Origin of the sequence: Streptococcus oricebi (assembly GCF_017883985.1) — a bacterium.
GTDB lineage: Bacteria > Bacillota > Bacilli > Lactobacillales > Streptococcaceae > Streptococcus > Streptococcus oricebi.
In genome coordinates this window covers 110,182-166,737 of the sequence record NZ_PRDG01000001.1, presented here as the reverse complement: position 1 = coordinate 166,737, position 56,556 = coordinate 110,182, and the positions used below count along the sequence as shown (strand labels likewise).

Below are 56,556 nucleotides of genomic sequence, written 5' to 3'. Positions count from 1 at the left end.
GCTCCTCGCGGGAACATGCCGCCTGGGCCCTGGCTGACTATGGTTTTAAGGTGGTTATAGCTGGCTCTTTCGGGGACATCCACTATAACAATGAATTAAATAATGGCATGCTGCCCATTGTTCAACCCTTGGAAGTCAGGCAGAAATTAGCCTCCCTAAAATCCACAGACCAAGTGACTATCAACCTGGAGGAGCAAAAGATTTTTTCACCAGTTGGCGAATTTTCTTTTGAGATTGATGGTGAATGGAAGCATAAGCTCCTCAACGGTTTAGATGATATCGGAATCACCCTCCAATATGAGGATTTGATTGCAAAATATGAACAAACAAGACCTGCCTACTGGCGGGAGGAAGAAGACATAAAACGTTTAGAAAAGGAAGAAAAATAATGACAAAACACATTCAATGGACAGGACAAATTTCACAAGAAGGTTTAGAAATTCTTCAAGGTCAAGGGGGCTGTCTAGTCTGTCCAACCAAGGTCGGCTATATCATCATGACCAGTGACCGGGCAGGTCTTGAGCGTAAGTTTGAGGCTAAGGAACGCAAGCGCAATAAACCAGGAGTAGTCCTTTGTGGTAGTATGGATGAGCTGAGAGCTCTGGCCCAACTCACACCTGAGATTGAAGCCTTCTACCAAAAACATTGGGATGAGGATATTCTGCTGGGCTGTATCCTGCCTTGGAAAGCAGAGGCAATGGAAAAGCTTAAGGCTTATGGTGATGGTCGCGAGGAGCTAATGACCGATAGCAGAGGGACCAGCTGTTTTGTTATTAAGTTTGGAGTGGCAGGTGAGCAACTAGCAGCCAAGCTCTGGGAAGAGGGCAAAATGGTCTATGCTTCATCAGCCAACCCATCAGGAAAAGGAAACCGCGGGAAGGTGGAAGGAATTGGAGAACGCATTGAAAATGCGGTAGATTTGGTTATTGAAGCAGATGACTATGTAGCCTCTATCCAGCCAGACAAGACCATCGAAACCCGCTATGAGCAAGGAGTTATGGTTTCTATGGTGGACAAGGACGGCAAGCTCATTCCTGAACAAGGTGGACAACGCTCCATTAGCCCATGCCCAGTGGTAATCCGCAAAGGACTAGACATCGATAAAATCATGATGCACCTAGGCGATACCTTTAACTCTTGGGACTACCGCCAAGGAGAGTATTATTAAATAAGATACGAGGGCGTTAAGAAAACGAGAGAAATTTAGGAAACCTTCCTAGAAGCTTCAGCTTCTAGGAAGGTTTGTCTAATTTCAGAAGTTTTTAGCCCGAGTTCAATTACAAGATAGGGAGCCCGTTGGCAGGCGCAATCCAGTATCAGAAGCATTAAAAAACAAGAGAGGTCGAGATAACAGTCTTTGGCTTCTGAAAGACATTCGGTTTATGTGCTAGACGCGGTAGCCGCGTCGCTTTACACTTGCTTTCCTGCAAGCTAACAGCTTCCGGTCTTTCCCTTCTTTCCAGTCATTCATCGAATGCCTTGAAACTTCATTCGCCTTTACCGACTTCGGATTTTGATACAAGCTTTGCTTGTTTCATCCGCAACCTTACACAGTCCACTGGACTGTTTAAACGTCAGCCTAGAAACAAGAAAGCTGACGAACTATTCCTTTTAAGTTTTTTGTGATAAGTTTTGCTTACTTTATTTACAACCTCCAATAGTCTCCCAGACTATTGGAGCTGTCCCACTCCCTTTTTTATCGGAAAGTTTTCCGCGATTTTGTTATAATAAGGGGCAATAGGAGGTGGCTATGGCGTCAAGTGAGGAAGATTTGAATTTTGTATTGAAGCAGCTGGCAGATTTAAAGGAGATTAGCTATCGTGCGATGATGGGCGAGTAGATTCTTTATTATAAAGGGCGGATGATGGCGGTATTTATGATAATCGCTTGCTGCTCAAGCCTGTCCTTGCCGCTGCGCTGGTAGAGCAAATCTATGAACTTTCTTATCCGAATACAAAGGAAATGATTAAGTAGATGACAAAGATTTTCTCTGTGGCTGGTGGAAGCTATGTATCCACAATTACCTGCAGGAAAAAATCGCCTTCCAAAGCTTGATTTTCAAAAATATCCCTTATAATGGAAATTTTAAAAAATATCCGCTATAATGGATATTAGGAGGTGGAGAGATGATTTATATTGCCTTGATTGGAGATATTATTGATTCCAAGAAAATTGCTGACCGAGGTCAGGCCCAAGAAAAGCTACTGTCTCTGATGGATGAGCTTAATCAGAAATACCAGAACTGGCTGGTATCGCCCTTTACGGTAACAACGGGCGATGAATTTCAGGCCCTTTTAAAACCTAATGAGGCTTTATTTGAGATGATTGATTATTTGAGCTTGGCTTTTGAGCCTTATCAAATTCGCTTTGGAATCGGGCTGGGGCAAATGTCGACCCAAATCAATCCCAAGCAGAGTATCGGCTCGGACGGGCCGGCTTATTGGCGGGCGCGTGAGGCCATCAATCAGATTCATGCCAAGAATGACTATGGCAGCAATCACTTAGCTGTTTGTCTGCCGGATCAAGCGACCAGCCAGCTAGTTAACAGTATTCTAGCAGCAGCCTCCTTTATCAAGGGGAAGTGGACCCAGGCCCAGACCGAAATTTTAGCCAGCCTTTTGGACCAGGGGATTTATCGGGAAAAATTTTCCAATAAGGAAGTGGCTAGTCTGCTTGGAGTCAGTCCTAGTGCCCTTAACAAAAGGGTCAAGGCCAGTGGTTTGAAAATTTATCTAAGGAGCAAGAAGCAGGCTATCAAGCTAATCTTGCAAGCAGCAGAAAGAGAGGATGAAGATGTTAGCTAATTTTTGGGGATTTGCAGATTTTTATTTGCACAATCCAATCCTAGTCTTGGTGCTTCTAGCCCATGTTCTATCAGATTTCCAACTTCAAAGTCAGAGAATGGCGGATTTGAAGGTCAAACGTCTTCCCTTTTTAATCCTACATTTAGGCCTTGTCTGCCTGCCCTTACTTGTCTTGAGCCTGATTTTTCCGAGCAATTTCCTCTTTTTCTTCTTGGTCTGGCTCAGCCATGTGGCTATTGATTTTCTTAAATTTCATAGTAATGCCTTTGTTCAGAGAAGAAACTTGGAAAAATATGCTTTCCTTTTGGACCAAATCCTACATTTCTTGGCCATTTTCCTGCTTTATTTCTTGCTGGCAAATCAGAAAAATCCCCAGTGGTTGCAAGGTGCTGCGAGTGTCCTGCAGGCCCTCCTTTTCTTTGCCTTGATTGGTAAGCCTGTCAATATCATCTTTAAGCTCTTCTTTAGCAAGTATCAAGCTAGAGAGGATAATCAGGACACTATTGCAGGTGCAGGAGCCATGATTGGTCGTTTGGAGCGCTTGATTATGGGCCTTTCCTTGATTTTTGGCCAGTATGCCTCCATTGGCCTGGTCTTTACCGCCAAGTCTATCGCCCGCTACAATAAGATTTCTGAAAGCCAGTCCTTCGCCGAGTACTATCTGATTGGTTCGCTATTTAGTCTTATTAGTGTCTTGGTTTGCTACGGTTTGCTTTATTTTTAAAGAATTTCTGATAATAGGACCGATAGGAGGAAGCTATAACAAAAGCATTGGAAGAGATGACTTTGGAGGAATTGTGGCAGCTGTTTCCGATTTTTTTGGAGCCGCATGATGACAACTGGTTGGACTGGTATGAGAAAGAAAAGGTGCGACTTTTGTCGATTTTTAGGCCTGAACAAGTGAGCCGTATCAGCCACATCGGCAGCACCTCAGTTGCCACTATCTGGGCTAAGCCCATTGTCGATATTCTTTTGGAAATTCCTCCAAAGACCAAGATGACGGAAGTAAAAACACTTTTGCTGCAAAATGGCTACTTGCTCATGTCAGAAAGCGAGAAGCGACTGTCTTTTAATAAAGGTTACACGCCAGCTGGCTTTGCAGACAAGGTTTTTCACCTTCATGTCCGTTATGCTGGTGACCATGATGAGCTCTATTTTCGGGATTATCTAAAAGAACACACTGCGATTGCTAAGGAGTATGAGCAGCTCAAGCTAGCTCTTTGGAAGCAGTATGAGCACAATCGCGATGCCTATACCGAGGCTAAGGGGGATTTTATCAAAAAATACACCCAAAAAGCTAAGAAAATTTACAAGGATAAATATGAAAACAAGGTCTAATATGTCCAGTCGAAATCGAAAAAGAGAAGCCTTTTTGCCGCCAGATGACTACAAATATTTGCTGGCGCACATTCCTGCGGGTAAGGTTTCGACCCTAGCTAGCTTGCGAGAATACATGACTGCTAAGCGCGGCATTCAGTTTACCAATCCATTTGAAACGGGCGTTGGCCTTCTTGTTCTGACTTGGAAGGACGACAATTTGCCCTATTGGCGTGTCCTTAAAGCGGGCGGCGAGCTCAACAGCAAATATCCGGGTGGTCTTTCCGCCCAAAAGAAGAAATTGGAAAGCGAGGGTCTGCCCGTCATTGCCAAAGGACAGCGGCTCTTTGTCAAAGACTATGAAGAGTACTTGGTAGATTCTTTAGCTAGCGGAAAGTAGAGGTTACTGTGGTTCCTATTTTTATTCTAGTCATTTGTTTTACCTTCTCAATTTATTATCTGCTTCAGCAATCCAAACACCCTCAGGGGTTTGTGGGGCGTTTGATGATGAAAATTTGGAATAGAGCTTATTTGCCCATGGTTGACCGGGCCTTGTCTTTCACTCCTCGGCAGGATGTTTCAAAGATTTTAGATATTGGTGTGGGAAATGGTCGCTCGACCCTGCGGCTCAAGCAGCTTTTTCCAAACGCTCAAATCTATGGTCTAGATATTTCTGAGACTGCCATAGCCGAAGCCAGAAAGTTGAGCAAGACTATAAATTTTGAGGTGAAAGATATCGCCCATACAGCTTATGAGAGCGAGAGTTTTGACCTTGTTTGTGCTTTTCAAACGCATTTTCATTGGACGGATTTGACTGAATCTCTGCTAGAAATCAAGCGGATCTTGCAGCCTGAAGGGCAGCTGGTACTAGCATGCGAATGAAGCAAAGTGAGCTACTATTTAGCGGAGTTCAAAGATTTGTCACATTTCAAAAATTATTTGAATGAATTAGGTCTGCAAGTTCTACGATTTGAAAAAAATCCAACTTGGGTCTATTACCAGATTGGAAAAGCAAAAGAGTAATTTGTGTTCTTATACTAATTGTTACTGGTAAATGAATTTATTAAATCTAGTGAGATAAATCCATTTCAGACTATGAGTATCTATTTCAAACGTAGCAAATAAAAATCACCCGTGAGGGTGATTTTTTGTTATAATAGTAGCATGACACATTCAGAAAAAATTTCGCTTTATCAGTTATTACTAGCCCAGTTGGAAGCCCTTTTGGAAGGGGAGTCCAATGCCCTGGCTAATCTGGCCAATAGTGCGGCTCTTTTAAATCAAGCTCTGCCCCAGTCGGTTTTTACTGGTTTTTATCTTTATGATGGCCAAGAGTTAATCCTGGGGCCTTTTCAGGGTGGGGTTTCCTGTGTCCATATCGCCCTAGGTAAGGGTGTCTGTGGCGAGGTCGCAAGTAAGCAAGAGACCATGATTGTGGACGATGTGGCCAAGCACGACAATTATATTTCTTGCGATAGTGCTGCCAAGAGTGAGATTGTGGTGCCCATGTTAAAAGACGGCTCCCTCTTAGGTGTGCTAGACTTGGATTCGTCAGTGCTGGCGGATTATGATCAGATTGATCAAGAATATTTAGAAAAGTTTGTTGAAATCTTGGTTCAAAAGACCGAGTGGAATTTTAACATGTTTGGGGAGAAAGCTTAATGTATCAGGCTCTATATCGAAAATACCGTAGCCAGACCTTTGGGCAGTTGGTAGGCCAGGAAGTGGTGGCGACTACCCTGCGTCAGGCGGTTGAAGAAAATAAAATCAGTCATGCCTATCTATTTTCAGGACCTCGGGGAACTGGTAAGACTAGTGTGGCCAAGATTTTTGCCAAGGCCATGAACTGTCCCAATCAAAAGAATGGCGAGCCTTGCAATGACTGCTATATTTGCCAGGCCATTACAGAGGGTAGTCTAGAAGATGTCATTGAGATTGATGCAGCATCAAACAATGGGGTTGATGAAATTCGAGATATTCGGGATAAGTCGACCTATGCTCCTAGTTTGGCCCCCCATAAGGTTTATATCATTGATGAGGTCCACATGCTCTCAACGGGAGCCTTTAATGCCCTCTTAAAGACCCTGGAGGAGCCGACAGAAAATGTGGTCTTTATCCTAGCAACAACAGAATTGCATAAGATTCCGGCTACCATTCTTTCTCGGGTCCAACGTTTTGAGTTTAAGGCGATTAAGACCAAGGCTATTGAAGAACACTTGGCCTATATCTTGGATAAGGAGAAAATCAAGGCTGAAACAGCGGCCTTATCCATGATTGCCCGTCAGGCCGAAGGGGGTATGCGGGATGCACTTTCTATCTTGGACCAGGCCCTTAGTCTCAGTCAAAATCAGGAATTAACTCTAGCGGTGGCTGAGGAAATCACTGGCTCTATTAGTTTAGAAGCCCTGGATTATTATGTAGAGGCCCTGCTCAAGCAAGACAGGAGCCAGGCCTTGGAAAAACTGGACTTGATTTTTGATAGCGGGAAAAATATGACTCGTTTTGTAACAGATTTGTTGCAATATTTGCGAGACCTTTTGATTGTTCAGGCCGGCGGAGAAAATAGTCACCATAGCCCTATTTTTTCAGCCAATCTAGCTGCCCCTCAAGGTCAAATCCTAGCTATGATTGACCAGGCAACAGCTAGTCTGGCCAGTATTAAACAGAGTTTACAGCCCAAAATTTATGCTGAAATGATGACCCTGCGTTTGGCCGAGGAGGCAGTAGCTAACAGTCAACCTTTATCGGAGGAGCTTGTAAAGGAATTGGCTGGTCTCAAAGAAGAACTGGCCAGTCTCAAGGCAGAATTATCCCAGCTCAAGCAAGCAGGTGTTCAGCCAGCGAGTAAGGCTAGCAAGTCCAATCCTGGCAATCAACGTTCCAATAAGGAGTATAAGGTGGATAGGGCCAAGGTGGATGCTATTTTACAAGAGGCGGTTGAAAATCCTGACTTGGCTCGTTCTAACTTGATTAAGTTGCAGAATGCCTGGGCCGAAGTGATTGAAAGTTTGGTTGGGGCTGATCGGGCCCTTCTGACGGGCTCCCAGCCTGTGGCAGCCAATGAGGGCCATGCAATCCTGGCCTTTGAGTCCAACTTTAATGCCGGACAAACCATGAAAAGGGATAATCTCAATACCATGTTTGGCAATATCCTAAGCAAGGTGGCGGGCTTTTCACCGGAGATTTTAGCCATTTCTCAGGCGGATTGGAGTCAGATTCGGGCGGAGTTTTCAGCTAAAAATCGCTCTAAGCAAGATAGGCAAGAGGAGCCTGCCCCAGAAGAGGAGTTAATTCCCCCAGACTATGACTTTCTAGCCCAGCAAATCACCATTCAAGAGGATTAGTCCTTGTAAGGGCTCCCTAGTATTTAGGGAGCTTGATTTATTTTTAAGAGGCAGGTTTGGCTGATATTTGGTTTTGGTCTAGTTGGCCACAAGTTTTTTGGATAAACTTTCTGCAAAATTGACTAATATTTTGGAAGTTTCGCAAATATATGTTATACTTTAGGTATGAACAGACGACAATTTTTTACCATGGCCTTTTTTACGGCCCTGCAAACCTATTTTTTTAACGAATCATTCATGCAAGGACGTTATTTTATAGCGATTTTCTGTGCTTTTTTAATCCTTAGAAATTTACAGTTGAGCTATGTAATGGGCAAGCTAGTAGATTCGATTGATAAGCAATTCAAGGACAAAAAATGAGAGCTTTGAGCTGGACCCTTTAGGTAGCTCAAGGCTCTTTTGATATTTGGTTTTTCGTCACCCGCTACAGTTGACAATAAGCCTAGAAACTGTTGAAAGCATGAAAGGTCTAGCAGGCTGTTATACTTACCTGATTAGTCGCAATCCAGAAGAAGCAAATGCGGTCTATGTTTTGGAAGTCTGGGAAAATAAGGAAGCCCATCAAGCTTCCCCGCTGTTGGACCATGTTCGCCAACTGATTGAAAAGGCTAAACCGATTATTGCTGGTATGAACTCCCAGCCTGACCTAAACATTATTGGCGGTCACCTTAAGTTTCAAACAGTGTTTCAGAGCCTTTGGGCTTTGGAGTTTTGTTTTTCTACTGAAGAAGTGGGCGACTTGTGTTATAATGGAGAAGTGAGGTGGTTAGATGCTAGAGAATTTAGAGAAGGATAGCCCTAGTCAAGAAGGGCTTGTAGAGGAGATTTTAGCAGTCTTTGGTCAAGAGGAAGAACTTTATCAGCGTCGCTTATGGGAGTTGGACAAGCACCTGTCTATGCACACTAGCCTCTATCACAAGTATCAGGATTTCTTTTTGGAAATGATTAAAAATCTAGAAGAGCTAGCCAAGATGCAGGGACAGAATTATCTAGAAAGTCCCCAAAGGCAGGAGCACCTAGAGATGCTTGCAGAGGCCGAGGACAAGTATCAGAAGAACCGGACCATGCTAGAGTCCGAGAAGTATCGTTTAGAGGAAGAACAGGGATATTTACGCTATCGAAAAGAGAAGTTTTTAATGGAGTTAAAAAACAAGTAAAAGAGATAGTGAGGTAAGTTCATGAGTTATAATCATCAGGAAAAAGCCATAAATGAAAGCTGGGAGGCCCTCTTAGCCAAGGAGGCTAGATGTAAGGCGGAGCTAAGAGAAATCAATAAGCACCTCGATTTAGCTAAGGACTTGCACGACCAGGTCGACGAAATCTTCCATGATATTATCAATTCAATCGAGCGTTTTGAGACCAGTACCGGTGACGATCGCTCGGCTTATTTTGATAAGACCGCCCATCGCAAGGCCATGCTAGACAATGAGGAAGGCTACCAGGAAAGTATGGCTGACCTAGAAGCTGAAAAGTATCGGCTAGAAGAAGAACGCAGCTACATTTATTACCAAAAAGAACAATTTTGGAAAAAACAAAGAGAAGAAAAGGGAATCTAGTTATCCTCAGACCGAGATATTAGATATATCAGGGGCTGGGAACTTTCCTAAAAATTTCCCAGTCTCTTGATACTGGCTCAAGGACTTCCTTGGGTAGAGGCATCGTAGTTGTAGAGGTTGGAGACTCCTGTCTCAGCCTCTTTTTTTATGATATAATAGGGACAAGTAGTCTCCTAGGGTTGGCAAATTCATTTCAGTGATTAGCAGGAGAAACACAAGAGGGCTCTAGCCATCAGCCTAGCCAGCCAGACTAGAAAGGAAGTTTATGAGCTTGACTTATCAGTATTTACTTTTCGACTTGGACCACACCTTACTGGACTTTGGAGCGGCAGAAGATGTGGCCCTGACCCAGCTCTTAGAAGAGGAGCGGGTATCGGACATCCAAGCTTACAAGGCTTACTATATTCCCATGAATCAAGGGCTCTGGCGCCAACTAGAGCAGGGGAAAATCAGTAAAGCAGAACTGGTAGAGAGTCGTTTTGCTCGTCTCTTTGCCCATTTCGGCCTTGAAAAAGATGGCTCCTATCTGGCGGAGCGCTATCAGCACTATCTCTCCCAGCAGGGGCAGACCTATCCGGCTGCCCACCACTTGCTGGATTCTTTGATAGACTTGGGCTATGATCTCTATGCGGCAACCAATGGTTTGGCTCCCATTCAAAGAGGCCGCCTAGCGGCTTCTGGTCTAGCCAGCTATTTTACAGACATCTTTATCTCAGAGGAGCTAGCTAGTCAAAAGCCTGAAAAACTTTTTTATGAAAAGATAGCTAAGAAAATTAAGCAGTTCGATCCTAGTCGGGCCCTGATGATTGGTGATTCCCTGACAGCCGATATAGCAGGAGGAAATAGGGCCCAGATTGATACCCTTTGGTACAATCCAGCCGCTTCGTCTAATCAAAGCGAGATTAAACCGACCTATACAGTCCAAAACTATGACCAAATATTAGACTTATTAACTGGCTTACAATAAATAAGGAAGGTTAAATGCTATGGTAAATTTTTTCACCAAGGCCAGTCGCTGGCTGGCTAGTAAAAATAAAGAAAGAAACTATAAGCAAATTGTTAGGCAAAGAACCGTCCTGCTCTTACTTGTCTTGATGATAGAAGCCGCCTTGGTTTGGCTACTTGATGATGTCTGGCAGCTGGAATTTTGGATTTATAGTTTACTGATTATCCTTCTTTTCTGGTTGATTAGCGCTCTTTATCAGTTTTCTTTTATATATATGCTACTCGATGCTATCAATATCCATGTTTATCAGGATTATCTAAATGCCACTAAGTTGGCTCAGAGTCTCAGCAAGAAGGCTAAGTTTATTTACCAGCTTGGGCAGGTGGACTTAGACTATATTCAGGGGAAATTGCAGCAGGCAGAAGAAAGATTATCAAGGATTGCCCTGCCCCATAGGCTGACTAAGAGGACAGAAGCTTTTGCTTTGAATGCCTACAAGTTTCGCCTTCTTTTGGATATGCAGCAAGGGCGCCCAGTTGATTTGGAGCAGCGTTTAGAGCAGCTTTCACAACTCTCCGCTGCTAATGAAGAAGTTCTAGCAGGAATCAAAGCGGCCTGTGATTTACTTTTTGCTAAGGTTCCCAACGATTTTTACGAGGATAAGAAAAGCGCTTATCGCCTCCACCAGTTGCAATATAGCTATTTTCGCGCCGTCAATGCAGAGTTGAAAGGAGAATTAGCTAGGGCAAGGCAACTTTATCAAGACCTAGCTACCGAGAATCCCCAACTCTTTATTGTCCAGCAAGCCAAGGCTAAGTTAGGGACAATGTAAAAAATCAGGACTGAGAAAAATTCTCAGTCCTGATTTTTAACCTTTTCTTCTGCGATGAGCGCTGAATTTTCTAGTTTTTTCTACTTTGGGGAGGAAATATCCATTTTTGGGATTGAAATAGTATTTTTGTAATCTTCTTTTTAATAAAGCGCTGAAGATTGTTCCGATTATAACTGAAAAAATAACAATAATTATTTTTTGAACCGTCTTATCTGTTACTAATACTATTTGTAAATAAGGGATAAAATAGGGTTTTGAAATAAGTGTTAGGTTAAAAACAAGTAATGTTACAAAACTTAGTAAAGTAGTATTGTAGATATGCTGTTTGAATTTTGTTGTTGCTTTAAGAGATTGGCTTCTAGTAATTCCAATATCTCCAAGGACAATAGGAGTCAATATTGGCAGAAACCAAGCAAAGATTTCAATTGCCTTATTGTCTAGGAATGCAATTAAAAATAGAAGCGGAGCTAATATAAGTGCGGGATAAAAGGATTTAATGCTCTCAGGCTTTTGCCTATAAAAAAAGTATGGAAATACAATAATAAAGTTATTAGCAAATAATAATGCAAAAAGATTAATAGGAGTAAAGTTAGTTAAAATTGTAAGTGTTGCTACAATAGCAGAAATAGACCACATAAAAGTTATGTAGAAAGCAGTGATATAGTACTCCTTTTCTTTCTTTTGCTTGATATTGCCAAAGCTGTTGCTAATTATCCAGCTTCTTAGAGCAGCAATTCCTAAAAAAATAGGCGCGATGATAAACTCTAGAAGTGATTTATCAAGTTCTTTCCCTCTAAGACTAATATCGGTATAATATATAACCAAAGTAAAAATACAATCAAAGAAAGTGGAAACAAAAAATGCCGGTCTAACTTCTAAAAAGTAATGTTTAACCATTTTTGTAACTTTTGCTTTTGAATTATAAATTAAATACATGAGATAGAAGTATAATAGTAATACTAAAAGTAAGAGCCAAGGTCCATGGATTTTTGGTGTAACTAACTCTAATATAGAAATACTTATTCTTAACAGTATCATACTAACAGCCATCACAGGTATAAAACTTACAATCCCAACTGAAAGGTATTCCCATTTATTTTCCCATATCTTTTTAAGTGGTCTCATCTTCTCTCCTTATTTTTTCTTTATATTATAACATCTTATGGGGCAAGTTGATAGGCATTTTAAAATTACAGCTTCTTTTCCTCTGAAAGGGCTGGTTTTTTTGTTATAATATTTCTATGAACAACTTGATTAAATCAAAACTGGAATTGTTGCCGGCAAGTCCCGGTTGCTACATCCATAAGGATAAAAATGGGACCATTATCTATGTCGGCAAGGCTAAAAATTTGCGCAATCGGGTGCGCTCTTATTTTCGGGGTAGTCATGATACCAAGACCGAGGCTTTGGTATCGGAAATCGTTGATTTTGAATTTATTGTCACCGAGTCCAATATTGAAGCCCTACTATTAGAAATCAATCTGATTAAGGAAAATAAGCCCAAGTATAACATTATGCTCAAGGACGACAAGTCCTATCCCTTCATCAAGATTAGCAATGAGCCCTACCCCCGTCTCTTGATTACTAGACAGGTCAAGAAAGACGGCGGCCTTTATTTTGGTCCCTACCCTGATGTTGGGGCGGCCAATGAAATTAAGCGTCTGCTAGACCGCATTTTCCCTTTTAAGAAATGCACCAATCCACCTGAAAAGGTCTGTTTTTACTATCACATCAACCAATGTCATGCCCACACTGTCTGCCAGGTAGATGAAGACTACTTCAAGAATATGGCCCAGGACGTTGCCAACTTTCTCAAGGGGCAGGATGATAAGATTATCGAGGATTTAAGGGCCAAGATGGCTGGCGCTGCGACGCAAATGGAGTTTGAAAAAGCAGCGGAGTACCGAGATTTGCTCCAGGCTATTTCTACTCTACGGACCAAGCAGCGGGTCATGGCCCAGGACTTGCAAAACCGAGATGTTTTTGGCTACTATGTGGACAAGGGTTGGATGTGCGTGCAGGTCTTTTTTGTCCGCCAGGGTAAGCTGATTGAGCGGGATGTCAATCTTTTCCCCTATTACAATGACCCAGATGAGGATTTTTTGACCTATATCGGTCAATTTTATCAAGAAAAGAGTCACCTGGTGCCCAATGAAATTTTGCTGCCTAGCGACATTGATGCAGAAGCCGTAGCCGCCGTGGTTGCGACCAAGGTCCTCAAACCCCAAAGGGGAGAAAAGAAGCAGTTGGTCAATCTGGCTATTAAAAATGCCCGGGTCAGCCTGCAACAAAAGTTTGATTTGCTGGAAAAATCCCTAGAAAAGACCCAAGGGGCCATTGAAAACCTAGGCCAGATCCTCAATATTCCCACCCCTGTCCGAATCGAAGCCTTCGATAACTCCAATATTATGGGGACGAGTCCAGTCTCGGCCATGGTGGTCTTTGTCAATGGTAAGCCCAGCAAGAAGGATTATCGCAAGTATAAGATTAAGACCGTTCTTGGCCCGGATGACTATGCCAGCATGCGGGAGGTCCTCAAACGCCGTTACAGTCGGGTCATGCGGGAGGGCTTGATTCCGCCTGACTTGATTGTTATCGACGGGGGACAAGGCCAAGTCAATGTAGCCAGGGAGGTTATTCGTGACCAACTGGGGCTGGATATTCCAATCGCCGGTTTGCAGAAAAACGACAAGCACCAGACCCACGAACTCCTCTTTGGTGACCCTTTAGAAGTAGTAGAGCTATCTCGCAATTCCCAGGAGTTCTTTCTCTTGCAAAGGATTCAAGATGAGGTCCACCGCTTTGCCATTAGCTTCCACCGTCAGGTCCGCTCTAAAAATTCCTTCTCCTCCAAGTTGGACGGCATTCAGGGCTTGGGTCCCAAGCGTAAGCAGGCTCTGATGAAGCATTTCAAGAGCCTGACCAATATCCAAAAGGCCAGTCTAGACCAGCTCCAAGCAGTCGGCCTGCCAGTAGCAGTCGCCCAGGCAGTCAAGGAGCAACTGGGAGAGGGTCGGACCTAACTTCTGATAATTATGGATATAAAAAAGAGGAGGGGTCTCCTCTTTTTATCTAGTGAAAAATCCCTGCAAGCTCTTTCAAAAAGTGGTACAATAGAGCTATCATATATCAAAGGAAGTGTTCTATGAAGTTTTTAGAATTAAATAAAAAAAGGCATGCGACCAAGCACTTTACGGATCGGGCAGTAGATCCTAAAGATGTCCGTACGGCTATTGAAATTGCGACCCTGGCTCCCAGTGCCCACAATAGCCAACCCTGGAAGTTTGTAGTTGTTAGACAGAAAAATCAAGATTTAGCCGAGTTAGCTTATGGCTCTAACCGGGAGCAAATTCAGCAGGCTCCGGTAACCATTGCCCTCTTTACAGATACTGACCTAGTCAAGCGGTCCCGCAAGATTGCCCGGATTGCTGGGGTCAAGAATATGTCTGAGGAGCTCCTGCAATACTATATGCAGAATTTACCGGCAGAGTATGGTCATTATTCCGAGCAAGAAAAGAGTGACTACCTGGCCCTCAATGCAGGTCTTGTGGCTATGAACCTAGTCTTGGCCTTGACCGACCAAGGAATCGGTTCTAATATCATTCTTGGCTTTGACAAGACAAAAGCCAATCAGCTATTGGAAATTGATGCCCGTTTTCGACCAGAACTTTTGATTACAGTTGGCTACAGCGATGAAAAACTGGAGCCCAGCTACCGTTTGCCAGTTGATGAAATTATCGAGAAACGCTAATGCTAGCAGCTTATATTGATGGAACCTGTCTTTGTTCTCAGGTGAAAATAAGGTTGAGAACAGAGAAACTTTTACTAGAGTCGGGTCAAATCGAGGTCAAGCTTTGCCACTGTGATGTTTGTCGCAAGATAAATGCCGGCCCCAGTTTTTATATCACAGAAATTGCGGATTCTCAGTTTACCATGACTAATAGTGAATTGGTTCATTATTTCAAGACTTCAGAAAATGGTCAGAGGGGTTTTTGTAGCCATTGTGGTACTTATTTATTTTTCCGAGATTTAAGTACCCGGGTCTATGAATTTAATCCCGAGCTCTTTCAAAGGGAGTATTTCAAATTTACCGAAGAGATTTGGTGTCTCTCAAAACCAGATTATTACAATTTTGCAGATGAAACTTTAAAGACAGATTATGAATAAGGAGTAGATGATGACAATCGATTTTAAAGCAGAAGTAGAAAAACGTCGCCAGGATATGCTGGCTGACCTCTTTAGTCTCTTGGAGATTAACTCCGAACGTGATGATTCAAAGGCCGATAAGGACCATCCTTTTGGTCCAGGACCAGTGAAGGCCCTAGAAAAATTTTTGGAAATCGCTGAGCGTGATGGTTATCCAACTACCAATGTTGATAACTACGCCGGCCACTTTACCTTTGGCCAAGGAGAGGAAGAGTTAGGTATCTTTGCCCACATGGATGTAGTTCCTGCTGGAAGTGGCTGGGATACTGACCCCTATAGTCCAGTGATTAAAGACGGCAAGCTCTACGCTCGTGGTTCTAGTGATGATAAGGGCCCAACCATGGCCTGCTACTATGGTCTAAAAATCATCAAGGAGCTAGGTCTCCCTGTATCCAAGCGTGTTCGCTTTGTGGTTGGTACTGATGAAGAGTCCGGCTGGGGCGATATGGATTACTACTTTGAGCATGTTGGCCTCAAAAAGCCGGACTTTGGTTTTTCTCCCGATGCGGAATTTCCGATTATCAATGGTGAAAAAGGAAACGTGACCGAGTACCTCCACTTTGCAGGGGAAAATAAGGGGGCTGTTCGTCTCCATCGCTTTAGTGGCGGTCTCCGGGAAAACATGGTGCCCGAATCAGCGACAGCGCTCATTTCAGGTCAGTTACCAGCCGACTTAATTGATCAGCTGGCTAGCTTTGCTGAGGCCCATCAGGTCAAGTTCACCTATGCCGAACAGGCAGATGGCCAGGTGGAAATTACAGTAGTTGGAAAATCAGCCCATGGAGCCTCCCCTCAAGCTGGGGTTAATGGAGCAACCTATCTGGCTCGTTTTCTAAAGGACCTGGACTTTGCTGGTCCAGCCAAAGACTACCTCCAAATTGCGGGTGATGTCCTTTTCCAAGACCATGAAGGCCAGACCTTGGGAGTGGCCCATGAGGATGAAAAAATGGGCGCCCTATCTATGAATGCCGGAGTCTTTCGTTTTGATCAAGCAGCAGAAGATAATACAATCGCCCTCAACTTCCGTTATCCAAAGGGAACCAATCCTGAGCAAATCAAGGCGGTTTTAGAAACTCTACCAGTCCTTAAGGTCAGCCTGTCTCAACATGCCCAAGAACCGCATTACGTTCCCCTAGAAGATCCTTTAGTGGCTACACTTTTGGAAGTCTATGAACGCCAGACAGGACTTGAGGGCCATGAGCAGGTCATCGGTGGAGGAACCTTTGGTCGTCTACTCAAACGTGGAGTGGCCTATGGTGCCATGTTCCCAGGTTGGACAGATACCATGCACCAGGCCAATGAATTTGCGGACTTGGAGGACCTATTCCGAGCAGCAGCCATCTATGCAGAGGCCATCTACGAATTGATTAAATAAGCTCTTAGGGTTAAAAGGGCTTGGAGCTAAGACCAAGCATAAGGAGCCCAGGAGTAGAAATTTGGGACTGGGCATTCTTGTCCCAGTCCTCTTTTTGATAGAAGCAAGCTTTATAGGTAATATCATGGATAAAATAGAAGAAATCAAGCGGGCTATAATAGCTGATCCGGTAAATGCCAGTTTTAGCCAGCAGGGGATTGAGCCCCTCTTTGCAGCTCCTCAAGGAGCCAGAATCAATATCGTTGGCCAAGCGCCGGGAATCAAGGCACAAGAAGCTGGGGTTTACTGGAAGGATAAGAGCGGAGATAGATTGAGAGCTTGGCTGGGGGTAGATGAAGAGACCTTCTATGAATCAGGCTTCTTTGCAGTCCTTCCCATGGACTTTTACTACCCAGGCAAGGGCAGGTCGGGCGACCTACCGCCCCGCCAAGGCTTTGCCCAAAAATGGCATCCCCAGATTTTAGAGCTTCTCCCTCATATCCAATTAACCATCCTTATCGGCCAATATGCCCAACACTATTATTTAAAGCAGGCCAAGACTGCCAAGGTGACCCAGACTGTTCAGGAATATAAGAACTTTTTGCCGGATTTCTTCCCGCTAGTCCACCCTTCACCCAGAAATCAAATTTGGCTAGCCAAGCATCCTTGGTTTGAAGCAGAAGTAGTCCCAGACTTGCAAGCCCGAGTGGCAGAAATTTTAAAGAAATGAGGTCTTTTTATGTATCAAACAATCAGTGCCAAAGATTTTTACCAAGAACTCCAATCTAGAGAGCTTTCCTTAATCGATGTCCGGGAGGCCGATGAATTTGCCCAAGGGCATGTAAAAGGAGCTGAGAGTCTTCCCCTTAGCACTCTAGAAGCTAACTACGGTCACTTAGACAAGGACCAGACCTACTACCTAATATGTAAGATGGGAGGACGCTCAGCCAAGGCCTGTGACTTTTTGAGTCAAAAGGGCTATCAGGTCATCAATGTTCAAGGAGGAGTAGAAGCCTACCCTGGAGATTTAGTCCAATAGGACTGGTTAGGAGAAGAGATGAGAAAGAGATTGGCTTATTTAATGCTAGTTATCTGCTTGCTTCTAACTGCCTGCTCCAGCCAGAAAAAGTCAGAAAAGCAGCAGACAGAGCCTAGCACGAAGCAGACTTCGGGCTCACAAGATAGAGAAGAGTCAGCGACTTTAGACAAGCAGGTCCACTATAACGGTTCCTACTATTATGTTGAGGGTAAGGAGGGGCAGATTCCCGTCGTTAATAAACGTTATCCCTTAGCAGCAGATTACAATCCAGGTGAGAATGCTAAGGCCAAGGCTCAGCTCTTAGAATTGATTGCCGCCATGCAGGCGGCGGGTTTCCCGATTAGTGATCAGTATAGTGGTTTTCGGAGCTATCAAGCCCAAAGCTCCCTCTATCAGGATTATGTCAATCGTGATGGAAAAGAGGCGGCAGACCGCTATTCAGCTCGTCCAGGCTATAGCGAACATCAGACTGGCCTAGCCTATGATCTGATTGACCAGGCCGGTAATCTCCTGACGGAAGAAAAGGCCAGTCAATGGCTCTTGCAACACGCAGGCCAGTATGGCTTTGTAGTCCGCTATCTAAATGGAAAAGAAGCAGTTACCGGCTATATGCCTGAACAATGGCATCTACGCTATATCGGCTCAGAAGCCCAAGATATAGCAGCTTCAGGCCTGACCCTAGAGGAATATTATGGCTTTTCTGGTGGAGACTATCAGGAATAAAAAAACGCTAGCTTTCTAGATTGAGCCCAGGCCCAAAGACCACATCTACTAGTTGCTAGAATGGACCTATTTAGCTAGAAAAAATAGTAAGACAAGTTCTAAAATTAGGACAAAGAAAAAAGCACCTTAGGGGTGCCTTTCTTTTTATTTGAGACCGTATTTTTTGTTGAAACGATCCACACGTCCATCTGCTTGAGTGAACTTTTGACGTCCAGTGTAGAATGGGTGTGAGTCTGATGAAATTTCAACACGAATCAATGGGTAAGTTTCCCCTTCAAATTCAACAGTTTCGTTTGAGTTCTTAGTAGAACCACTCAAAAACTGGTAGCCAGTTGAAGTGTCCATAAAGACAACAGGACGGTATTCTGGATGAATATCTTTTCTCATTTTTTAAAAAATTCCTTTCTGCCATGGTCTCTTTGCGAGCCATAGATTAGTTACCTTGATAGTTTAACAAATTATCAGGCTTTTGACAAGTCTTTTGCCAGATTTATTTCTTTTTAGCCAGATTTTTTAATTCTTGATAAATTTCCTCGTTTTCAGCTAGGGAGAAGGAGTTGGCTCCGCTAGCTAGGGGGTGGCCGCCACCATGGTGGCTTTTAGCAATCTCATTGATTGGCTGGACCTTGCTACGCAGACGGACCCGATAATGTCCGGCCTCCTGCTCGACAAAGACTCCCCAAAGGGTCACATCTTCTATCTTACCTGGCGTGGCAACGATAGCTGCTGTATCAGCATCGCCAAGGCCGTATTCCTTCAGCAGTTCTTGCTTGACTAGGACTCTGGCTGCTCCATTTTCATCTACTTCCAAATTTTGTAAGACATAGGCCTGGAGTTTGGCAATGCTATGGCTAAAGGAGTCCATCTTGCGGACCAGGCCAGTAAAGTCGAAAGGATATTGTCGCAACTTGCTGGCCACTTCCAGAGTCCGAGTACTAGTAGTTGGATAGAGGAAGCGCCCTGTATCACCGACAATTCCAGCAAAGAGTAGATAGGCAATATCCGCATTCAGCTCTAAACCTTGCTCAAAGGCTAGGCTAGCAATCATCTCACTAGTTGAGCTAAAGCTAGTATCTACCCAGCTCAAATCTCCATAGGCATCATCATTGGGATGGTGGTCAATCTTTAGGACAAAGTCTGCCAGTTGGTAATCTTGATTGTCAATACGGGCAGTATTGGCTGTATCGCAGATAATAGCCAGGCTCCCTTTGAAGTCTTCCTGACGGACCTCCTCCATCTGAGCCAGCCAGACCAGACTAGGCTCATCATGTCCAGTCACCTTGATGTTTTTTTCTGGAAAGTTGAGCTGGAGCAGTTTTTGGAGACCGACCTGACTACCAAAGGCATCGGGGTCAGGATTGACGTGGCGATGAATGATAATCTGGTCGTACTCCTTGATTTTTTGTAAAATTTCTTGATAAATGGACATGAAATGCTTCCCCTTTTTTAGTCTGTTTTTATTGTATCACAAGACTTTTTATTTTTAAAATGAAAAAGATGTGCTATAATGGTGGGGAGATAAAAATTTGGAGGAAATTATGGCTTTAGCAAAAATTGTATTTGCAAGCATGACTGGAAATACGGAGGAAATCGCCGATATCGTAGCAGATAAGCTCAAAGATTTAGGACTCGATGTAGATATTGATGAGTGCACCACGGTAGATGCAGAAGAGTTTTTAGAAGCAGACTTAGCGATTGTAGCTTCTTATACCTACGGTGACGGTGAATTGCCTGATGAAATGATGGACTTTTATGAAGATTTAGCCGGTCTTGATTTGACGGGCAAACTCTATGGGGTGATTGGGTCTGGCGACACCTTCTACGACGAATTTTGTAAGGCTGTTGACATGTTCGACTCTGTTTTTGTGGCCATTGGTGCTGAAAAGGGAGCAGAAAGTGTCAAGGTTGATTTAGCAGCCGAAGATGAAGATATTGAAAAACTAGAGGAATTTGCAGAAACTCTAGCAGCCAAGTTAGCCTAAAGCTAGCTTGGTTTTTTCTTTGCTTAAAAAGAGCCTTGTCAGCCAGCATTAAAGCAAAAATTTTCAGGACTGAGCTCTCGTGCCTTTCCTTATGGTGAGGTTTTTTTAATTCACTCAAATCTTTTTTGAGTTTCGATTTCTGACTTTTTTCAGAAATAAAGGTATAATAGAAAGTAAGAAAGCGCTATCTTTTAAATGGAAGGAATGAGGGATATGAAAGAAAGAGACTATGCCTTTGGTTTTCACGACAAGATTGACCCCCTATATTCGACCGGAAAGGGCTTGACAGAAGAGGTTGTCCGTAATATTTCGGAAGTAAAAAACGAACCCCAATGGATGTTGGACTATCGCCTCCGTTCCTTGGAGTTATTTCATAAGTTACCCATGCCAGATTTTGGTCCGGATTTATCGGGGATTCGCTTTGAGGATGTGATTTACTACCAAAAATTAACTGGCAACAAGGCCAATGACTGGGATCAAGTTCCCGATGAAATCAAGAAAACCTTTGACCGACTAGGAATACCTGAGGCCGAACGTCAATTTCTTTCAGGAGCGGTTGCCCAGTACGAATCAGAAGTCGTCTACCACAATATGAAGGACGAATTTGCCAAAATGGGCATTATTTTTACCGATACCGACACCGCCCTGCAAGAATATCCTGAACTCTTTAAAGAGTACTTTGGTACGATTGTTTCCAATGCTGAGCACAAGTTTGCGGCCCTGAATGGTGCCGTTTGGTCGGGAGGAACCTTTATCTATGTCCCTAAAAATGTCCACTGCCAGGTTCCAGTTCAGACCTATTTTCGGATTAACGGAGAAAATGCTGGCCAGTTTGAGCGCTCGCTCATGATTATCGAAGAAGGAGCCTCTATTCAGTATATCGAGGGTTGTACAGCTCCGACCTACACAACCAATAGTCTCCATGCAGCGACAGTGGAAATCGTGGTCAAAAGAGACGCTTTTTTCCGCTATACCACCATTCAAAACTGGTCTGACAATGTCTATAACCTAGTGACCGAGCGGGGGACAGTAGAAGAGGGCGGTACCCTAGAGTGGATTGATGGTAATCTCGGTAGCAAGGTCAATATGAAGTATCCTTGTAGTATTTTAAATGGCCGCAATGCCCGGACCTCTGTCCTTTCCATGTCCTTTGCTAACTATGGCCAACATCTAGACGCAGGTTGTAAGGTTTTTCATAATGCCCCTAAGACCTCTAGTACCCTGATTTCCAAGTCAGTAGCCAAGGACGGAGGCAAGACCGACTATCGTGGACAAGTTCGCTTTGGAAAAAATAGTGCTGGCTCTAAATCCCACATCGAATGCGACACCATTCTTATGGACGATGCCTCAAGCTCCGATACCATTCCTTTCAATGAAATTCATAACTCAGACGTCGCCCTGGAGCATGAAGCCAAGGTCTCCAAGGTTTCAGAAGAACAGCTCTACTACATTATGAGTCGAGGAATTGGTGAAGAAGATGCCACTGCCATGATTATCAATGGCTTTATGGATCCGATTACCAAGGAACTCCCTATGGAATACGCCGTTGAACTCAATCAACTCATCAATATGAGCATGGAAGGCTCGGTTGGTTAAAATAGCCCTAAAGGGCTATTTTAAGTTGCGAATGGAGCAAGCGCGCTTGTGTCAACAAGGTCCAGAGGACCTTTTTAATCGGCGGATAAAGCAAGCTAAGCTTGTATCAACAAGGTCCAGTGAACCTTTTTAATCGGCGAATAAAGCAAGCGCAGCTTGTTTCAGCAGGATCCAGTGGACCTTTTTAATCGTCAGATGAAGCAAACAGCGTTTGTGTCATTATAGCCCCAAAGGGCTATTTTAATCGGCGGATAAAGCAAGCCTAGCTTGTGACAGCAAGTCCGGCTTGTATCAGTAAAAACTAGTCCAATATAACCTTGCTAGGTGATTTTTATGAGCACATATAAGAACAAGGAAAGTAAACAGAAATCGCTAACACTCTATGATAGTCAATTATCAAAATTAGGAAAAGATTATTCAGATATTTTTTTGAAAACGTCATTTGGGAGAACTCACCTCGTGGAAACGGGGAATAAGAACGGGAAGCCACTCTTGGTTTTTCATGGTGGGAATACGAGCACGGCCTATAATTTATTGGTTCACAAATTCCTTTTAGAAAACTTTCATATATATGCGGTTGATACCATAGGTCATCCGGGCAAAAGTGAGGAGACTAACCTATCTCCTAAAAATGATACTTATGGAAAATGGGCAAGTGAAATCATTGAGGCTTTAGCTTATGATAAAATGGCTTGTTTTGGTGTTTCTTATGGAGGCGGTATAATCGCTAAGTTGATGAGTGTCGCTCCTGAAAAAATTGATAAAGCAGTCTTGCTTGTGCCAGCAGGAATAAATAATGCCTTTCCTCTGTCAACAATCAAAATGTTACTTCCCTTAATGCAGTACAAAATAACAAAAAAAGAAAAGTATCTGAGAAAAATCGCCTTATTCATGACGATTAAACAAGAAATTCTTGACCAAGATACTTTAGTAATACTCAAAGACAGCTTTGAGCATGTCAGGATTAAAGCAGGAATGCCAACGAATATTGACAGTAAAAAGGCTCAGTTGTATGAAGCGGCCACACTCGTCATTGCTGCGGAAAAAGATTGTTTTTTTCCTGCAAGAAAAGTATTAGCAAGAGCCAAGCAAATGTTCAAAAACTGTCTGACAGAAGAATTAAAAGATAGCGGACATATACACCAGCTGTCGGATAAAATAAAGAGCAAAATTGTCGATTTTTTGAGCGACTAACTTTAGTAAGGGCTAAGAAGGAAAGAGTAAAGCCGATATTTACTGTTTTTCTTTTTCCGCTTGCAATTTAAGAAAAGAAGTGTATAATAGTTATATACTTAACCAGTTAATTAAAATAAAGGAGACATAAATGGCTAAAAAATCAAAAATCGCACGTTATCACAAACAGTTAAAACTCATTGAGCAGTATGCTGACTTGCGGCGGGAACTCAAGGCTAAGGGTGACTATGAGGCACTCCGTAAATTGCCCCGTGATTCCAATCCTAATCGTCTTAAAAATCGCGATCGTATAGATGGCCGCCCCCATGCCTATATGCGTAAATTTGGCTTGAGTCGGATTCATTTTCGAGAGCTGGCCCATAAGGGGCAGTTGCCAGGAGTCAAAAAGGCAAGTTGGTAATCAGGGTAGAATCCTAGCTCTTTTTTTGTTATAATAGCTTTTATTATCAAGAACAAAAAGGAGTCAGGATGGAGTTAGCAGAAATTCGTAAAGAAATCGATGAGATTGATCAGGACTTGATTAAACTATTGGAAAAAAGGATGGACTGTGTCAGCCGGGTCCTAGCTGCCAAAAAGAGCAGTGGGCAAGAAGTAGTGGATAAGGAGCGGGAGGCGGTCGTTTTAGCCCGCGTAGCCAGTCTTGTCACCAAGCCAGACTACCAAGAGACCATCCTTGCCACCTTTGCTGATATTATGAGACAGTCCAGTAACTACCAACAGAGCAAACTATCATGAAGGAAGTAAAAAGACAGTTGGCGATTTTCCTAGCGGCCCTGCCCGCTGCATGGCTGCGTTATCATCTGGCCCTTTATTTTTCAGACCTGTCAGTCTTTCCCTGGGCTACCCTACTAGTAAATCTAGCAGGCACAGCCCTCTTACTCTTTTTAGTCCAGGATTATTTGAAGAAGAAAGCCTTCAATCAGCATCTCGTCCTGGCCCTAGGAGTTGGTTTTTGTGGCGGTCTGACCACCTTTTCGGGCTTTCTTTTAGATTTGCTCCAGTTATTAGAGCGGGCAGCTTATATCCAACTCAGCCTCTATACTGCATTGATGCTGGGAGGCAGCTTTCTACTCTTGCTCCTAGCTAGAAAGCGGGGACAGGTATGATTGTAGTCGGTCTAGCCCTTGCTTGTGGCCTAGGTGCTCTGGTACGTTATCGTCTTTCTCATCTTAATGCCAGCTTCCCCCTGCCTATGGGGACCCTGCTGGCTAATCTCCTGGGAGCTTTTTTGATTGGCTATGCCTATAAGCACTTGGAAAACAAGGAAGTTTATATTATTTTAGTAACAGGTTTTTGTGGAGGTTTAACGACCTTTTCTAGTCTGCAAGCCGAATTTCTGGCCCTTTGGAAAGAGCAGAAAAAACTCTATCTTTATTTTGCTCTAAGCTATGCTTTAGGCCTGGCTGCGATTTTTTTAGGAATTATCCTGTAAAATTCTTTACTTTTGACCAAAATTTGGTATAATATTCTTTGTGTGTGATGGACACACAAAAAACGACTAATCCGCTAGGTTGCGCACCCATGATTAGTAAGATAGGAGAAGAAAAATGAATCCATTAATCCAAAGTTTGACTGAAGGTCAACTTCGTACTGATATTCCTGCATTCCGTCCTGGTGACACTGTCCGTGTTCACGCGAAAGTTGTCGAAGGAAGCCGCGAACGTATCCAGATTTTTGAAGGCGTTGTTATCGCACGCAAAAACAGTGGAATCTCAGAAACTTACACAGTTCGTAAAATCTCTAACGGTGTAGGTGTAGAACGTACTTTCCCACTCCACACACCACGTGTTGACAAGATTGAAGTCGTTCGTTACGGTAAAGTGCGCCGTGCTAAACTTTACTACCTTCGTGCATTACAAGGTAAGGCAGCGCGTATCAAAGAAATCCGCCGTTAATTGAGGAAATAACTCTGTCAGCAGGCAGAGTTTTTCACTAACTCCCCTTAGTTCAATGGATATAACAACTCCCTCCTAAGGAGTAGTTGCTGGTTCGATTCCGGCAGGGGAGATGACAAGATAAGAAAAGGAGCCCTAGGGCTCCTTTTTTGGCTCATTGTCAACTGTAGTGGGTAGGATTTTTATCACTATTGATACTTTTTGATATGGTGCTCGACCGCTAGCAACTCCTACGGATTTCATGGCTAAACTCTGAGCCTAGGTCTCAGAGTTCCCGTCTCTCATCAGAATACATTTCTTATGAGAGATATCACCATTCAAAAGTTATGTTTTATCTCTTAAGTATCAGTTGAAATCAGGCCATTACCAAATTGTAAAGGTGTGTTCTGATTTGAATCAATCAACCCATTACAGAAAATATAGAGTCCAAATAAAAAGCACCGAATCGGTGTTACCTAAGTTGCTTACGGACTAAGCCTTATTTTAACTTGCTGTGTTGTTCTGGCTAGTTCTAAATTCATGAGCATTTCATAGATAAAGCTGTAATATAGCGTACACAGATAAAGAATGTTTTTTTGAAAACCTTTACAAAAATAGTTGACGAATTGCTAGTTTTGTAAGATACTATAAACAAAGGAGGGTTCTCCATGAAAAAAATCTTATTAGCCATTGGTGTTATTTGTTCAATTTTGTTATTAGTTCTAGGAGGTTGCAGCATGCAAGGAAAATCTAAAAAAGATAGCGAAAAAGAAGAATTAGTAAAGATTGTAAAAAGTAAAGAAGCTAAGAAATTATTTGATGATTGGATTTTAGGAGTAGACCCTAAAGCTTTTACTGATGAGGGAAAAATAAAATCTTATAAAGTGGATTATGATAGCGTTGAAACTAACCCAATGGACGGAATAATGGTTGATTTGGCTATCAATGATAACAAAAATATTGTTTTGCATGTAACTCTAATATTTAACGGAAGTACAGAAAAGTTAGAACAAGCTACAAATAGCTGGTCTAGAGGTCTTGTTGAGCTGATGAAAGGGTAGGTAGAAATGGCAAATAGTAGAGTTTATACAGATAAAGAAAATGTAAAAATAACACACTTAGAATACGATAAAGATAATTTTGAAGGAATGCCAAAGTATATTAACAAAAATGACTACATCGGCACGGTCTCTCATATCTATGACAACACAAATGGAGCAGAAGAACAGAATTTTGTTTATAATACCTTATAAGATTAGTTGACGAATTGCTAGTTTTGTAAGATACTATAAACAAAGGAGGGTTCTCCATGAAGAAAATCTTATTAGTTATTGGTATTGTTTGTTCAATTTTTTTATTAGTGCTAGGAGGGTGCAGTATGCAAGGAAAATCAAAAAAAGAGACTGAAAAAGAAAAGATGATAAAGATTGTGGAGAGTGAAGAAGCCAAAGCGCTTTTGGATGAATGGATGAAAAACATGGATCCCAAAGCTTTGACTCCAGAAGGAAAAATAAAAACCTATAAAGTCAGTAAAAATAAGCTAAAATATAATCCCATGGGCGGAATGATGGTACCTATTGTCATTAACGATAATCCAAAACTTCATATTACAGTACATATTTTTCAAGACCCTGAAACAGGAAAATTAGATGGAAGCGGTAGTACTAGCTCCCCTGAATTAGGGCAATTATTAAGAGGAGAATAGAATGGCGGGAAGTAGAATATATACAGATAGTGAGCAAGTAGATATTACGATGTTAGAGTATGAGGAAGAACCTTATATTGGTTTAGAACTTGACATTAACAAGAAAAAAGACTACATCGGCACGGTCTCCCATATCTACGATAACACCAGCAATGCAGAAGAACAAGTCTATGTCCTGACTAATAACGGAAACCCAAACAGAGCGGCCGTTCCCTATTCCGCATCTCAAGCAGACCGAAATAAGGTCGACGATGTGACAGTCTTGATGAAAGGGTCCAATACGGAGGTAGACACGAAGAAAAACACCCATGACACTATAACAGACTGGCTTGGGACCGATTTTCCCACGGCGGTGCATATCTTAGGAGTTAAGGGTGCTACTAAATATGGGCAAGAGCATCTAAGGAAAAATGTCTATAGCATGGTCTCTAGCAAAACTCGCGAAGTGCTGGATAATGTGGATAAGAGCGTCAATAACTTTGTTGGTGATGTGGTCGGTACTTTCAATAAAGACGCTGCCAAATCAACCAAACATTTTCTGAACAATGCTTCTAATAATCCAGTCAGCAGGTTCATCAAAAATGCGGTTAGTCAAGGAGCGGGTATCAATGCGGCCTATACAGCATCTGGCCTAACGACTGACCTGACCCGCGGTGCTTCTCGGATGCTCAATCATGTTACGACTTTCCCACCCGAGCAATTCAAGGCAGCAGCCCGACATCTGAAAGAGGTTATCAAGAAATATCCTAATGCCAAGATTGATTTGTCAGGCCACTCGCTAGGCTCTATGGATATTCAGTACGCACTGGCATGCTTGACCGAGGAGGAACTGACCCATATCCGCTCGGTTCGCCTTCATAATGGCCCTAATATCTACTCCCAACTAACCAAGGAGCAACAAAAGCGCTTGGACAGTGTCAAATATAAGATTGTCAATAGTATCGACCATAAAGATATTGTTAGCCTGGGCTATCCTCAATCAGGCAGTGAGGGGGCGGTTGGGATTGTTCAGCATGTCAAGACCAAGGAACTAGGAGACATTGGGAACCAGCACATGATGAAGGGCTACATCTATAATAAAGACGGTAGCTTTCAGCTGGCAAAAGGGACAGAAAAGCAGACGATCATTGATAGGATTAAGGCTAAAATGGTCTTGTTTCAGGCCCATAAGAAGAAGCTGTCTGCGGGAGGTTTGAGCGGCCATGAACAAATCTTTTTGGATAGTGAGCAGGCAACCGCAACGGCTAGTGGTCTGACAGAGGCTGCCAAGCAAGGACAGGAAAAGATACAGTCTATTAAAGATGGAGCTGTCAAGGAGGCTGAGGAGGTTTATGCTAGCCTGCGAGAAGTACCCTTTGGCTTTATTTTAACGCCTGATGAAGTGGCCCAAGCCTATGCAGAAGCAGGGATAGACCGGTCCTCGACGGTCGATAAGGTCAGTCAATCTCTCCAGAAAAAGGAGGATAAGGCATCAGAGCTAGTGACTAATTTCTCTGAATTAGAGGGCAAAATCCAAGCGGGTATTGAACAGGAGCTCTCTGCAGATGCTCAACTTGCAGGAGAGTTTAAAGAGTGGAGTGAATGAAAAGGAGGTCGCAATGTCAGTCATTGATGATGTTGGAAATTTCTTTGATGGTGCAGTCGAAAGCTACAAGAAGATTGAAAAGGAGTTAGAGCGGGCCTTGATTAAGAGTGTCTTTGCCTCTACCAAAAAAAGTAAGATTGAGTCGATTGAAAAGAAAGCGAAAGAAGCAATCGCTCAAGAAAGCAAGGCGGTTAAAGAAACCTTATCCAAGGTTTGTAAACAGCTAGACAGCTCTATCAAGGGCAAGTTCTCTAAAGAGGTCAAGCAGTTTGTCAAGGATAAGAGTAGTAAGTATGATAAGATTTAAAAAAGCACCCGCGAGTGCTTTTTGCTTGCCGTTTTCTTCCTTAGGCTCGCTATGTTTATTTCCCTAGGCAGAACTGGCTAAAGAGTTGGGTGATTAGTTCATCTGGAGCTGCATCGCCAGTGATTTCGCCGAGAATTTCCCAGGTACGGGTCATATCGATTTGAAGGAGATCGACAGGCATTCCTAGTTCCAATCCTTGGTTGACGGCCTGAAGGCTAGCCAGAGCTTGCTCAATCAAGCTGATGTGGCGGGCATTGGAGAGGTAGGTGGCATCTTGTTCGACCAGGCCGGCATTTTCAAAGAAGAGTTGGTTGATTTTTTCTTCGATTTGATCGATATTGGTATTTTCAAGGACAGAGATTTTGATAAAATCCTCGGGTAATTGGTCTTCTTCGATTTTTTGTGGGAGATCGGTCTTGTTTAAGAGGATGATTCGTTGGCTGTTCTGACTGATTTCTAGGAGTTGGCGGTCTTGGGGAGTCAGGGCTTGGCTAGCATTGAGGACTAGGAGGACCAAGTCTGCCTCTTCCAGGGCTTTTTTGGAACGTTCAACTCCGATTTGCTCGACCAAATCCTCTGTGTCGCGGATACCTGCGGTATCAATGAGTTTTAGAGGGACTCCGTTAATGTTGACATATTCTTCGATGACATCTCGAGTCGTTCCGGCAATATCGGTGACAATGGCCTTGTCTTCTCTGAGCAGGTTGTTTAAGAGGCTGGATTTACCGACATTAGGCCGGCCGATAATAGCAGTAGAGAGGCCCTCGCGCAGGATTTTTCCGCGCCGGGCTGTTTTTAAAAGTCGGCTCAAGAGTTGCTCAAATTCCTGTGTTTTTTCCCTCAGGAGCTGGGTGGTCATCTCTTCTACATCATCATATTCTGGATAGTCGATATTGACTTCGACCTGGGCAAGGGTATTTAAAATTTCTTGTCGGGTATCGTTGATGAGCTTAGAGAGAGAGCCATCTAGTTGCTGGACAGCGATATTCATGGCCTTGTCTGTCTTGGCCCGAATCAAATCCATCACAGCCTCGGCCTGAGTCAGGTCAACCCGACCATTGAGAAAGGCCCGCTTGGTAAATTCTCCTGGTTCAGCTAGGCGGGCTCCTTCTTTGATAGCTAATTGGAGAATTTGATTGGTAACAGCGATACCTCCGTGGGTATTGATTTCGATAATATCTTCTCGGGTGAAGGTCTTGGGTGAACGCATTACCCCCAAGATGACCTCGTCTAGGACTTCTTGCTTACCGGGGTCGATAATATGGCCATAATTGAGGGTATGGCTAGCAACCTTACTTAAGTCCTTGCCCTGAAAGATTTTTTGGGCAATGGCTAGGCTGTCCTTGCCACTGAGACGGACTATGCCGATGGCCCCCTCACCTAGGGGGGTTGAGATGGCTGCTATAGTATCAAATTCTTTTGTAATCATGCGATATCCTTTGCTTAAGATAGTCTACTCTTTTTGAGTATGGGTTTCTGCTACTAGTTTACCATGATAAGGGCCAATTGTCTCCTTTGAAGTTGCGAGTAACTAGCAGAGGGTCACTCCTTGCTCAAGAGCTCTTCCGTAATTCCATTAAGCTGAATAGAAGGAGCAGTCTCTTTCCTTCTTTTAATAAGTGTTTTGAAGCAGATTCCAGGGCGACTAATTCATTCGATGTTTATTTTTGAAATGATAGTGAAAATCAGTCTATCGTTTTCAGTCTTTTTCAAAAAACGAACCTTCTACAAATAATGATTAGGAAATATTCACATTTGCAACTTTTTTCGGTATAATAAGATTAAAAATAAAACAGAAAAGGATGTTTTTCATGAAGAAGAGACATTTTATCTTACCAATCCTCTCGACCTTGCTCTTGGCGCCAGCCTTTTTGGCTAGTCAAGTCCAGGCTGATGAAACAGCAGCCAGTGCTAGTGAAGAAGTACAAAGCCAGGCGCCGGCAAGCAATCAAGCTAGTCCAGTAGCAGAAGGGGAAGTGAGCCAAACTGAGCCTGCGATGGATAGTCCCAAGAGCGAGATTTCAGCTCAAGATTTAGCTAGAGCGGTCAATGTCGCTGATGAAAATCAAGTCCAAGATTTACCAGAAGCCAACATTCTTCACACCAATGATGTGCATGGTCGGATTGTGGAAGAAAAAGGAGTAATCGGGGATGCCAAGTTGGCCGCAGTGATTGAGCAGGAAAGAGCTAAAAATCCTGGAACCTTGGTTGTTGATGCGGGAGATGCCTTCCAAGGTCTGCCTATCTCTAATAGCTCCAAAGGAGAGGAAAGGGCTAATATCCTCAATCAAATCGGCTATGATGCCATGGCGGTTGGAAATCACGAGTTTGATTTTGGTTTAGATGAGGCTAAAAAATACAAGGAAATCCTCAATTTCCCTCTTCTAAGCTCTAATACCTATGTAGACGGAGCTCGCCTCTTCCAAGCCTCAACTATTGTTGACAAAAATAAAAATGTTGAGGGCGATGAGTTTGTGGTTATCGGGGTAACAACACCTGAGACAGCCACCAAGACCCACCCTAAAAATATCCAGGGAGTTACCTTTACCGATCCAATCACTGAAGTTAACAAGGTGATTGATGAAATCGAGGCCCGGGCTGCCGCGGAAGGTAAAAACTATAAGAACTATGTCGTCTTGGCCCATTTAGGTGTGGACACAACAACACCTGTTGAGTGGCGAGGTTCTACCTTATCAGAAGCTCTATCTAAAAATCCTAAACTCAAGGGCAAGCGGGTTACAGTAATTGATGGTCACTCCCACACTGTCGAATCAACCACCTACGGTGAAAATGTGACCTATAATCAAACAGGTAGCTACCTCCATAATGTCGGAAAAGTCACCTATCAAGCTGGTCGTCTTTTGGGAAATCCTCAGCAAATTTCAGCTGATTCGGTCAAAGATTTAGCACCAAATCCTAAGATTGCCGAGTTAGTCAAGCAGATTAAGGAGCGCTATGACCAAGAAAATGCCAAGGTACTGGTCAATAATAGTCCGGTTGAGCTAAATGGAGATCGGGAAAATGTCCGCGTCCGCGAGACCAACCTAGGAAATGTTGTAGCTGACTCTCTCTACCAATACGGTCAAACCGGCTTTGCCCACAAGAGCGACTTGGCGGTGACCAATGGTGGTGGTCTACGGGAAACCATTCAAAAGGATAAGCCAATTACCAAGGGAAATGTGATTGCGGTCCTACCTTTTGGAAATACTATTTCACAAATCAAGGTCACAGGCAAAGATATTGCGGCCATGTTTAACAAGTCACTGGGTTCTATCCTGCAAGAAAAAGACGGCAAGCCCGTTCTTGATGAAAATGGTCAACCACTCTTAGAGCCAAGTGGTGGTTTCCTGCATGTATCTGGCGCCAAAGTCTACTATGATACCACACTTCCTGCCGACCAAAGGGTTCTCCATATCGAAATCAAGGACCCAGAAACCGGAGAATACAAGGTCTTGGATCCAGAAAAGACCTACTATCTAGCAACCAATGACTTTCTAGCAGCTGGTGGTGACGGCTACACCATGCTTGGTGGGCCACGCGAGGAGGGTCCATCTATGGACGTAGCCTTTGCAGACTACTTGGCTAGTGCCGATTTGACTGCCTATGCGGCCATTAACCCTAACTCAAGAACCATTTCCCTGTCTAGCACCAAGGATAGCGATGGTGACGGTTATACAGATATTGAGGAAATCAAGCAAGGGACAGATCCAGCCAATGCTAACTCCTATCCAGCAGGTCCTGCCAAGAACGATGGGAGCAAAGAAAGTTCAAATCAAGACCCTAGTCAAGATGCAGCTTCTGGCTTAAGAGCAGTTTCTAATCGGAATGTGAAAGTTCCTCTCCAGGCAGCCAAGACCTTTAGTAAGGCTGATAAGCAACTGCCAGCAACCGGTAGCCAAACTTCTCAAACTGCCCCAATCCTGGCCTTAATCATGGCAGGACTGGCCTTACTAGGATTTAAAAAGGCAAAACAAGAGGATTAAGCAAGTCTCAAAAGACTAACTAAAAAAGTGATTGGAAGATTCCAATCGCTTTTTCTTGGCTTTATTTTATAAAAAAATGACAGCCCAAGCATGGGCTGTCCAGTCGAGAGTCTAATTTTGAAAGGTCTAGTCTCAATCTTTATTGCTTAGGTTTTTGCTTGGTAAGGTTGAGGCCAAAGGGTACGAGGTTTTCTTCCTTTTTCATAATTCGCTTGATATTATCTAGATGGCGGATAAGGATTAAGGAGGCCAGACCAAGAATAATAAAGGTAAAAATCCAATCATAACTTTTAAAAATCAGGCCCAGCCAAGGAAAGAGAAGGACCGATAAAATAGCAATCACTGCCGAGGTCACACTAGCAAAGGAAATCATGCTGGATAGATAGAGGCAGGAAGCAAAAATAGCAATCAGATAGATAAAAAAGAGGGGAGAAAAGCCCAGAATAACCCCTGCACTAGTCGCTACCGCCTTTCCTCCCTTAAAGCCAGCAAAGATTGGGAAGGTATGACCTAGCACAGCCGCCAAGCCAAAGAGTAAGGGGGATACTCCGTCAATCTGAAAAAAGAGGGGCAAAAGGGTAGCCAGGGTTCCCTTAAAAAAGTCGAAAGTAAAAGTAGCCAGACCAGCCTTGACCCCTAAAATTCGGAAGGTATTGGTCGTACCAGTATTGCCACTTCCATATTCTCGTAAGTTTTTCTTATAAAAAATCTGTCCAATCCACAAACCTGCTGGAATAGACCCTAATAAGTAAACTAGAAACAGTATCAAAACAATCTTCATCATAAAACTATTATATCATGAAAGCGGGGCAAGATTGATGATTTCCTGAAGAATATTTGAAAAAAGTGTCTAGGCCGATTAGCCAAGTTAGAAAAAGTGCCTTTTGAGCAAAAATGTTTTGCAAAAATCGCTAAAAACTTGTAAGATAGTAAAGATGAATGATTAGGAGGTGCCTTTTGGCAAAGAAAGAAATCACTATTAACAACTATAATGATGATGCCATTCAGGTATTGGAAGGCTTGGATGCTGTTCGTAAGCGTCCAGGTATGTATATTGGCTCAACTGACGGAGCAGGACTGCATCATCTGGTTTGGGAGATTGTAGATAATGCGGTAGATGAGGCCTTGTCAGGATTTGGTGACAGGATTGACGTCACCATTCACAAGGACGGGAGCTTGAGCGTTTCCGACCACGGTCGTGGGATGCCTGTCGGCATGCACGCGCGGGGGATTCCCACTGTTGAGGTTATCTTTACTGTCCTTCATGCTGGAGGAAAGTTTGGCCAGGGAGGCTACAAGACCTCGGGTGGACTGCACGGAGTTGGTTCTTCGGTGGTTAATGCCCTGTCTAGCTGGCTGGAAGTGGAAATCACACGCGAGGGGACAGTTTACAAGCAGCGCTTTGAAGCTGGCGGTAAACCAGTCACTGGCTTGAAAAAAATCGGAACGGCGCCCAAGTCAAAATCGGGGACCAAGGTTACCTTTATGCCAGACGACACGATTTTTTCAACGACCGATTTTAAATACAATATTATCGCCGAACGGCTCAACGAATCGGCCTTTCTGCTTAAAAACGTTCACTTGTCCCTGACCGATGAGCGCACAGGCGAGGCGATTGAATTTCACTATGAAAATGGGGTCCAGGACTTTGTCAGCTACCTTAATGAAGATAAGGAAACCCTGACACCGGTCCTCTATTTCGAGGGAGAAGAAACTGGCTTTCAGGTTGAAGTAGCCCTCCAGTACAATGACGGCTATTCTGACAATATCCTCTCCTTTGTCAATAACGTTCGCACCAAAGACGGTGGAACGCATGAGACGGGGCTCAAGACCGCCATTACCAAGGCCATGAATGACTACGCTAGAAAAACAGGTCTGCTCAAGGAAAAGGATAAAAATCTGGAAGGCTCCGACTACCGCGAGGGGTTAGCTGCCGTCCTGTCTATCTTGGTGCCCGAGGAGCACTTGCAGTTTGAGGGCCAAACCAAGGATAAGCTGGGCAGTCCCTTGGCCCGCCCAGCGGTGGACAATATCGTTTCCGACAAGCTAACTTTCTTCCTCTTGGAAAATGGGGAGTTAGCTAGTAACCTTATTCGTAAGGCAATCCGTGCCAGAGACGCCCGCGAAGCAGCAAGGCGGGCTCGTGACGAGAGCCGTAATGGCAAGAAAAATAAGAAGGACAAGGGCCTCCTATCTGGAAAACTAACCCCAGCCCAATCCAAAAATGCCAGTAAAAATGAGCTCTACCTAGTCGAGGGAGATTCGGCCGGAGGTTCTGCCAAGCAAGGCCGGGACCGCAAGTTCCAAGCCATTCTTCCCCTGCGTGGTAAGGTGCTCAATACCGAGAAAGCCAAAATGGCGGATATTCTCAAAAATGAAGAAATCAACACCATGATTTACACCATTGGCGCAGGTGTCGGGGCGGACTTTACACTGGAGGACGCCAACTACGACAAGATTATCATCATGACCGACGCCGATACCGACGGTGCCCATATCCAGACCCTGCTCTTAACCTTCTTTTACCGCTATATGCGCCCACTGGTCGAGGCAGGCAAGGTCTATATCGCCCTGCCACCACTCTATAAGATGTCCAAAGGCAAGGGCAAGACGGAGCAAGTCGAGTATGCTTGGACCGATAGCGAGCTAGAGGACTTGCGCCGGAAATTTGGCAAGGGCGCCATGCTTCAGCGCTACAAGGGGCTGGGGGAGATGAATGCCGACCAGCTCTGGGAAACTACCATGAACCCTGAAACCCGCACCCTAATCCGTGTAACCATCGAAGACCTAGCTCGCGCCGAGCGCCGCGTCTCCGTCCTTATGGGCGACAAACCCGCCCCAAGACGTAAATGGATTGAGGATAATGTTAAGTTTACCTTGGAGGAGACGGGGGTGTTTTAATCTGCCACTCACAAATGAGAGTAAACCTCTCTATTTGTGAGACGCAAGTCGCTATGGCGAACTTGCTAGGCATCTCACTAGCTCTTCAACCTCGCATAATCGGCTCGGTTTCATCACGTCGTAACAGTGAGTAGGAAAAGAGGAGTATTGGACTAAACTAGCTCGAAAAGCAAAAAATAACGTTTTGTTTTTCTTACGTCGTAGGAGGGAAAATGAATTTTTTAAAATTTTTTACCAGTGGTGAAAATTGGTTGAAAATATTACCGATATTGATTTCTTTAGTAGCATTGGCTTTTTCTGTGTATAGTTTCTTTATAAATTCAAGTAGGACAAAATACATGGATACTACTAATTTTCATATTATACAAAATTTTTGGCAGGAAAACCCCAGCTATACTCTTTACAATGAGTCAACTAAGCCACTAACTTCTCCACCGCACCCAACTTATTTGATGTATATTCCGTCAGTAGTAAAAAGAGAGGAGACAACCTTTCTTGTTCTGTTACCAATTTCTTATGAGAATGTAAAAAGTCAGACTTTAACAGGAAAAACTATTGATGAAGTGATGACTTCTACTCTTCCCAAAAATTTCTATGCCAAAAAAGGAATGCGCGATGTAAAGGAAAGAAATTTAGGTAATGGTGTAATAATACGAACTTATCCGTTCCTACTAATTGCTACACAAGTTAAATACTCGTATAAAGATAATCCAAAAGATTTGAAAAAGATTACTTTTCTTTCAACGAGTGTAGGAGATAAAATTGAGATTAGTGAAGAGGAGTGGGAGGATTTAAAAAATTATACAAAAAATATAGATTTAATAAAAGGAAATGAGGTGAAAATAAATGGGGAGCAAAGCATCTATAAGACAGCACATGACTATTTAGTAAAAGAATTCGATAGGATAAATTCAGATGATGACAAGGTTAATTTGTTAGCATTGGCTGGTTTGAAGATTGATTCTGATACACTAAACAATAAATTAGAAAAAACAAATAATTTCATGGATGTTTTAAAAGTTCCTGATGAGGATAATTTTAATTCAATTACTTATAAATTATTGTACAAATACCATATTTTACCGCAGGATCCATTAGTACCAGATTATTAACCTCAAAAATTTCCCAGCAATTTATTCTCAAAAAATAGACGGGCACAAAGATTATCAAAAAGAAAGGAGGAAATCATGGTTTTAGCCAATAAATTAGGTATCACAAACAGTGCGGAACTGGCTCGCGAGGAGGAGCGCCTGACGAAGGTCAGAGCTAAACAACTCTTTGAGAGCGGGCAGTTGTTTGCCTTTGAGGTCGGCAGCTTTGCTGGTTTGTCGGCTATCCATGCCCAGCTTTTTGGTGACATCTACGATTTTGCTGGACACATTCGCGACGTCAATATCGCCAAGGACGATTTTCAGTTTGCACCTCGTATCTTCCTGGAGCAGTCCTTGGCCTACATTGATAAATTACCTCATGAGACCTTTGACGAGATTGTCGACAAATACGCGGATATGAACATTGCTCATCCTTTCCGAGAGGGAAATGGACGCGCCATGCGGATTTGGCTGGATTGCATGTTTCGGGACAAGCTAGGAAAGATAGTGGATTGGAATGCCATTGATAAGGACAACTATCTTAATGCTATGAAACGCAGTCATGTCTCAACTGGCGAACTCAAATACCTGCTGCAAAAGACTTTGATTGATGACCTTAGTCAAGTAACCTTCTTCAAAGGTCTTGACGCCTCCTATTACTACGAAGGTTACACCCTCTATAAGACAGAAGACTTATAAGGTTCTGCTTTCTCCATACTCTCCAGCCCATAGAAAGGAGTTTCCATGAACAAACTTTATCAGCAACTGGCTTTTATCAATGAGCTTGAAAAATTAAAGACGGTTAAGCGAGGGAACTTGACCCTTGATGATTTTCGTTTTGAAAATAGTGCTGAGCACTCTTGGCAGGCGGCCATGTGTGCCCTTGTTTTTCGGGAATATTTTCCCCAAGCCCTGAATATGGGCAAGGTGCTGGAGCTTTTGCTGGTGCATGAACTGGGAGAAATGCGGGCTGGTGATACCTCGGTCTTTGATGAGGTGGGCAAGGCCGACTCCTTTGAGCGGGAGTTGGCAGCCATGAAAGTGTCTGTCAGCAAGCTCCCCAAGGAGCAGGCGCAAGAGATGGCTGACTTGTGGCTAGAGTTTGAAAAAGGCTCCTCAGCAGAGGCTCGTTATAGCCGAGTCATTGATGCGCTGATACCCCTTATCAATCATGTCAAGGTGGCAGAGGAGAACTATAATCCAGCCAGCTTGACCAAGACCCAGGTCCTAGCCAAAAAGAAGTTTATCAAGGACCAAGCTCCTGCTCTCTGGCCCTTGGTGCAAGAGCTAATCCATCAAAGTGTGACCAAGGGACTTTATCTGGATAAGTAGAGGGGTTCTTTATGGATAATATCATGTTACGTAGAGCAAGTCCTAGCGACCTTGACGGGCTTTTGGCCCTTTATCAAGCAGAGCAGTGGACCAATTTTACCAAGGAAAAAGTGGCAGCTATGCTTGCAGCAACCGCTTCGGTCTGTCTAGTGTTGGAAGAGGCAGGCCAGATTATCGGCTTTGCCCGCTACATCACCGACGGCGTCGAGATGACCTTTGTCGGCGAAATCATCATTGCCAAAAGTCACCGCAGACAAGGCCTGGGGCGCAGATTGATTGAGGAAATTCAATCGCGACTGCCAGCGACTAGAATTGAGCTCGCGTCAGAAGAAGACGGCTTTTACAAGGCACTAGGCTTTGTCCCAATCGGCAGCGCCCTGCGCTTGAGGAAATAAAATTGGAGACAGACAAATGAAAAAAATAGCGATTCTTTTTGCTTTGTTCCTATCTCTGGGGCTTTTGGTGGCTTGTAGCAAAGCCAAAACGCCTGACTTACCTTGGCTGAAAGGAAAATGGTACAGCGAGGACTGGAAAGTCACTTACCAATTTTCGGAAAAAAACGGAAAGTGGGAAGTTAGAGAGCAAGATAATCTTATCTCCAGTGAAACGATTGTTAAAAGCAAATCGAACAAGGAATTTGACTTACTGATTAGTAAGGGAAGAGTTCTTCGCATTCAAAAAATAACTGACACAGAAATATACCTCCAAAAAACGGTAACCCAAAATGAAGGTACGACACAGAGTGTCAAATTTGTGAAAAAGAATTGAGCAAGGGCAAGCGTTCTTGTATCTAAAAGAAAGGGAATTGAACCCGCCCTAAAAGCTGTGTAAAAAAGATAAATCGTCTAGAAAATCAGGATTTTCTGCCGATTTCCTATTTTTACTTTGTTTTTTTACGGGCTTGGTATCTTATATGTCAAACATACAAAACATGTCCCTGGAGGACATCATGGGAGAGCGCTTTGGGCGCTACTCCAAATACATCATTCAAGAGCGGGCCCTGCCCGATATTCGCGACGGTCTGAAGCCCGTTCAGCGGCGCATCCTTTATTCCATGAATAAGGACGGTAATACCTTTGATAAGGGTTACCGTAAGTCGGCCAAGTCGGTCGGAAACATCATGGGGAATTTTCACCCGCATGGGGACAGTTCCATTTACGATGCTATGGTTCGTATGTCCCAGGACTGGAAAAATCGCGAGATTTTGGTCGAAATGCATGGTAATAATGGTTCTATGGACGGGGATCCGCCTGCGGCCATGCGTTATACCGAAGCCCGTCTGTCAGAGATGGCAGGCTACTTGCTAGAGGACATCGAAAAGAATACCGTGCCTTTTGCCTGGAACTTCGATGATACGGAGAAGGAGCCAACGGTTCTGCCAGCTGCCTTTCCTAATCTTCTGGTCAATGGGGCAACAGGGATTTCGGCAGGTTATGCGACAGATATTCCGCCCCATAATCTAGCTGAAGTAATTGACGCTGTGATTTATATGATTGATCACCCGGCTGCCAAGGTTGATAGACTGATGGACTTTTTGCCGGGACCTGATTTTCCGACTGGAGCCATTATTCAGGGCCGCGACGAAATCAAAAAAGCCTATGAAACAGGTAAGGGGCGCGTGGTTGTGCGCTCCAAGACCGAGATTGAAAAGCTAAAAGGCGGCAAGGAGCAAATCATCGTTACCGAAATTCCTTATGAAATCAATAAGGCTGTTTTGGTTAAGAAAATTGATGATGTGCGGGTCAATAATAAGGTAACAGGCATTGCCGAAGTGCGGGACGAATCTGACCGTGACGGTCTACGCATTGCTATTGAGCTCAAGAAAGACGCCAATACCGAGCTTATTCTCAACTACCTTTTCAAATATACCGACTTGCAGGTCAATTATAACTTCAATATGGTGGCCATTGACAATTTCACGCCGCAACAAGTGGGGCTTGTGCCCATTCTGACTAGCTATATCGCCCACCGTAAGGAAATTATCCTGGCTCGTTCTCGTTTTGATAAGGCCAAGGCTGAAAAGCGTCTCCATATCGTAGAGGGCTTGATTCGGGTCATTTCCATTTTGGATGAGGTTATCGCTTTGATTCGGGCTTCTGAGAATAAGGCGGATGCCAAGGAAAATCTTAAGGTTTCCTATGAGTTCACCGAGGAGCAGGCTGAGGCCATTGTTACCCTACAACTTTATCGCTTGACCAATACCGATGTGGTTGTTTTGCAGGAAGAAGAAGCAGAATTGCGCGAGAAGATTGCTATGCTTGCGGCCATTATCGGAGATGAACGGACCATGTTTAATCTGATGAAGCGTGAGCTAAGGGAGGTCAAGAAAAAGTTTGCCAATCCTCGCCGCTCTGAATTGCAGGATAGGGCCAATGCCATTGAGATTGATACAGCCAGTCTAATCGTTGAGGAAGAAACCTTTGTCAGCGTGACTCGCAGTGGCTACATCAAGCGGACCAGTCCTCGCTCTTACAATGCCTCTACTCTAGCAGAAGTTGGCAAGAGAGATGATGACCGCCTTCTCTTTGTCAGCCAGGCCAAGACAACCCAGCATTTGCTGATTTTTACCACTTTGGGAAATGTCATCTACCGACCCATTCATGAACTCTCTGACATTCGTTGGAAGGATATCGGGGAGCACCTGAGCCAGACTATCAGCAATTTTGAAAATCGTGAGCAGGTGCTCTATGTAGACCTTTTGGATAAGATGGACGAGGGTGTCTATATGGCAGTCAGTCGACTGGGCCAAATCAAGCGGGTTGAACGCAAAGAGTTCGCGCCATGGCGGACCTATAAGTCCAAGTCTGTCAAGTATGCCAAATTGAAAAATGAAGAGGATGAGATTATCACCCTCTCACCTATTCAGTCAGAAGATGTCATGTTAGTGACTTATAAGGGCTATGCCCTGCGCTTTAATATTCAGGAAGTACCGATTGTCGGAGCCAAGGCAGCGGGAGTCAAGGCCATTAACCTCAAGGGAGACGATGTTCTAGCTAGTGCCTTTATTGTCGAGAGCGACTCTTTTTACCTCCTGACCCAGCGTGGCTCGCTCAAGCGGATGGCTGTCAAGGAGATTCCAGCGACTTCCCGGGCCAATCGTGGGCTACAAGTTCTGCGTGAGCTTAAAAATAAGCCTCACCGTGTTCAGATAGCTGGTCCGGTCTTGGGCCAAGCGCCGGCAGACTTGGATTTATTTACAACAGAAGAAGCCTTAGTAGAGCAAGGCCAAACCTTAGAAGTCATCTCTAAAACAAATCAAGTTTACCAGGTTGACCTACCTAATCTCTCCCTATCAGAAAGAACCAGCAATGGTAGCTTTATTTCAGATAGTATTAGTGACCAAAAGGTCATGGAGGCCTATCTTAAATAAGAGTTTTTGATTCTAAGGACCAGAAGGAATCAGTTTAAGGCTGGTTTCTTCTTTATTAAAAGAATTTTCAGAATTTTATGAAAAACTATTGAAAATATCTCAAAAAGGTGTAAAATAGAAACAATCAGAATTTTATTGTGCTTATCAATCGGATTTTGCTTAAGCACAAATATTTTAGTCGAGGAGTGCCTTTATGACAGTAAATTTAGACTGGGAAAATCTTGGATTTTCCTATATGAAATTACCCTACCGCTACATCGCTTACTACCGGAATGGTCAGTGGGAACAAGGAGAATTGACAGAAGATGCAACCCTGCATATCTCCGAGTCGTCTCCTAGCCTCCATTATGGTCAGCAGGCCTTTGAGGGGCTCAAGGCTTATCGGACCAAGGACGGTAGTATCCAGCTTTTTCGACCTGACCAGAATGCGGAACGCCTGCAAAGAACGGCCGACAGACTCCTTATGCCACAAGTTCCGACAGATATGTTTGTTGAGGCGGTCAAGCAAGTCGTTCGCGCCAATGAAGATTATGTCCCGCCTTATGGTACCGGTGGTACTCTCTATATCCGGCCTCTCTTGATTGGGGTTGGGGACATTATCGGGGTAAAACCAGCTGATGAGTATATCTTTACTATCTTCGTTATGCCGGTTGGTAATTACTTCAAAGGGGGTCTGACTCCAACCAACTTCATAGTCTCCCAAGACTATGACCGGGCGGCTCCTCATGGTACTGGCGCAGCCAAGGTGGGAGGAAACTATGCAGCTAGCCTTTTACCAGGTAAAATGGCCAAGGATAAGAAATTTTCAGATGTGATTTATCTGGATCCCGCTACCCATACCAAGATTGAAGAAGTCGGATCTGCCAATTTCTTTGGGATTACCAAGGATAATGAATTTGTGACTCCGCTTAGCCCCTCTATTTTGCCTTCCATCACCAAGTACTCGCTCCTCTATCTGGCAGAGCACAAACTTGGTCTCAAGCCGGTAGAAGGAGATGTAGCGATTGCTGATTTGGACCGCTTTGTTGAAGCAGGAGCTTGTGGAACGGCTGCCGTGATTTCGCCAATCGGAGGGATTCAGAACGGCGACGATTTCCATGTTTTTTATAGCGAGACAGAGGTGGGACCAGTCACCCGCAAGCTCTACGATGAATTAACAGGTATCCAATTCGGTGATGTAGAAGCACCAGCAGGTTGGATTGTCAAGGTGGATTAAAGGAAAATCTGGCATGGAATATTTGATAGCTAGCAATGACCAAGAGGAATTTACAGCTTATCAAGCCTTTATTGGTCGTGCTCGTCCGCAAGTGGAAAAGTATATCAAAAAACTTGAGGAAGATTATCGTCTGATAGAATTGCCTAAAGGATTAGTTCTGGCAAATGTTCATCAGGCTACCGAAGTTTTATCGCAAAAATCAATAGCTGCCTATACAAATGCCCATTTCATTACTCTAACACCAGATGTAACTTATTGGAAAGAGCTATTTTTGCGCACAGTAGAGGGAGTAGAACATCATTTAGTTGATGAATTTTATCAGGATTACAGCGAAATTGATGTTCTGCAAGTTCTAGGACATGAACTCGCCCACCATTCAGATTTGTTTTTAGATGATTTTGAGGACAATCGGACAGCGATGTGGTTTGAAGAGGGAATGGTGGAATACTTGTCAGCGAAAATGCTTTTACCGCCGAAACGTTTTGAGCAAAAACTAGCGCTTGAGCGTTATTTGGTAGATAATCTAAAAGACAAATACGGTCGAGCTGGCTTAGAAAGTTTTACTGTTGAGACTTATCAAGAGTCTATTCAAGCTATCTTTTACCAATATTGGCGTAGTTTTGTGACTGTAAAAGATTTGGTTGAACAGTACGGCAACAATCCTTTGGCAGTGTTTGAAGTATATCACGATTGGTTTTACTCAGAAAAAGCTGTTCATTTTTCTACTTATTTGGGATTAAATTGAAAGAACTGTCTATTTTAAGACGGTTTTTCTCATAAGACTTGCTTCTGAACGGCTTTTTTTGTACAATAGTTTCTTGAAAGAGGTAGAAAATGAGTAAAAAAGATAAGAAAATTGAAATCCAGCTTGCAGATAGCTCGGTCAAGGTTGGCCAAGAGGAATATCCAGGTTATAGCCTGTCTATCGGTAAAAAAGTCATCGGAGAGATTGCTGAATTAGACCAGCAATTCGCCATTATCAAGGCAGGGAATGTAGATAGTTTTCATAAGAAATTGGAAGCTGCGGTAGAAAATTTGATTGAAAGCTACAATTTAGGTAAATAATCCCTTGATTTTTCATTTGATTCATGTTACAATAGATTGCGTTGATTGTATATGAACTATCTGACAAGAGACAGGCAAAGGAGAGATAGCGAAGAGGCTAAACGCGGCGGACTGTAAATCCGCTCCTTCGGGTTCGGGGGTTCGAATCCCTCTCTCTCCATCTTAATAATGGGGTATAGCCAAGCGGTAAGGCAAGGGACTTTGACTCCCTCATGCGTTGGTTCGAATCCAGCTACCCCAGTTCTTAGGTAATCTATCAGGGGGAGGTAAAATATCTTAGGGGTATTTTATTTCTTTATAGCCTGATAAAAACGTTAAAGATAAATTTAGATGTCCTTGCGGTGCTTAGGAAAATATTATAGTATGTCAAGCGAAAGCTTGATTGTTGGAGGATTTTTTTAGATGAATGAATTTGAAGATTTGCTAAACAGTGTTAGCCAAGTTGAGCCGGGTGATGTTGTTACTGCTGAAGTATTGACCGTTGACGCAAACCAAGCTAATGTTGCAATCTCTGGTACAGGTGTAGAAGGCGTTTTGACTCTTCGCGAGTTGACTAATGATCGTGACGCTGATATTAACGAACTTGTGAAACCAGGCGAAACACTTGAATTGCTTGTTCTTCGTCAAGTAGTGGGTAAAGACACAGATACAGTTACTTACCTAGTATCTAAAAAACGTTTAGAAGCTCGCAAGGCTTGGGACAAATTAGTTGGTCGTGAAGAAGAAGTTGTTACTGTTAAGGGAACTCGCTCTGTTAAGGGTGGACTTTCAGTAGAATTTGAAGGACTTCGTGGTTTCATTCCAGCTTCAATGCTTGATACACGCTTTGTTCGTAATACTGAACGCTTTGTTGGTCAAGAGTTTAACGCAAAAATCAAGGAAGTGGATCCAAAAGAAAACCGCTTTATCCTTTCTCGCCGTGAAGTTGTGGAAGCTGAAGCAGCAGCAGCACGCGCAGAAGTATTTGGTAAGCTAAATGTTGGTGATGTAGTAACTGGTAAGGTTGCACGTTTGACTAGCTTTGGTGCCTTTATCGATTTGGGTGGTGTAGATGGTTTGGTTCACTTGACTGAATTGTCACACGAACGCAACGTTTCACCTAAGTCTGTTGTTTCAGTTGGTGAAGAAATCGAAGTGAAAGTCCTTGACTTGAACGAAGAAGAAGGTCGCGTATCCCTATCACTTAAGGCAACCACCCCTGGACCATGGGATGGTGTTGAGCAAAAATTAGCTTCTGGTGATGTAATTGAAGGAACTGTAAAACGCTTGACTGACTTCGGTGCCTTTGTTGAAGTCTTGCCAGGTATTGATGGTTTGGTACACATCTCACAAATTTCACACAAACGTGTTGAAAATCCAAAAGATGCCCTTAAGGTTGGTCAAGAAGTGACTGTTAAGGTCTTGGATGTTAACGCTGCTGACGAACGTGTATCTCTTTCTATCAAGGCCCTTGAAGAGCGTCCAGCTCAAGAAGAAGGCCAAAAAGATGAGAAACGTCAATCACGTCCACGTCGTCCAAAACGTCAAGAAAAACGTGACTTTGAACTTCCAGAAACTCAAACTGGATTCTCAATGGCAGACCTCTTTGGTGACATTGAATTATAATTTAACAGTAAAAAGAGCTGAATTTCAGCTCTTTTTCTATTTTTTAGGACAAAGCTAAATTTCAAGTCTGAACTAATCGCTTAAGATAAATCATCTAGGAGATAAATAAGGCTTTTTGTCACTATTTGCCAAGTGTTCCAAGGGCTTTCTCTAGAAGAAGTATAGAATAGCTTCTCTGAGTTATGAGGTAATATATCGTCCCGAAAAGACGTTGTACAGCGACAATCCTATGTGGCTTCGTTGAAGTGACTTGCGATTGTCCTTTTCATTTTTCGTAGAAGTCCTTGCTTGGAAAAGAGACAACTAGATTCTAATATTGTTAAGCAGTTGGCGTAGCTAGCAGTTGTTCCAATTTAGAAAAAGTGATTTGGCCCCTTTGAGAAGTTGATTGGAGATTTCTTGACTACTACTCTTAGTATGTTTTTTTACAATCAAAAGCTCCTATCATCTCTGCGATGGATTTACCCACTACAGATATTATAGAGCCGATATTATAGGGCCAAAAATAAGAGCTTTGAGCTGGACCCTTTAGGTAGCTCAAGGCTCTTTTACTATTTTCTAAGCTTTCTAAGCTCTACCAGGATTGGAGGGAAACCTCGCCACTGGCTAGCCAGATTTCTTGGCCATCGGCTAGTTGGATTAAGAGCTGGCCCTTATCGGAGATTTCCTTGGCTAGGCCCTGGTAGTTCTCTTGGTTTTTCAGAAAACGGACCTGCCGATTTAGGACTAGCGAGCGTTTCTTGTAGAGGTAAATCAACTGGTCACTAGGAAGCTGGTAGAAGCATTTCCAAATCTCACCAATGAGCTCATTGCGACTAATGGGTGGATTTTGCTTAAAGAGGGAGCCAGCCTTGTCTTTTATCTGGTCTGGAAAATCACTGATACAAAAGTTAAAGCCTACACCGATAATCAAATCGGTGACTAGGCCGGTCTCAATCGAGCTGGTGGCTTCGGTCAGGATACCGGCTATTTTTTTATTTTGGTAGTAGATATCGTTGACCCATTTGATATCGACATCGATTAGGGTCAAATTTTTGATGGCCTGATAAATAGCTCCTGCAGTCAGCAGGGTATAGGCAGGGACCTGGTCAAAGGGGAGGTTGGGCCTTAGGTGGAGGGACATATAAAAGCCTCCCTGCTTGGGAGAGTAGAAGTCCCGGCCGAAGCGTCCACGGCCAGCGGATTGTGAACTGGCTAGATAGAGGTGGTTGCTGGCTTGGTTGGCCTCTATTCCAGCCTTGGCATCCAGCTGGGTTGATTGGCAGTGGGGATTGATGGAGACGGTAATGGGAGCTATCTCTTCGATTTTTTCAGGAATCAGTAGGTCGCCTGATGTGAGTCGATAACCGCGATTTTTTAGGGAGTCAATCTCAAGCCCTTCTTTTTCCAAGCGTTGAATAGCCTTCCAAATGGAGGTTCGGGAGATGCCCAGGTCTTGGGCTAGTTTTTCTCCGCTAATGTAGTCTGAACTCTGACTAAGGAGATCAAAAAGTCTTTCATAGGTTTTCATCTGGGCTCCTTTACAAACTGCTCTCTCGTAGGGTCAGTCGGCTAGCAAGTTTGACCATATAAGGGATTTTTTCCTCGCTGGTCTCTAGCTCTTCCTTTAGGATTGCAACGGCCTTGCGACCCATGTCCTTGGTAAAGACGGTGACACTGCTTAAGCTGGGGTAGACATAGCTAGCGATGGAGGTGTCATTAAAGGAGATGAGGCTGACGTCTTTAGGAATGGCAAAGCCAGCCTCTTGGAGGGCCCGAATAGCCCCGATAGCTAGGGCATCACTGGCTAGGAAAAAGGCCTGGGGAAAGTCCTCCCTCAAGTCCTCAATCATCTCTTTCATCATCTGGTAGCCGCTTTCTGATGAGAACTTGCCAATTTTTAGATAGTTTTCTTGGTAGAGGTCTTTGGGGCCCAGATAGGTCTTAAAGGCTTCTAGGCGTGGGTCTGGTAGGGTTAGGCTCTGGTCAGAGGTTTGCTCCTGGCCTGATAGCATACCAATCTTTTTCAGCCCCTTGGACAGAAAGTGATCAAGCAGGGAGACAACCGAGTGTTCAAAGTCGCTAGTCACACAGCTATGGCCGAAGGCCAAACTGTCGCTATCGACAAAGACTAGGTGGGAGCTAGCCTGCTCTAAGTTTTGAATCTGCTGGGGGCTAAATTTACCAATGGCAATGATACCATCTAGCTGACCAAGTTGGTCTAAGGAGTCATCATTAAAGACCCGAAAGAAATCATAACCTAGCTCTTGGAGTTGCTTTTCTGCCTCCAAGCGGATGGAATAGTAGTAGAGGTCATTGAGCTCTTCTTTTTGGGTGTACCATTCGACCAGGGCCACTCTGACCTGCTTGCTCCTAGTTTTTCGACTTTTCTGCGGTTTTTGGTAATTGACCTCTTCGGCAATGGTAAAAATCTTTTTGCGGGTTTCTTGGCTGACCGACATTGCGGGGTCGTAGTTCAATACACGAGAGACAGTAGCTGGGGAAACACCAGCGGCCTCTGCAATTTCTTTGATAGTTGCCATGGGACCTCCTATTTTCTTGCTATTATATCGTAAATGTTAGTAAAAAACAAAGGAAAGTTTAGTAAAAGCTAGTTTTTCTTACGGACCTGGCTAGGGCTTCGTTTAAAGTAGTGTTTAAAGGCCTTAGAAAAGTAGAGGGCATCGCTAAAACCAACCGAGGAGGCAATGACCTTGATGGGTTCTTGAGTGTCCTCAAGGAGCTGTTTGGCCCGCTGCATGCGGACATAAAGGAGGAGTTCCTTGGGTGAGAGCTTGCTGTATTGCTTAAAGAGGGTAGAGAGGTAGCTCCGGTGGATATTGAGCTCGCTAGCGATGGCTTGAATACTCAGTTGCTCTAAGGAATAGCGGCTTTCAATCATTCTCTTGGCTTCTAAGTAGAGTTGGTAGCTAGCCCTGCCCTTGTCCCCGCTTTCTTGGGGGGCTAGTTGTCCTAATTGAAAGAGGAGCTCATAGATTTGACCGATAAGGTGGAGCTGGTAGAGTCTGGGACTATGGGCCTGCTCGGCCTCCTTGACAATCTTTTCCAGTAATTGGCCGACTTGGAGGCTGCCTAGGCTAGTCTTGTCCTTGATAAAGGCATCTTGATAAATCTCTGACAGCTGAAAATAGTGGCTAATTTTTGTTCCGCTCAGGCCCAGCCAATAGTAAGACCAGGGCTCCTTGGAGTCTGCCTGATAGAAGGTAAGTTCATCGGGCTTGAGCAGGAAAAAATCTCCGGCTGCCAGCTCTATTACCTGGTCCTGATAGTGGAAGGTCCCCCGGCCCTGGCTGATGTAGTGGAGGACAAAATTATCCCTCAAGGCAGGCCCGAAGGAATAGCCAGCGGGGCAATCCTCGTAGCCATAGAAGTCAAGACTCAAGTCAATAGTATTGGTCTGGTATTCTGTATTGATAAACATGTCGCCACCTCCTAACTAACATTTTACCATATAGAGTCAACAAAATTCCATTTTCTATCTTAGAAATAAAAGGTAGAATAAGGCTAGTAAAGGAGGCAAGTAAATGGCAATTAAGATTGATAAAAATCTCTTTTATATCCAGAGTAAGGGCCTAAGTCTAATCCTGGAGGAAAGGGAGGGTTACTTATTGTTGAAGCATCTGGGAAAGAGAATTGATACCTATCATTTTTCCAATCAAATAATCGAGCGAGAACATACCTTTGCTCCCAACCCCAATCCGGAAAATCGGGGCTTTAGCTTGGATATTCAGCGGCAAATTTTTGGCCAGCATGGTTGGGGGGACTTTAGAGAGCCCTCCATCAGGATTCAACATGGGACCAATGATTTAACCGACTTTCGCTTTAAAGAGGCCCAGCTACTAGCAGGAGGCCTTGGGCCGCAAGGTCTCCCCCATCCTTATCCCAATCAGGAGGCAGAAAGTCTGGCCTTGATTTTGGAGGATAGTCTGGCCCAGCTCCGACTGACCCTTTATTTTACCAGTTATGAGAAAGAGGCGACAATCAGTGCTTTTGCTAAGCTGGAAAATTTGGGCTCAGAAAGGGTAGTCCTGGAGCGCTTCTTAAGTCTCTGTCTGGACTTTCCTAGGGCCGACTATGATGTGATTAGCTTTCAAGGGGCCTATGGTCGTGAAAAAAGCTTGGGACGGCAGGAGCTTAGTCAGGGCATCTTTACCGTCAGCTCCAACAGAGGGGCTTCTGGTCATAGTCAGACCCCTAGTCTTATTCTCTGTGAAAGAGAAACCAATGAAGTCTCTGGCCAAGCCTGGGCCTTCCAGCTCATGTATAGTGGAAATTTTCAGGCTTTTGTCCAGCAAAATCAAGTAGAGGAGGTCCGTCTGGGGCTAGGTATCAATGAGCAGGAGTTTTCCTGGGAGCTTGAACCTGGTCAAGATTTTCAGACTCCCTTGGCCTTGATTACCTACTCTAGTCAAGGGCTAACCCAGCTAAGCCAGGCTAGTCAGACCTTTATTCAGGGGCAGATTCTTCCCCGAAACTTTGCCTTTAAACCAAGACCTATCCTGCTCAATAATTGGGAGGCTACCTACTTTAACTTTAGTCGGAAAAAACTCCTGGACTTGCTCGATGAGGCCTCTCAACTGGGCATAGAGCTCTTTGTCTTAGATGATGGTTGGTTTGGTCAGCGTAATGATGACAGCTCCTCCTTGGGAGATTGGTCGGTCAATGAGGAAAAACTAGGAGGAAGTCTAGAAAGTTTTATTCAAGAGGTGCATGCCAAGGGATTGAAGTTTGGTTTGTGGATTGAGCCGGAGATGGTTTCCGAGGATAGTCAGCTCTATCGGGCCCATCCTGATTGGGCCATTCAAGCTCCAGGCCGCAAGCATACTTATTCGCGCAACCAGTTAATTTTGAACCTGGCCAATCCAGAGGTTCTGGCCCATCTCAAGCAGGTCTTGGATCATTTGCTTAGTCGTTATGAGATTGACTACATCAAGTGGGATATGAATCGCAATATGACCAATGTAGGCAATGGCTCAAGCTATCTGGAAACGCGGATGCAGTCCCATCGCTATATGCTGGCCTTATATGACTTGCTGGCTTATGTGACAGAAAAGCATGATCAGGTTTTATTTGAGGCCTGCTCGGGAGGAGGGGGCCGCTATGACCTGGGTATTTTGCGTTACTTCCCTCAGGTCTGGGCTAGTGATAATAGCGATGCCATTTCTCGCCTGGCTATCCAGTATGGTTCTGCCTATCTCTATCCGCCTATCACTATGGGGGCCCATGTATCGGCGATCCCCAATCATCAAATGGGGCGCTTAACCCCGCTTGCCACGCGCAGTCATGTAGCCATGATGGGCAATCTCGGCTATGAACTTGATTTGACTAACCTGTCTTCTAGCGAAAAAGAGCAGCTGGCTAGCGATCTTGCCTTTTATAAGAAAATTCGCCCCCTAGTTCAACTGGGCCGGCCTTATCGGCTCATCAACCCTAGTAAGAATAGCAATGAGTTGGCCCTGCAATTTAACTACCGAGACCAGGTCTTAGTCACCTATGTTCGGATTCAAGGAGAGATTGAGCTGATGGAGCGGACTTTAAGGTTAAAGGGCTTGGCAGAAGAAGGCCTCTATCAAGTTCAGGAGCAGGATAAGTGTTACTCGGGAGCCGAATTGATGTATGCCGGTTTAACCATGTTTTTAGCAGAGGGTGATTATTTGAGCCGACAGCTTCATCTGATTAGAATTGCCTAAATAAATTTAGTAAAATACTTGATTATTTACTAAATTTATTTTAAAATATAGGAAATAAAACGTTTTCAAAGGAGCATTCTTATGACAGAAAAACTTTCTAGCCAAGAGTTGAGGCGGGATTTTGTGGCTGTTTTTGGACAGGAAGCCGACCATACCTTCTTTTCACCAGGGCGAATCAATTTGATTGGGGAGCATACAGACTATAATGGAGGCCATGTCTTTCCAGCAGCCATTAGTCTAGGTACTTATGGGGCGGCTCGCAAACGCCAGGACCAGCTCCTGCGCTTTTACTCTGCCAATTTTGCGGATTTGGGAATTATTGAGCTAGACTTGGCCGATTTGACCTATAAAAAAGAGGACCATTGGACCAATTATCCCAAGGGGGTCCTCCACTTTCTTCAAAAGGCGGGCCATAAAATTGACCAGGGCATGGACATTTATGTCTATGGGACCATTCCCAATGGGGCAGGTCTGTCCTCCTCGGCTTCCTTAGAACTCTTGATTGGGCTGATGGCTGAGACCTTGTTTGACTTAAAGGTGAGTCGCCTGGACCTCATCAAGATTGGGAAAGAGACTGAAAATAACTTTATCGGGGTAAATTCGGGGATTATGGACCAGTTTGCCATCGGTATGGGGGCGGATCAAAAGGCCCTCTATCTGGACACCAATAGTTTGGACTATCGCTTGGTCCCGCTAGATTTGGGCGATCACCTTATCGTTATTATGAATACAAATAAGAGGCGGGAACTTGCTGACTCTAAGTATAATGAAAGGCGGGCCGAGTGTGAGGCGGCGCTCAGCGAGCTCAACCAGGTCTTGGATATTGCCAGTCTGGGTCAGTTGAGCCAGGGGGATTTTGATGAGTATAGCTACCTGATAGCGGATGAAAATCGTTTGAAAAGAGCCCGTCATGCGGTCTTGGAAAATCAAAGGACCTTGCAGGCTGAGGTAGCCCTAAAAGAGGGGGATTTGGCTAGATTTGGTCGTTTGATGAATGCTTCCCATGTTTCTCTGGAGCATGACTATCAAGTGACGGGCCTGGAACTAGACAGCTTGGTCCATGCAGCCTGGAAGCAAAAGGGGGTGCTGGGAGCCCGGATGACGGGAGCTGGTTTTGGAGGTTGTGCTCTGGCCTTGGTTAAAAAGGATGCGGTGGAAGATTTTAAAGCAGCAGTCGAGGCCAACTATTTAGCAGAGGTTGGCTATGCTCCTAGCTTTTATATTGCAGAGATAGCGTCCGGAACGCGCCTATTAGACTAGACTGGGGGATGAGATGGCTAAGAAAATATTGGAGGCTTTTGTAGATCAGTTGATTGCCAGTAGTCACTACGAGGAGTTGGACCGCCTTTATCTACAAAATCGGGTTTTGGCCTTGGTTGGTCAGATTCCTTTGACCTATGAGACAGAGCTGGAAGGCTTGATTGACCTAAAGGACCAGCTGGTTTTCCTGGCGCAAGAAGCTGGACAAATCGGCTCTAGTCTGGCGGAGCAGGAGATATTGGCTAGCCAGTTAATGGATCTAGCTAGTCCCAGTCCCAGTCAGCTCAATCGAGAATTTTGGACCAATTATCAGAAAAGTCCAGATCAGGCCCTGGCTCATTTTTACCAGCAGAGTCAAGCCAATGACTATATCAAAATCAAGGCCCTATCCAAAAATATTGCCTATCGGGTGGCCAGTCCCTATGGTGACTTGGAGATTACCATCAACCTTGCTAAGCCAGAAAAAGATCCCAAGGAAATCGCTGCGGCCAAAAAAGCCAAGCTTAGCGACTATCCCCCATGCCAACTCTGTTTTGAAAACGAAGGTTATCTAGGTCGGCTCAATCATCCGGCTAGAAGCAATCATCGGATTATCCGCCTGGACTTGCAGGGAGAGACTTGGGGCTTCCAGTATTCTCCCTATGCTTATTTTAAAGAGCACTGTATCTTTTTAGCGGCCCAGCATCGGCCCATGAAGATTGACCGGGCCAGTATGGCCAGGATTTTGGAACTAGTAGAGCTTTTTCCAGGCTACTTTGTCGGTTCCAATGCCGACTTGCCCATTGTTGGTGGCTCTATTCTTAGCCATGACCATTACCAGGGAGGCCGGCATTGCTTCCCCATGGAGCAGGCTCCGATGGAGGAAGTCTTTAGGCTCCAAGGCTTTGAGAAAGTTAAGGCCGGTATTGTGGCCTGGCCCATGTCTGTCATTCGCTTGCAGAGCAAGGATAAAGAGGCCTTGCTTGATGTGGCCGATAAAATTTTGACTGCCTGGCAGACTTATTCGGACCCTCAAGTGGGGATTCTAGCAGAATCAAAGGGAGAAAAACACCATACCATTAACCCCATTGCGAGGTTGAAACAGGGTCTGTTTGAGCTGGATTTGGTCCTGCGCGATAACCAGACTTCTAGTCAGTTCCCAGATGGTATCTACCACCCCCACCCTGATGTCCAGCACATCAAGAAGGAAAATATTGGTTTGATTGAGGTGATGGGATTAGCTATCCTTCCGCCAAGGCTCAAAGAAGAATTGAAGCAAGTAGAGGCCTTTTTGCTAGGGGAGAGTCATGAACTGGCCCCTTATCACCGGGCCTGGGCCCAAGAGCTAAAGGCCCAAAACTTTGACCTAGAAAAAGACCGGGTCCAAGAGTTGGTCCGCCAATCGGTCGGTCAAATCTTTTGTCGGGTCCTAGAAGATGCGGGGGTCTATAAGCGGGACCCTCAAGGACGAGCTGGTTTTAGGCGCTTTATAGAAAGCCTTGGTGGTCACCTCGTCCCTAGTCAGCATCACTAAAGTTCAAAAGGAAATAAAAAACACTCCCTGTTCAGACTACTTTCTGTCTGAGAGGGAATGTTTCTTGGGCTCCTTATTTTATGAGGGAGCTTTTTTTGATGGCTTGGAGATAGTAGACTATGAAGATGAGTATCAAAACACTAACTAAAATGCTGGCTTCAAAACCGTAGGCACCGCCATTAAGGAGTTGAAGCTTATCTGGTAGGCTAATCTTTAACCAAGAAGTTGGGAGTTCAAAACCGCTCACCTCACTTCCTAGGACGGGACCTAGTAAGAAGTTCCAGCCGGCATGAAAAGCAGCGGCCAGCCAGAGATTGTCATGGTAGTAGGCTATGAGGCTAAAGAGAAAACCGATTAAAAAAGTATTGATGACGCTTAGGGGAGAGGCACTGGCATTGCTAGCATGGCCTAGAGCAAAAAGTAAGGAGTTGATAAGGATAGCTAGACCTGGGCCAATCTGGATAGCTAGATTGGTAAAAATCAAACCGCGAAAGAGAAATTCTTCCATAAAGGACTGGACGCTAAAGCCGACTAGTAGGAGCAGAAAGAGGAGTGGCTGAAATTGTGGATTGAGGTTAACATGAATAGCTCCTGTCGCTAGATTGGCCAAGAAAATCAAACCTAGAATCAGGCTAGCATAGAGCCAACCCTGGAGAACATTTTTTCCAAATTTGCTTTTTTCTAGACCCAAATCTTTGAAAGAGTAGTGGCCCAAGCTAGTGATAAAAGCTAGGCAGACAAGGCAAGTGATAAAGTAAGCGCCTAGGATGGACCAAAGTTTGCCCAACTGAAAGGTAGAAATCAGCCAGGGCCGGGTCAGGGACATCACCAAAGCATATAGAAGATAGCAAACGACAAAAGGGCGCCAACCGAGCTTTTTAGCCTTAATGGCTAGCATGCTAGTATTGAGTTTGAACTGTTTGAACATGAAAACACCTCATTTTTCTAAAAAGTTTGTCTTTCTTCCCCCCTAGCTTTATTATAACACTTTCCAGCAGATAAGATAAGCCTTATCAGCCTCTTGGACAAACTTTTATAAGGGATTTTAAAAAATGATAGTTTTGGCTGAAAGTGTACATTTTTTTAAGTTGTTTTAGTTGAATATTATACTTGAATTTAATAGAATAGTATGGATTGATGTCCTTTAAAAAGCGAGTTTAGGAAACCAGTTTTGCCTGGCTGGGCGAATGATTTGCCAGTAGATTTCAGGGCTTGCTCGTGATTTTAGGATAGAAAGATGCTTTTTTCTGTAAAAGGGAGAAGAAAAAAGGGAGATAAGATGAAAAAGATGTTTAAGGGAGAAGAGCGTAGGCGCTATTCTTTTCGGAAATTGTCTGTCGGTCTAGTATCGGCGACAATCGGGAGTTCCTTCTTTATGTTTGTTCTGGGAGGACAGACACAGGAGGTTCAGGCAGAGGAGCTATCGAACGGCTCTGATCAACCTATCCGCTACCAGTATGTCAAGGAAGCTGAATTGACCGATGCGGAAAAGAATTTGATTGTCAAAGAAGTACCTAAATTAGTTGAAAGTCAGAACGATTCCTACTATTTGGTTTATCGACCTAAGGCGGGAACTGTCAATCTCGGAGCTAATCAACTCCCAAATACGGGTCACCATTATCTTAGAGAAGCTGTCTTGGCCTTGACTGGATTGTCCTTGGTCGTTTTTGTCGTTACCAAGGGACAAAAGGGCAAGAAGAGCTTAAAGGCCATGCTTTTAGTGACCAGTCTGGGAGCTAGTTTTCTAAGTCCATCAGCCCTGGCTATTGCAAACGGAGAGTTAGCCAGCTATAATCAAAGCCTGAGTCTGAAACCAGGAGAGGCCCTGCCTGCTCCTTTGGAAATTCAAGGCTATGACTATGTTGGCTACATCAAGGGAAATCAGCTGAGTCAAGCTGGGAAATTGACTGGTTCCTATCAGGCCGACCCTGTGATTGATCAAGGTCTAACCAATAAAGAGGATAAAAATGAGGGAAATTTAGGTCCCAATCAAAAGGATTCTCAGGAAAAACTAGACCAATTATCAGAAGAAGAAAGAAGAGCCGAAGAAGAGAGACGGGCCCAGGCTTTGGCTCAAGAGAAATTAAGGCAGGAAGAGGCTGCTCGTGAAAGCCAATTTGCCCGTCTGCCAATCGTTCATGACTTGCCTGAACTAGTAACAGAGGAAAGTAGCCGTATCGAGGCTGTTCCTTTTAAGACTATTGAGGAAGAAACTGAGGAGTTGGCTCAAGGAGAAAGAGAGATTGTTCAGGCCGGTGTCGAGGGAGCCCGTACAATCGTCACTCGCACTTATAGCTTAGAAGGCAAGATTCTAGAGACAGAGGAAGTTTCCAACCAAGTAACGATTGAGCCTGTCGTGCAAATTGTTAAGGTCGGCACAGCCAAAGCTAGTCAAGTCCCTAGTGATGCGCCTAAGCATGAGTTGCCAGAGGCAGTCGTAACAACTGAAGATGTAACCAGCACCGAAAGCCTACCATTCGCGACTGTGGAAGAAGCGAGCGAAGACCTAGCAGAGGGGGTTCGTGAGATTGCCCGTCCAGGTGTTGCAGGTCAAAAAACGACTGTTACCCGTATTTATAAGGTAGACGGCCAAGAAGTGGACCGTCAAGTAGTCTCAAGCCAAGAAACTCAGGCCCCAGTGGCCCAAATTGTTAAGGTCGGCACAGCCAAAGCTAGCCAGGTTCCTGGTGAAGCACCGAAACATGAGTTGCCAGAAGTCGTTGTAACTTCTAAAGACGTGACGACTGTGGAAAGCCTTCCTTATCAAACCGAGCAGGTAGAAACAGACGAATTGGCTCAAGGACAAAGCCAGGTCAAGCAGGCTGGTGTTAATGGTGAGCGTACGATTATTACCCGCCAATATGAATCTAATGGAGAATTAGTTCATAGCGAGGAAATCTCTAACCAGATTACCAAAGAAGCTGTTAAGGAAATTATTGCCGTAGGTACTGGCACAACTAGTCAAGTTCCTGGTGAAGCACCCAAGCATGAGTTGCCAGAAGCAGTTGTAACTTCTAAAGATGTAACCACTGTAGAAAGCATTCCTTATAAAACCGAGCAAGTAGAGACAGATGAATTGGCCCAAGGCCAAAGCCAGGTCAAGCAGGCTGGTGTTAATGGTGAGCGTACGATTATTACCCGCCAATATGAATCTAATGGAGAATTA

General features: G+C 44.1%; 59 protein-coding genes, 3 tRNA genes and 2 pseudogenes (2 of these 64 cut by a window edge). 55 read left to right on the top strand and 9 right to left on the bottom strand.

The annotated features are described in order from the left end of the window. From leuD to C4K46_RS00690, 16 genes and pseudogenes are all read left to right on the top strand, one after another. On the top strand, nt 1-389 hold the 3' portion of the coding sequence (gene leuD, locus C4K46_RS00765) for a 3-isopropylmalate dehydratase small subunit (protein WP_209626387.1). It extends 241 nt beyond the left edge of the window; the window shows 389 of its 630 coding nt (coding positions 242-630); the start codon falls outside the window, past its left edge; it ends in the stop codon at nt 387-389. Then, entirely contained in the window at nt 389-1,168 is a 780-nt protein-coding gene (locus tag C4K46_RS00760; protein WP_209626385.1) for an L-threonylcarbamoyladenylate synthase, read from the top strand. The genes leuD and C4K46_RS00760 overlap by 1 nt, the downstream gene beginning before the upstream one ends. A gap of 582 nt (nt 1,169-1,750) precedes the next feature. After that, nucleotides 1,751-2,077 (top strand): annotated as a pseudogene (locus C4K46_RS00755) (TfoX/Sxy family protein). Nucleotides 2,078-2,126: 49 nt separating this feature from the next. Beyond that, complete coding sequence (locus C4K46_RS00750) at nt 2,127-2,804, top strand: SatD family protein (protein ID WP_209626383.1); 678 nt, start codon at nt 2,127-2,129, stop codon at nt 2,802-2,804. Beyond that, nucleotides 2,794-3,528 (top strand): DUF3307 domain-containing protein, encoded by a 735-nt coding sequence (locus C4K46_RS00745; RefSeq protein ID WP_209626381.1) that lies wholly within the window; start codon nt 2,794-2,796, stop codon nt 3,526-3,528. Before C4K46_RS00750 ends, C4K46_RS00745 begins: the two co-directional genes overlap by 11 nt. A 35-nt stretch (nt 3,529-3,563) precedes the next feature. Further along, nucleotides 3,564-4,142 (top strand): GrpB family protein, encoded by a 579-nt coding sequence (locus C4K46_RS00740; RefSeq protein ID WP_209627092.1) that lies wholly within the window; start codon nt 3,564-3,566, stop codon nt 4,140-4,142. After that, on the top strand, nt 4,126-4,521 hold the full coding sequence (locus C4K46_RS00735) for an MGMT family protein (RefSeq protein WP_245335093.1): 396 nt from the start codon (nt 4,126-4,128) through the stop codon (nt 4,519-4,521). Before C4K46_RS00740 ends, C4K46_RS00735 begins: the two co-directional genes overlap by 17 nt. Before the next feature lie 8 nt (nt 4,522-4,529). After that, nucleotides 4,530-5,144, top strand: a pseudogene (locus C4K46_RS00730) (class I SAM-dependent methyltransferase). Between the two features lie 141 nt (nt 5,145-5,285). Then, nucleotides 5,286-5,783 carry a GAF domain-containing protein gene (locus tag C4K46_RS00725; protein ID WP_209626379.1) on the top strand — a complete coding sequence of 166 codons (498 nt, stop codon included), beginning with the start codon at nt 5,286-5,288 and terminating at the stop codon, nt 5,781-5,783. Further along, a complete protein-coding gene (gene dnaX / locus C4K46_RS00720; protein WP_209626377.1) occupies nt 5,783-7,465 on the top strand; it encodes a DNA polymerase III subunit gamma/tau in 1,683 nt (560 codons plus the stop codon). The genes C4K46_RS00725 and dnaX overlap by 1 nt, the downstream gene beginning before the upstream one ends. Before the next feature lie 165 nt (nt 7,466-7,630). Next, entirely contained in the window at nt 7,631-7,825 is a 195-nt protein-coding gene (locus tag C4K46_RS00715) for a DUF3272 family protein (RefSeq protein ID WP_209626375.1), read from the top strand. A gap of 100 nt (nt 7,826-7,925) precedes the next feature. Next, entirely contained in the window at nt 7,926-8,261 is a 336-nt protein-coding gene (locus C4K46_RS00710; RefSeq protein ID WP_209626373.1) for a putative quinol monooxygenase, read from the top strand. Then, nucleotides 8,236-8,622, top strand: coding sequence for a hypothetical protein (locus C4K46_RS00705; protein WP_209626371.1), 387 nt, complete (start codon nt 8,236-8,238; stop codon nt 8,620-8,622). The genes C4K46_RS00710 and C4K46_RS00705 overlap by 26 nt, the downstream gene beginning before the upstream one ends. 21 nt (nt 8,623-8,643) lie before the next feature. Next, complete coding sequence (locus C4K46_RS00700) at nt 8,644-9,021, top strand: hypothetical protein (RefSeq protein ID WP_209626370.1); 378 nt, start codon at nt 8,644-8,646, stop codon at nt 9,019-9,021. A gap of 271 nt (nt 9,022-9,292) precedes the next feature. Then, a complete protein-coding gene (pynA, locus tag C4K46_RS00695) occupies nt 9,293-9,988 on the top strand; it encodes a pyrimidine 5'-nucleotidase PynA (RefSeq protein WP_209627088.1) in 696 nt (231 codons plus the stop codon). Between the two features lie 19 nt (nt 9,989-10,007). After that, a complete protein-coding gene (locus tag C4K46_RS00690) occupies nt 10,008-10,799 on the top strand; it encodes a hypothetical protein (RefSeq protein WP_209626368.1) in 792 nt (263 codons plus the stop codon). Between the two features lie 36 nt (nt 10,800-10,835). On the opposite strand, the gene C4K46_RS00685 is transcribed toward C4K46_RS00690, so the two are convergent. Further along, nucleotides 10,836-11,924, bottom strand: a complete 1,089-nt coding sequence (locus C4K46_RS00685; protein WP_209626366.1) for a hypothetical protein — start codon at nt 11,922-11,924, stop codon at nt 10,836-10,838. A 116-nt stretch (nt 11,925-12,040) separates the two neighbouring features. Between C4K46_RS00685 and uvrC the strand changes: the two genes are divergently transcribed. The 7 genes from uvrC to ldcB all read left to right on the top strand — a co-directional run bounded on the left by uvrC (nt 12,041) and on the right by ldcB (nt 18,121). Further along, a complete protein-coding gene (uvrC, locus tag C4K46_RS00680) occupies nt 12,041-13,822 on the top strand; it encodes an excinuclease ABC subunit UvrC (RefSeq protein ID WP_209626364.1) in 1,782 nt (593 codons plus the stop codon). A gap of 122 nt (nt 13,823-13,944) precedes the next feature. Next, a complete protein-coding gene (locus tag C4K46_RS00675) occupies nt 13,945-14,550 on the top strand; it encodes a nitroreductase family protein (RefSeq protein WP_209626362.1) in 606 nt (201 codons plus the stop codon). Then, nucleotides 14,550-14,966, top strand: a complete 417-nt coding sequence (locus tag C4K46_RS00670; protein WP_447459070.1) for a GFA family protein — start codon at nt 14,550-14,552, stop codon at nt 14,964-14,966. Before C4K46_RS00675 ends, C4K46_RS00670 begins: the two co-directional genes overlap by 1 nt. A 7-nt stretch (nt 14,967-14,973) precedes the next feature. Beyond that, the gene (pepV, locus tag C4K46_RS00665; RefSeq protein WP_209626357.1) at nt 14,974-16,380 is read left to right on the top strand and encodes a dipeptidase PepV; all 1,407 of its coding nucleotides are present in this window, start codon (nt 14,974-14,976) and stop codon (nt 16,378-16,380) included. Between the two features lie 124 nt (nt 16,381-16,504). Then, on the top strand, nt 16,505-17,089 hold the full coding sequence (locus tag C4K46_RS00660; RefSeq protein WP_209626355.1) for a uracil-DNA glycosylase family protein: 585 nt from the start codon (nt 16,505-16,507) through the stop codon (nt 17,087-17,089). 9 nt (nt 17,090-17,098) lie between these two features. Next, a complete protein-coding gene (locus C4K46_RS00655) occupies nt 17,099-17,398 on the top strand; it encodes a rhodanese-like domain-containing protein (RefSeq protein ID WP_209626353.1) in 300 nt (99 codons plus the stop codon). An 18-nt stretch (nt 17,399-17,416) separates the two neighbouring features. Continuing rightward, nucleotides 17,417-18,121, top strand: coding sequence for an LD-carboxypeptidase LdcB/DacB (gene ldcB / locus C4K46_RS00650; RefSeq protein ID WP_209626351.1), 705 nt, complete (start codon nt 17,417-17,419; stop codon nt 18,119-18,121). A 144-nt stretch (nt 18,122-18,265) separates the two neighbouring features. On the opposite strand, the gene C4K46_RS00645 is transcribed toward ldcB, so the two are convergent. Beyond that, a complete protein-coding gene (locus C4K46_RS00645) occupies nt 18,266-18,508 on the bottom strand; it encodes a type B 50S ribosomal protein L31 (RefSeq protein WP_209626349.1) in 243 nt (80 codons plus the stop codon). A gap of 103 nt (nt 18,509-18,611) precedes the next feature. Continuing rightward, nucleotides 18,612-19,550 (bottom strand): DHH family phosphoesterase, encoded by a 939-nt coding sequence (locus C4K46_RS00640; RefSeq protein ID WP_209626347.1) that lies wholly within the window; start codon nt 19,548-19,550, stop codon nt 18,612-18,614. A 109-nt stretch (nt 19,551-19,659) separates the two neighbouring features. Here C4K46_RS00640 and C4K46_RS00635 point away from each other — a divergent pair, with 109 nt between their 5' ends. The 14 genes from C4K46_RS00635 to C4K46_RS00570 all read left to right on the top strand — a co-directional run bounded on the left by C4K46_RS00635 (nt 19,660) and on the right by C4K46_RS00570 (nt 28,364). Then, nucleotides 19,660-20,103, top strand: coding sequence for a flavodoxin (locus C4K46_RS00635; protein WP_209626345.1), 444 nt, complete (start codon nt 19,660-19,662; stop codon nt 20,101-20,103). A 213-nt stretch (nt 20,104-20,316) separates the two neighbouring features. Beyond that, the gene (gene sufB, locus C4K46_RS00630; protein ID WP_209626343.1) at nt 20,317-21,699 is read left to right on the top strand and encodes a Fe-S cluster assembly protein SufB; all 1,383 of its coding nucleotides are present in this window, start codon (nt 20,317-20,319) and stop codon (nt 21,697-21,699) included. Between the two features lie 333 nt (nt 21,700-22,032). Continuing rightward, nucleotides 22,033-22,893, top strand: a complete 861-nt coding sequence (locus C4K46_RS00625; protein ID WP_209626341.1) for an alpha/beta fold hydrolase — start codon at nt 22,033-22,035, stop codon at nt 22,891-22,893. A 130-nt stretch (nt 22,894-23,023) separates the two neighbouring features. Then, nucleotides 23,024-23,293, top strand: coding sequence for a 30S ribosomal protein S14 (gene rpsN, locus C4K46_RS00620; protein WP_209626340.1), 270 nt, complete (start codon nt 23,024-23,026; stop codon nt 23,291-23,293). A 68-nt stretch (nt 23,294-23,361) separates the two neighbouring features. Continuing rightward, nucleotides 23,362-23,628, top strand: coding sequence for a chorismate mutase (locus C4K46_RS00615; protein ID WP_209626338.1), 267 nt, complete (start codon nt 23,362-23,364; stop codon nt 23,626-23,628). Then, nucleotides 23,625-23,999, top strand: coding sequence for a fluoride efflux transporter CrcB (gene crcB, locus C4K46_RS00610; RefSeq protein WP_209626336.1), 375 nt, complete (start codon nt 23,625-23,627; stop codon nt 23,997-23,999). The genes C4K46_RS00615 and crcB (C4K46_RS00610) overlap by 4 nt, the downstream gene beginning before the upstream one ends. Then, a complete protein-coding gene (crcB, locus tag C4K46_RS00605) occupies nt 23,996-24,325 on the top strand; it encodes a fluoride efflux transporter CrcB (protein WP_209626334.1) in 330 nt (109 codons plus the stop codon). The genes crcB (C4K46_RS00610) and crcB (C4K46_RS00605) overlap by 4 nt, the downstream gene beginning before the upstream one ends. Nucleotides 24,326-24,440: 115 nt before the next feature. Next, nucleotides 24,441-24,788: a 50S ribosomal protein L19 gene (gene rplS, locus C4K46_RS00600; protein ID WP_209626332.1), complete on the top strand. Its 348-nt coding sequence runs from the start codon at nt 24,441-24,443 to the stop codon at nt 24,786-24,788. 41 nt (nt 24,789-24,829) lie between these two features. Further along, nucleotides 24,830-24,901: transfer RNA gene (locus tag C4K46_RS00595), tRNA-Arg, on the top strand. 534 nt (nt 24,902-25,435) lie between these two features. Next, complete coding sequence (locus C4K46_RS00590) at nt 25,436-25,828, top strand: DUF1310 family protein (protein ID WP_209626330.1); 393 nt, start codon at nt 25,436-25,438, stop codon at nt 25,826-25,828. 6 nt (nt 25,829-25,834) lie between these two features. Beyond that, nucleotides 25,835-26,020, top strand: a complete 186-nt coding sequence (locus C4K46_RS00585) for a hypothetical protein (RefSeq protein WP_209626328.1) — start codon at nt 25,835-25,837, stop codon at nt 26,018-26,020. A 56-nt stretch (nt 26,021-26,076) separates the two neighbouring features. Next, entirely contained in the window at nt 26,077-26,472 is a 396-nt protein-coding gene (locus C4K46_RS00580; protein WP_209626326.1) for a DUF1310 family protein, read from the top strand. Between the two features lies 1 nt (nt 26,473). Further along, nucleotides 26,474-28,057: an Mbeg1-like protein gene (locus C4K46_RS00575; RefSeq protein WP_209626323.1), complete on the top strand. Its 1,584-nt coding sequence runs from the start codon at nt 26,474-26,476 to the stop codon at nt 28,055-28,057. 13 nt (nt 28,058-28,070) lie between these two features. Then, on the top strand, nt 28,071-28,364 hold the full coding sequence (locus C4K46_RS00570; protein ID WP_209626321.1) for a hypothetical protein: 294 nt from the start codon (nt 28,071-28,073) through the stop codon (nt 28,362-28,364). Nucleotides 28,365-28,419: 55 nt separating this feature from the next. On the opposite strand, the gene mnmE is transcribed toward C4K46_RS00570, so the two are convergent. After that, nucleotides 28,420-29,793, bottom strand: a complete 1,374-nt coding sequence (mnmE, locus tag C4K46_RS00565; protein WP_209626319.1) for a tRNA uridine-5-carboxymethylaminomethyl(34) synthesis GTPase MnmE — start codon at nt 29,791-29,793, stop codon at nt 28,420-28,422. Nucleotides 29,794-30,175: 382 nt separating this feature from the next. On the opposite strand from mnmE, the gene nt5e reads away from it, so the two are divergent. After that, complete coding sequence (gene nt5e / locus C4K46_RS00560; protein WP_209626317.1) at nt 30,176-32,347, top strand: cell surface ecto-5'-nucleotidase Nt5e; 2,172 nt, start codon at nt 30,176-30,178, stop codon at nt 32,345-32,347. 139 nt (nt 32,348-32,486) lie between these two features. Here nt5e and plsY read toward each other — a convergent pair whose 3' ends face one another. Next, nucleotides 32,487-33,131, bottom strand: coding sequence for a glycerol-3-phosphate 1-O-acyltransferase PlsY (gene plsY / locus C4K46_RS00555; protein ID WP_209626315.1), 645 nt, complete (start codon nt 33,129-33,131; stop codon nt 32,487-32,489). Nucleotides 33,132-33,304: 173 nt separating this feature from the next. Here plsY and parE point away from each other — a divergent pair, with 173 nt between their 5' ends. From parE to rpsA, 13 genes are all read left to right on the top strand, one after another. After that, complete coding sequence (parE, locus tag C4K46_RS00550; protein WP_209626313.1) at nt 33,305-35,248, top strand: DNA topoisomerase IV subunit B; 1,944 nt, start codon at nt 33,305-33,307, stop codon at nt 35,246-35,248. Nucleotides 35,249-35,460: 212 nt separating this feature from the next. After that, nucleotides 35,461-36,360, top strand: coding sequence for a hypothetical protein (locus C4K46_RS00545; protein WP_209626311.1), 900 nt, complete (start codon nt 35,461-35,463; stop codon nt 36,358-36,360). A gap of 75 nt (nt 36,361-36,435) precedes the next feature. Next, on the top strand, nt 36,436-37,038 hold the full coding sequence (gene fic, locus C4K46_RS00540) for a protein adenylyltransferase Fic (RefSeq protein WP_209626309.1): 603 nt from the start codon (nt 36,436-36,438) through the stop codon (nt 37,036-37,038). Nucleotides 37,039-37,083: 45 nt separating this feature from the next. After that, nucleotides 37,084-37,671, top strand: coding sequence for an HD domain-containing protein (locus C4K46_RS00535; protein WP_209626307.1), 588 nt, complete (start codon nt 37,084-37,086; stop codon nt 37,669-37,671). Nucleotides 37,672-37,694: 23 nt separating this feature from the next. Further along, nucleotides 37,695-38,066, top strand: a complete 372-nt coding sequence (locus C4K46_RS00530) for a GNAT family N-acetyltransferase (protein WP_245335092.1) — start codon at nt 37,695-37,697, stop codon at nt 38,064-38,066. A gap of 16 nt (nt 38,067-38,082) precedes the next feature. Then, nucleotides 38,083-38,439 carry a hypothetical protein gene (locus C4K46_RS00525; protein WP_245335091.1) on the top strand — a complete coding sequence of 119 codons (357 nt, stop codon included), beginning with the start codon at nt 38,083-38,085 and terminating at the stop codon, nt 38,437-38,439. 145 nt (nt 38,440-38,584) lie between these two features. Then, on the top strand, nt 38,585-41,041 hold the full coding sequence (gene parC, locus C4K46_RS00520) for a DNA topoisomerase IV subunit A (RefSeq protein ID WP_209626303.1): 2,457 nt from the start codon (nt 38,585-38,587) through the stop codon (nt 41,039-41,041). Between the two features lie 193 nt (nt 41,042-41,234). Next, nucleotides 41,235-42,257 (top strand): branched-chain amino acid aminotransferase, encoded by a 1,023-nt coding sequence (locus C4K46_RS00515; RefSeq protein ID WP_209626300.1) that lies wholly within the window; start codon nt 41,235-41,237, stop codon nt 42,255-42,257. Between the two features lie 13 nt (nt 42,258-42,270). Beyond that, entirely contained in the window at nt 42,271-43,002 is a 732-nt protein-coding gene (locus C4K46_RS00510) for a hypothetical protein (protein WP_209626299.1), read from the top strand. 89 nt (nt 43,003-43,091) lie between these two features. Continuing rightward, the gene (locus C4K46_RS00505; RefSeq protein WP_209626297.1) at nt 43,092-43,322 is read left to right on the top strand and encodes a DUF2969 domain-containing protein; all 231 of its coding nucleotides are present in this window, start codon (nt 43,092-43,094) and stop codon (nt 43,320-43,322) included. A 79-nt stretch (nt 43,323-43,401) separates the two neighbouring features. Continuing rightward, nucleotides 43,402-43,482, top strand: a tRNA-Tyr gene (locus C4K46_RS00500). A 9-nt stretch (nt 43,483-43,491) separates the two neighbouring features. Next, nucleotides 43,492-43,563: transfer RNA gene (locus tag C4K46_RS00495), tRNA-Gln, on the top strand. A 161-nt stretch (nt 43,564-43,724) separates the two neighbouring features. Further along, entirely contained in the window at nt 43,725-44,927 is a 1,203-nt protein-coding gene (gene rpsA, locus C4K46_RS00490) for a 30S ribosomal protein S1 (protein ID WP_209626295.1), read from the top strand. A gap of 574 nt (nt 44,928-45,501) precedes the next feature. Here rpsA and birA read toward each other — a convergent pair. The 3 genes from birA to C4K46_RS00475 all read right to left on the bottom strand — a co-directional run bounded on the left by birA (nt 45,502) and on the right by C4K46_RS00475 (nt 48,348). After that, a complete protein-coding gene (gene birA, locus C4K46_RS00485) occupies nt 45,502-46,437 on the bottom strand; it encodes a bifunctional biotin--[acetyl-CoA-carboxylase] ligase/biotin operon repressor BirA (protein WP_209626293.1) in 936 nt (311 codons plus the stop codon). Nucleotides 46,438-46,447: 10 nt separating this feature from the next. Next, nucleotides 46,448-47,449, bottom strand: coding sequence for a LacI family DNA-binding transcriptional regulator (locus tag C4K46_RS00480; RefSeq protein WP_209626291.1), 1,002 nt, complete (start codon nt 47,447-47,449; stop codon nt 46,448-46,450). A gap of 68 nt (nt 47,450-47,517) precedes the next feature. After that, nucleotides 47,518-48,348 carry an AraC family transcriptional regulator gene (locus C4K46_RS00475; protein WP_209626289.1) on the bottom strand — a complete coding sequence of 277 codons (831 nt, stop codon included), beginning with the start codon at nt 48,346-48,348 and terminating at the stop codon, nt 47,518-47,520. A 103-nt stretch (nt 48,349-48,451) separates the two neighbouring features. Between C4K46_RS00475 and C4K46_RS00470 the strand changes: the two genes are divergently transcribed. From C4K46_RS00470 to galT, 3 genes are all read left to right on the top strand, one after another. After that, nucleotides 48,452-50,617 carry an alpha-galactosidase gene (locus C4K46_RS00470; RefSeq protein ID WP_209626287.1) on the top strand — a complete coding sequence of 722 codons (2,166 nt, stop codon included), beginning with the start codon at nt 48,452-48,454 and terminating at the stop codon, nt 50,615-50,617. A gap of 81 nt (nt 50,618-50,698) precedes the next feature. Beyond that, complete coding sequence (locus tag C4K46_RS00465) at nt 50,699-51,877, top strand: galactokinase (protein WP_209626286.1); 1,179 nt, start codon at nt 50,699-50,701, stop codon at nt 51,875-51,877. A 13-nt stretch (nt 51,878-51,890) separates the two neighbouring features. Further along, complete coding sequence (galT, locus tag C4K46_RS00460) at nt 51,891-53,390, top strand: UDP-glucose--hexose-1-phosphate uridylyltransferase (RefSeq protein WP_209626285.1); 1,500 nt, start codon at nt 51,891-51,893, stop codon at nt 53,388-53,390. A 73-nt stretch (nt 53,391-53,463) separates the two neighbouring features. On the opposite strand, the gene C4K46_RS00455 is transcribed toward galT, so the two are convergent. After that, nucleotides 53,464-54,318: a CPBP family intramembrane glutamic endopeptidase gene (locus tag C4K46_RS00455; protein WP_209626284.1), complete on the bottom strand. Its 855-nt coding sequence runs from the start codon at nt 54,316-54,318 to the stop codon at nt 53,464-53,466. A gap of 309 nt (nt 54,319-54,627) precedes the next feature. Here C4K46_RS00455 and C4K46_RS00450 point away from each other — a divergent pair, with 309 nt between their 5' ends. Next, a protein-coding gene (locus tag C4K46_RS00450) for a ZmpA/ZmpB/ZmpC family metallo-endopeptidase (RefSeq protein ID WP_476756096.1) crosses the window boundary here: on the top strand, nt 54,628-56,556 show its beginning. 6,711 nt of this gene lie beyond the right edge of the window; 1,929 of the gene's 8,640 nt are visible here — the first part of the coding sequence; its start codon is at nt 54,628-54,630; its stop codon lies beyond the right edge, outside the window.

Bases quoted from the DNA above. Each gene is read 5' to 3' on its own strand.
- C4K46_RS00710 (WP_209626373.1), top strand. From the start codon at position 7,926: ATGAAAGGTCTAGCAGGCTGTTATACTTACCTGATTAGTCGCAATCCA.
- C4K46_RS00515 (WP_209626300.1), top strand. From the start codon at position 41,235: ATGACAGTAAATTTAGACTGGGAAAATCTTGGATTTTCCTATATGAAA.
- rpsA (WP_209626295.1), top strand. From the start codon at position 43,725: ATGAATGAATTTGAAGATTTGCTAAACAGTGTTAGCCAAGTTGAGCCG.
- C4K46_RS00465 (WP_209626286.1), top strand. From the start codon at position 50,699: ATGACAGAAAAACTTTCTAGCCAAGAGTTGAGGCGGGATTTTGTGGCT.
- C4K46_RS00675 (WP_209626362.1), top strand. From the start codon at position 13,945: ATGAAGTTTTTAGAATTAAATAAAAAAAGGCATGCGACCAAGCACTTT.
- fic (WP_209626309.1), top strand. From the start codon at position 36,436: ATGGTTTTAGCCAATAAATTAGGTATCACAAACAGTGCGGAACTGGCT.
- C4K46_RS00685 (WP_209626366.1), bottom strand. From the start codon at position 11,924: ATGAGACCACTTAAAAAGATATGGGAAAATAAATGGGAATACCTTTCA.
- plsY (WP_209626315.1), bottom strand. From the start codon at position 33,131: ATGATGAAGATTGTTTTGATACTGTTTCTAGTTTACTTATTAGGGTCT.
- C4K46_RS00645 (WP_209626349.1), bottom strand. From the start codon at position 18,508: ATGAGAAAAGATATTCATCCAGAATACCGTCCTGTTGTCTTTATGGAC.
- C4K46_RS00575 (WP_209626323.1), top strand. From the start codon at position 26,474: ATGGCGGGAAGTAGAATATATACAGATAGTGAGCAAGTAGATATTACG.
- rplS (WP_209626332.1), top strand. From the start codon at position 24,441: ATGAATCCATTAATCCAAAGTTTGACTGAAGGTCAACTTCGTACTGAT.
- C4K46_RS00725 (WP_209626379.1), top strand. From the start codon at position 5,286: ATGACACATTCAGAAAAAATTTCGCTTTATCAGTTATTACTAGCCCAG.
- pepV (WP_209626357.1), top strand. From the start codon at position 14,974: ATGATGACAATCGATTTTAAAGCAGAAGTAGAAAAACGTCGCCAGGAT.
- C4K46_RS00705 (WP_209626371.1), top strand. From the start codon at position 8,236: ATGCTAGAGAATTTAGAGAAGGATAGCCCTAGTCAAGAAGGGCTTGTA.
- C4K46_RS00470 (WP_209626287.1), top strand. From the start codon at position 48,452: ATGGCAATTAAGATTGATAAAAATCTCTTTTATATCCAGAGTAAGGGC.
- C4K46_RS00475 (WP_209626289.1), bottom strand. From the start codon at position 48,348: ATGTTTATCAATACAGAATACCAGACCAATACTATTGACTTGAGTCTT.
- ldcB (WP_209626351.1), top strand. From the start codon at position 17,417: ATGAGAAAGAGATTGGCTTATTTAATGCTAGTTATCTGCTTGCTTCTA.
- galT (WP_209626285.1), top strand. From the start codon at position 51,891: ATGGCTAAGAAAATATTGGAGGCTTTTGTAGATCAGTTGATTGCCAGT.
- C4K46_RS00585 (WP_209626328.1), top strand. From the start codon at position 25,835: ATGGCAAATAGTAGAGTTTATACAGATAAAGAAAATGTAAAAATAACA.
- dnaX (WP_209626377.1), top strand. From the start codon at position 5,783: ATGTATCAGGCTCTATATCGAAAATACCGTAGCCAGACCTTTGGGCAG.
- crcB (WP_209626334.1), top strand. From the start codon at position 23,996: ATGATTGTAGTCGGTCTAGCCCTTGCTTGTGGCCTAGGTGCTCTGGTA.
- rpsN (WP_209626340.1), top strand. From the start codon at position 23,024: ATGGCTAAAAAATCAAAAATCGCACGTTATCACAAACAGTTAAAACTC.
- birA (WP_209626293.1), bottom strand. From the start codon at position 46,437: ATGAAAACCTATGAAAGACTTTTTGATCTCCTTAGTCAGAGTTCAGAC.
- C4K46_RS00655 (WP_209626353.1), top strand. From the start codon at position 17,099: ATGTATCAAACAATCAGTGCCAAAGATTTTTACCAAGAACTCCAATCT.
- C4K46_RS00735 (WP_245335093.1), top strand. From the start codon at position 4,126: ATGAAAACAAGGTCTAATATGTCCAGTCGAAATCGAAAAAGAGAAGCC.
- C4K46_RS00580 (WP_209626326.1), top strand. From the start codon at position 26,077: ATGAAGAAAATCTTATTAGTTATTGGTATTGTTTGTTCAATTTTTTTA.
- C4K46_RS00625 (WP_209626341.1), top strand. From the start codon at position 22,033: ATGAGCACATATAAGAACAAGGAAAGTAAACAGAAATCGCTAACACTC.
- C4K46_RS00670 (WP_447459070.1), top strand. From the start codon at position 14,550: ATGCTAGCAGCTTATATTGATGGAACCTGTCTTTGTTCTCAGGTGAAA.
- C4K46_RS00640 (WP_209626347.1), bottom strand. From the start codon at position 19,550: ATGTCCATTTATCAAGAAATTTTACAAAAAATCAAGGAGTACGACCAG.
- C4K46_RS00530 (WP_245335092.1), top strand. From the start codon at position 37,695: ATGTTACGTAGAGCAAGTCCTAGCGACCTTGACGGGCTTTTGGCCCTT.
- nt5e (WP_209626317.1), top strand. From the start codon at position 30,176: ATGAAGAAGAGACATTTTATCTTACCAATCCTCTCGACCTTGCTCTTG.
- C4K46_RS00545 (WP_209626311.1), top strand. From the start codon at position 35,461: ATGAATTTTTTAAAATTTTTTACCAGTGGTGAAAATTGGTTGAAAATA.
- C4K46_RS00480 (WP_209626291.1), bottom strand. From the start codon at position 47,449: ATGGCAACTATCAAAGAAATTGCAGAGGCCGCTGGTGTTTCCCCAGCT.
- mnmE (WP_209626319.1), bottom strand. From the start codon at position 29,793: ATGATTACAAAAGAATTTGATACTATAGCAGCCATCTCAACCCCCCTA.
- C4K46_RS00615 (WP_209626338.1), top strand. From the start codon at position 23,362: ATGGAGTTAGCAGAAATTCGTAAAGAAATCGATGAGATTGATCAGGAC.
- C4K46_RS00525 (WP_245335091.1), top strand. From the start codon at position 38,083: ATGAAAAAAATAGCGATTCTTTTTGCTTTGTTCCTATCTCTGGGGCTT.
- C4K46_RS00715 (WP_209626375.1), top strand. From the start codon at position 7,631: ATGAACAGACGACAATTTTTTACCATGGCCTTTTTTACGGCCCTGCAA.
- C4K46_RS00700 (WP_209626370.1), top strand. From the start codon at position 8,644: ATGAGTTATAATCATCAGGAAAAAGCCATAAATGAAAGCTGGGAGGCC.
- C4K46_RS00570 (WP_209626321.1), top strand. From the start codon at position 28,071: ATGTCAGTCATTGATGATGTTGGAAATTTCTTTGATGGTGCAGTCGAA.
- C4K46_RS00690 (WP_209626368.1), top strand. From the start codon at position 10,008: ATGGTAAATTTTTTCACCAAGGCCAGTCGCTGGCTGGCTAGTAAAAAT.
- C4K46_RS00510 (WP_209626299.1), top strand. From the start codon at position 42,271: ATGGAATATTTGATAGCTAGCAATGACCAAGAGGAATTTACAGCTTAT.
- C4K46_RS00505 (WP_209626297.1), top strand. From the start codon at position 43,092: ATGAGTAAAAAAGATAAGAAAATTGAAATCCAGCTTGCAGATAGCTCG.
- sufB (WP_209626343.1), top strand. From the start codon at position 20,317: ATGAAAGAAAGAGACTATGCCTTTGGTTTTCACGACAAGATTGACCCC.
- C4K46_RS00635 (WP_209626345.1), top strand. From the start codon at position 19,660: ATGGCTTTAGCAAAAATTGTATTTGCAAGCATGACTGGAAATACGGAG.
- C4K46_RS00750 (WP_209626383.1), top strand. From the start codon at position 2,127: ATGATTTATATTGCCTTGATTGGAGATATTATTGATTCCAAGAAAATT.
- C4K46_RS00760 (WP_209626385.1), top strand. From the start codon at position 389: ATGACAAAACACATTCAATGGACAGGACAAATTTCACAAGAAGGTTTA.
- parC (WP_209626303.1), top strand. From the start codon at position 38,585: ATGTCAAACATACAAAACATGTCCCTGGAGGACATCATGGGAGAGCGC.
- crcB (WP_209626336.1), top strand. From the start codon at position 23,625: ATGAAGGAAGTAAAAAGACAGTTGGCGATTTTCCTAGCGGCCCTGCCC.
- C4K46_RS00660 (WP_209626355.1), top strand. From the start codon at position 16,505: ATGGATAAAATAGAAGAAATCAAGCGGGCTATAATAGCTGATCCGGTA.
- C4K46_RS00745 (WP_209626381.1), top strand. From the start codon at position 2,794: ATGTTAGCTAATTTTTGGGGATTTGCAGATTTTTATTTGCACAATCCA.
- C4K46_RS00535 (WP_209626307.1), top strand. From the start codon at position 37,084: ATGAACAAACTTTATCAGCAACTGGCTTTTATCAATGAGCTTGAAAAA.
- uvrC (WP_209626364.1), top strand. From the start codon at position 12,041: ATGAACAACTTGATTAAATCAAAACTGGAATTGTTGCCGGCAAGTCCC.
- C4K46_RS00590 (WP_209626330.1), top strand. From the start codon at position 25,436: ATGAAAAAAATCTTATTAGCCATTGGTGTTATTTGTTCAATTTTGTTA.
- C4K46_RS00455 (WP_209626284.1), bottom strand. From the start codon at position 54,318: ATGTTCAAACAGTTCAAACTCAATACTAGCATGCTAGCCATTAAGGCT.